43 protein-coding genes and 12 tRNA genes are annotated in these 56,073 nt (G+C 39.8%); 13 read left to right on the plus strand and 42 right to left on the minus strand.

Annotated elements, in window-relative coordinates:
• Positions 1-163: 163 nt before the first annotated feature.
• From JZO85_RS21975 to JZO85_RS21985, 3 genes are read left to right on the plus strand one after another with little or no spacing between them, the layout of a single operon-like run.
• A complete protein-coding gene (locus JZO85_RS21975; protein ID WP_207110667.1) occupies positions 164-916 on the plus strand; it encodes a DeoR/GlpR family DNA-binding transcription regulator in 753 nt (250 codons plus the stop codon).
• Positions 913-1,827, plus strand: coding sequence for a 1-phosphofructokinase (pfkB, locus tag JZO85_RS21980; protein ID WP_207110668.1), 915 nt, complete (start codon positions 913-915; stop codon positions 1,825-1,827). The genes JZO85_RS21975 and pfkB overlap by 4 nt, the downstream gene beginning before the upstream one ends.
• 58 nt (positions 1,828-1,885) lie before the next feature.
• Positions 1,886-3,805 (plus strand): PTS fructose transporter subunit IIABC, encoded by a 1,920-nt coding sequence (locus JZO85_RS21985; RefSeq protein ID WP_207110707.1) that lies wholly within the window; start codon positions 1,886-1,888, stop codon positions 3,803-3,805.
• Between the two features lie 41 nt (positions 3,806-3,846).
• On the opposite strand, the gene JZO85_RS21990 is transcribed toward JZO85_RS21985, so the two are convergent.
• The gene (locus JZO85_RS21990) at positions 3,847-4,032 is read right to left on the minus strand and encodes a hypothetical protein (protein ID WP_207110669.1); all 186 of its coding nucleotides are present in this window, start codon (positions 4,030-4,032) and stop codon (positions 3,847-3,849) included.
• A 129-nt stretch (positions 4,033-4,161) separates the two neighbouring features.
• A complete protein-coding gene (locus JZO85_RS21995; protein ID WP_207110670.1) occupies positions 4,162-5,490 on the minus strand; it encodes a hypothetical protein in 1,329 nt (442 codons plus the stop codon).
• A gap of 133 nt (positions 5,491-5,623) precedes the next feature.
• Here JZO85_RS21995 and JZO85_RS22000 point away from each other — a divergent pair, with 133 nt between their 5' ends.
• Positions 5,624-5,776 carry an SPJ_0845 family protein gene (locus JZO85_RS22000; protein WP_207110671.1) on the plus strand — a complete coding sequence of 51 codons (153 nt, stop codon included), beginning with the start codon at positions 5,624-5,626 and terminating at the stop codon, positions 5,774-5,776.
• On the opposite strand, the gene yihA is transcribed toward JZO85_RS22000, so the two are convergent.
• The 8 genes from yihA to JZO85_RS22040 all read right to left on the minus strand — a co-directional run bounded on the left by yihA (position 5,773) and on the right by JZO85_RS22040 (position 13,616).
• Positions 5,773-6,369, minus strand: coding sequence for a ribosome biogenesis GTP-binding protein YihA/YsxC (gene yihA / locus JZO85_RS22005; RefSeq protein ID WP_207110672.1), 597 nt, complete (start codon positions 6,367-6,369; stop codon positions 5,773-5,775). The two genes, JZO85_RS22000 and yihA, sit on opposite strands and share 4 nt — an antisense overlap.
• Before the next feature lie 53 nt (positions 6,370-6,422).
• A complete protein-coding gene (gene clpX, locus JZO85_RS22010; RefSeq protein WP_207110673.1) occupies positions 6,423-7,670 on the minus strand; it encodes an ATP-dependent Clp protease ATP-binding subunit ClpX in 1,248 nt (415 codons plus the stop codon).
• A 151-nt stretch (positions 7,671-7,821) separates the two neighbouring features.
• Entirely contained in the window at positions 7,822-9,198 is a 1,377-nt protein-coding gene (locus JZO85_RS22015) for a GH25 family lysozyme (RefSeq protein WP_207110674.1), read from the minus strand.
• 240 nt (positions 9,199-9,438) lie between these two features.
• Positions 9,439-10,722: a trigger factor gene (gene tig, locus JZO85_RS22020; RefSeq protein WP_207110675.1), complete on the minus strand. Its 1,284-nt coding sequence runs from the start codon at positions 10,720-10,722 to the stop codon at positions 9,439-9,441.
• Between the two features lie 103 nt (positions 10,723-10,825).
• Complete coding sequence (locus tag JZO85_RS22025) at positions 10,826-11,749, minus strand: hypothetical protein (RefSeq protein ID WP_207110676.1); 924 nt, start codon at positions 11,747-11,749, stop codon at positions 10,826-10,828.
• Positions 11,736-12,287 carry an RDD family protein gene (locus tag JZO85_RS22030; protein WP_207110677.1) on the minus strand — a complete coding sequence of 184 codons (552 nt, stop codon included), beginning with the start codon at positions 12,285-12,287 and terminating at the stop codon, positions 11,736-11,738. The genes JZO85_RS22025 and JZO85_RS22030 overlap by 14 nt, the downstream gene beginning before the upstream one ends.
• Before the next feature lie 2 nt (positions 12,288-12,289).
• Positions 12,290-13,318 carry a signal peptide peptidase SppA gene (gene sppA, locus JZO85_RS22035; protein WP_207110678.1) on the minus strand — a complete coding sequence of 343 codons (1,029 nt, stop codon included), beginning with the start codon at positions 13,316-13,318 and terminating at the stop codon, positions 12,290-12,292.
• 10 nt (positions 13,319-13,328) lie between these two features.
• Positions 13,329-13,616 carry a hypothetical protein gene (locus JZO85_RS22040; RefSeq protein WP_207110679.1) on the minus strand — a complete coding sequence of 96 codons (288 nt, stop codon included), beginning with the start codon at positions 13,614-13,616 and terminating at the stop codon, positions 13,329-13,331.
• 468 nt (positions 13,617-14,084) lie between these two features.
• Here JZO85_RS22040 and glmS point away from each other — a divergent pair, with 468 nt between their 5' ends.
• Positions 14,085-15,893, plus strand: a complete 1,809-nt coding sequence (glmS, locus tag JZO85_RS22045) for a glutamine--fructose-6-phosphate transaminase (isomerizing) (RefSeq protein ID WP_207110680.1) — start codon at positions 14,085-14,087, stop codon at positions 15,891-15,893.
• 75 nt (positions 15,894-15,968) lie between these two features.
• Here glmS and glmM read toward each other — a convergent pair whose 3' ends face one another.
• From glmM to nifJ, 4 genes are all read right to left on the minus strand, one after another.
• Entirely contained in the window at positions 15,969-17,324 is a 1,356-nt protein-coding gene (glmM, locus tag JZO85_RS22050) for a phosphoglucosamine mutase (RefSeq protein WP_207110681.1), read from the minus strand.
• A gap of 23 nt (positions 17,325-17,347) precedes the next feature.
• Positions 17,348-18,451, minus strand: coding sequence for a CdaR family protein (locus tag JZO85_RS22055; protein WP_207110682.1), 1,104 nt, complete (start codon positions 18,449-18,451; stop codon positions 17,348-17,350).
• On the minus strand, positions 18,448-19,332 hold the full coding sequence (cdaA, locus tag JZO85_RS22060) for a diadenylate cyclase CdaA (protein WP_207110683.1): 885 nt from the start codon (positions 19,330-19,332) through the stop codon (positions 18,448-18,450). Before cdaA ends, JZO85_RS22055 begins: the two co-directional genes overlap by 4 nt.
• A 218-nt stretch (positions 19,333-19,550) precedes the next feature.
• The gene (gene nifJ, locus JZO85_RS22065) at positions 19,551-23,222 is read right to left on the minus strand and encodes a pyruvate:ferredoxin (flavodoxin) oxidoreductase (RefSeq protein ID WP_207110684.1); all 3,672 of its coding nucleotides are present in this window, start codon (positions 23,220-23,222) and stop codon (positions 19,551-19,553) included.
• Between the two features lie 261 nt (positions 23,223-23,483).
• Between nifJ and JZO85_RS22070 the strand changes: the two genes are divergently transcribed.
• Positions 23,484-23,999, plus strand: coding sequence for a thioredoxin domain-containing protein (locus JZO85_RS22070; protein ID WP_207110685.1), 516 nt, complete (start codon positions 23,484-23,486; stop codon positions 23,997-23,999).
• A 20-nt stretch (positions 24,000-24,019) separates the two neighbouring features.
• On the opposite strand, the gene whiA is transcribed toward JZO85_RS22070, so the two are convergent.
• From whiA to uvrB, 7 genes are all read right to left on the minus strand, one after another.
• On the minus strand, positions 24,020-24,955 hold the full coding sequence (gene whiA, locus JZO85_RS22075) for a DNA-binding protein WhiA (RefSeq protein ID WP_207110686.1): 936 nt from the start codon (positions 24,953-24,955) through the stop codon (positions 24,020-24,022).
• An 84-nt stretch (positions 24,956-25,039) separates the two neighbouring features.
• Positions 25,040-26,038, minus strand: coding sequence for a gluconeogenesis factor YvcK family protein (locus tag JZO85_RS22080; RefSeq protein WP_207110687.1), 999 nt, complete (start codon positions 26,036-26,038; stop codon positions 25,040-25,042).
• The gene (gene rapZ, locus JZO85_RS22085; protein ID WP_207110688.1) at positions 26,035-26,922 is read right to left on the minus strand and encodes an RNase adapter RapZ; all 888 of its coding nucleotides are present in this window, start codon (positions 26,920-26,922) and stop codon (positions 26,035-26,037) included. The genes JZO85_RS22080 and rapZ overlap by 4 nt, the downstream gene beginning before the upstream one ends.
• 306 nt (positions 26,923-27,228) lie before the next feature.
• Positions 27,229-27,942, minus strand: a complete 714-nt coding sequence (locus JZO85_RS22090) for an amino acid racemase (protein WP_207110689.1) — start codon at positions 27,940-27,942, stop codon at positions 27,229-27,231.
• Between the two features lie 2 nt (positions 27,943-27,944).
• Entirely contained in the window at positions 27,945-29,201 is a 1,257-nt protein-coding gene (locus JZO85_RS22095) for a carboxylate--amine ligase (RefSeq protein WP_207110690.1), read from the minus strand.
• Between the two features lie 101 nt (positions 29,202-29,302).
• A complete protein-coding gene (gene uvrA, locus JZO85_RS22100) occupies positions 29,303-32,125 on the minus strand; it encodes an excinuclease ABC subunit UvrA (protein WP_207110691.1) in 2,823 nt (940 codons plus the stop codon).
• Positions 32,126-32,309: 184 nt separating this feature from the next.
• A complete protein-coding gene (gene uvrB, locus JZO85_RS22105; protein WP_207110692.1) occupies positions 32,310-34,301 on the minus strand; it encodes an excinuclease ABC subunit UvrB in 1,992 nt (663 codons plus the stop codon).
• 245 nt (positions 34,302-34,546) lie between these two features.
• Here uvrB and JZO85_RS22110 point away from each other — a divergent pair, with 245 nt between their 5' ends.
• Positions 34,547-36,709, plus strand: coding sequence for an amino acid ABC transporter substrate-binding protein/permease (locus JZO85_RS22110; RefSeq protein ID WP_207110693.1), 2,163 nt, complete (start codon positions 34,547-34,549; stop codon positions 36,707-36,709).
• Positions 36,710-36,721: 12 nt separating this feature from the next.
• Positions 36,722-37,459, plus strand: a complete 738-nt coding sequence (locus JZO85_RS22115) for an ATP-binding cassette domain-containing protein (RefSeq protein ID WP_207110708.1) — start codon at positions 36,722-36,724, stop codon at positions 37,457-37,459.
• A gap of 30 nt (positions 37,460-37,489) precedes the next feature.
• Here JZO85_RS22115 and JZO85_RS22120 read toward each other — a convergent pair whose 3' ends face one another.
• On the minus strand, positions 37,490-38,533 hold the full coding sequence (locus JZO85_RS22120) for a glycerol dehydrogenase (protein ID WP_207110694.1): 1,044 nt from the start codon (positions 38,531-38,533) through the stop codon (positions 37,490-37,492).
• Between the two features lie 133 nt (positions 38,534-38,666).
• Positions 38,667-39,854: an elongation factor Tu gene (gene tuf, locus JZO85_RS22125; RefSeq protein ID WP_088935902.1), complete on the minus strand. Its 1,188-nt coding sequence runs from the start codon at positions 39,852-39,854 to the stop codon at positions 38,667-38,669.
• Positions 39,855-40,170: 316 nt separating this feature from the next.
• On the opposite strand from tuf, the gene JZO85_RS22130 reads away from it, so the two are divergent.
• Genes JZO85_RS22130 through JZO85_RS22140 form a run of 3 tightly spaced genes read left to right on the plus strand, consistent with a single transcriptional unit; the run spans position 40,171 to position 41,844 of the window.
• On the plus strand, positions 40,171-40,446 hold the full coding sequence (locus JZO85_RS22130; protein WP_207110695.1) for a hypothetical protein: 276 nt from the start codon (positions 40,171-40,173) through the stop codon (positions 40,444-40,446).
• Between the two features lies 1 nt (position 40,447).
• The gene (locus JZO85_RS22135) at positions 40,448-41,083 is read left to right on the plus strand and encodes an ABC transporter ATP-binding protein (protein ID WP_207110696.1); all 636 of its coding nucleotides are present in this window, start codon (positions 40,448-40,450) and stop codon (positions 41,081-41,083) included.
• Positions 41,083-41,844: an ABC transporter permease gene (locus tag JZO85_RS22140; protein WP_207110697.1), complete on the plus strand. Its 762-nt coding sequence runs from the start codon at positions 41,083-41,085 to the stop codon at positions 41,842-41,844. The genes JZO85_RS22135 and JZO85_RS22140 overlap by 1 nt, the downstream gene beginning before the upstream one ends.
• A gap of 52 nt (positions 41,845-41,896) precedes the next feature.
• Here JZO85_RS22140 and ilvA read toward each other — a convergent pair whose 3' ends face one another.
• The 7 genes from ilvA to JZO85_RS22175 all read right to left on the minus strand — a co-directional run bounded on the left by ilvA (position 41,897) and on the right by JZO85_RS22175 (position 52,189).
• Entirely contained in the window at positions 41,897-43,153 is a 1,257-nt protein-coding gene (gene ilvA, locus JZO85_RS22145) for a threonine ammonia-lyase IlvA (protein ID WP_207110698.1), read from the minus strand.
• A gap of 13 nt (positions 43,154-43,166) precedes the next feature.
• Complete coding sequence (gene ilvC / locus JZO85_RS22150; protein ID WP_207110699.1) at positions 43,167-44,162, minus strand: ketol-acid reductoisomerase; 996 nt, start codon at positions 44,160-44,162, stop codon at positions 43,167-43,169.
• A 60-nt stretch (positions 44,163-44,222) separates the two neighbouring features.
• Complete coding sequence (gene ilvN, locus JZO85_RS22155; protein WP_207110700.1) at positions 44,223-44,699, minus strand: acetolactate synthase small subunit; 477 nt, start codon at positions 44,697-44,699, stop codon at positions 44,223-44,225.
• The gene (ilvB, locus tag JZO85_RS22160) at positions 44,700-46,406 is read right to left on the minus strand and encodes a biosynthetic-type acetolactate synthase large subunit (RefSeq protein WP_207110701.1); all 1,707 of its coding nucleotides are present in this window, start codon (positions 46,404-46,406) and stop codon (positions 44,700-44,702) included.
• A gap of 11 nt (positions 46,407-46,417) precedes the next feature.
• Complete coding sequence (ilvD, locus tag JZO85_RS22165; protein WP_207110702.1) at positions 46,418-48,100, minus strand: dihydroxy-acid dehydratase; 1,683 nt, start codon at positions 48,098-48,100, stop codon at positions 46,418-46,420.
• Between the two features lie 560 nt (positions 48,101-48,660).
• On the minus strand, positions 48,661-50,466 hold the full coding sequence (locus JZO85_RS22170; RefSeq protein ID WP_207110703.1) for an ABC transporter ATP-binding protein: 1,806 nt from the start codon (positions 50,464-50,466) through the stop codon (positions 48,661-48,663).
• Entirely contained in the window at positions 50,447-52,189 is a 1,743-nt protein-coding gene (locus JZO85_RS22175) for an ABC transporter ATP-binding protein (protein WP_207110704.1), read from the minus strand. Before JZO85_RS22175 ends, JZO85_RS22170 begins: the two co-directional genes overlap by 20 nt.
• Before the next feature lie 75 nt (positions 52,190-52,264).
• Here JZO85_RS22175 and JZO85_RS22180 point away from each other — a divergent pair, with 75 nt between their 5' ends.
• Together JZO85_RS22180 and JZO85_RS22185 are read left to right on the plus strand one after the other, a co-directional pair.
• The gene (locus tag JZO85_RS22180; protein ID WP_207110705.1) at positions 52,265-53,137 is read left to right on the plus strand and encodes a MerR family DNA-binding transcriptional regulator; all 873 of its coding nucleotides are present in this window, start codon (positions 52,265-52,267) and stop codon (positions 53,135-53,137) included.
• Between the two features lie 448 nt (positions 53,138-53,585).
• Complete coding sequence (locus JZO85_RS22185) at positions 53,586-54,752, plus strand: RtcB family protein (protein WP_207110706.1); 1,167 nt, start codon at positions 53,586-53,588, stop codon at positions 54,750-54,752.
• 98 nt (positions 54,753-54,850) lie between these two features.
• On the opposite strand, the gene JZO85_RS22190 is transcribed toward JZO85_RS22185, so the two are convergent.
• From JZO85_RS22190 to JZO85_RS22245, 12 genes are all read right to left on the minus strand, one after another.
• Positions 54,851-54,923 (minus strand) — tRNA-His (locus JZO85_RS22190).
• Between the two features lie 58 nt (positions 54,924-54,981).
• Positions 54,982-55,065 (minus strand) — tRNA-Leu (locus JZO85_RS22195).
• A 24-nt stretch (positions 55,066-55,089) separates the two neighbouring features.
• Positions 55,090-55,160: transfer RNA gene (locus tag JZO85_RS22200), tRNA-Cys, on the minus strand.
• 67 nt (positions 55,161-55,227) lie between these two features.
• Positions 55,228-55,299: transfer RNA gene (locus JZO85_RS22205), tRNA-Gln, on the minus strand.
• A 10-nt stretch (positions 55,300-55,309) separates the two neighbouring features.
• Positions 55,310-55,382: transfer RNA gene (locus JZO85_RS22210), tRNA-His, on the minus strand.
• A 13-nt stretch (positions 55,383-55,395) separates the two neighbouring features.
• Positions 55,396-55,466, minus strand: a tRNA-Trp gene (locus JZO85_RS22215).
• Between the two features lie 8 nt (positions 55,467-55,474).
• Positions 55,475-55,555, minus strand: a tRNA-Tyr gene (locus JZO85_RS22220).
• Between the two features lies 1 nt (position 55,556).
• Positions 55,557-55,632 (minus strand) — tRNA-Phe (locus JZO85_RS22225).
• A gap of 34 nt (positions 55,633-55,666) precedes the next feature.
• A tRNA-Asp gene (locus JZO85_RS22230) sits at positions 55,667-55,742 on the minus strand.
• 3 nt (positions 55,743-55,745) lie between these two features.
• Positions 55,746-55,818 (minus strand) — tRNA-Val (locus JZO85_RS22235).
• Between the two features lie 15 nt (positions 55,819-55,833).
• Positions 55,834-55,905 (minus strand) — tRNA-Glu (locus tag JZO85_RS22240).
• 15 nt (positions 55,906-55,920) lie between these two features.
• A tRNA-Ser gene (locus JZO85_RS22245) sits at positions 55,921-56,009 on the minus strand.
• Between the last annotated feature and the right edge of the window lie 64 nt (positions 56,010-56,073).

The following is a 56,073-nucleotide window of genomic DNA, read 5'->3' on the forward strand; positions in this document are numbered from 1 at the left end:
CTTAATATAGTTTGTCTCTATGTTTATCATACATAAAATGAGAAAACCTTCATAATAAGACGAATCATTTTTTAATTTATAAATGTTTTTGACTGTTTATGAATGTTTTTGATTGAACGGGTGACAAACTTGTGGTATTATTTCAGATGAAGGAGGATTGAAAATGCTTACAGAAGAACGACATAGAAAAATTATCGACTGGTTGGAACGTGACGGCTTAGTAAAGTCTCAAGATTTAATTCAATGGTTAGACTCCTCGGAATCGACAGTTCGCAGAGATTTGCAGGAGTTAGAAGATTTAGGAATATTGGAACGTGTTCATGGTGGTGCTAAACGCCCTCAACATTTAGAGCAAGAGCTTGCAATGTTTGAAAAATCATCCAAAAACGTTCAACAAAAGAAATTAATTGCAAAATATGCGTCCGATTATATCAATGATGGCGATGTAATTTATTTAGATGCGGGTACAACAACTTCTGAGATGATTCCCTTTTTGAAAAATCGCGCAGTTACAATAGTAACCAATTCTGTTGGCCTTGCCGCTCACCTAGTAGAAGCGCAGATTGCCACAATCGTATTAGGTGGTCGTATAAAACTGACTACTGATGCAGTTGTCGGTTCGCAAGCTTTGGAACAGTTAAAACAATATCGTTTTAATAAAGCCTTTATGGGAATGAATGGCGTACACATAGACAGCGGCTATTCTACTCCTGACCCAGAAGAAGCTATTTTAAAAAGAGCAGCTATTCAACAATCTGAACAAGCTTTTGTACTTGTGGATCACAGTAAGTTTAATCAGACTAGCTTTGTCAGTGTCGCTTCGCTATCAGCTGCTTCAATCCTCACAGATACCTGTCCTTTGGTTATTCATGATCAAATCACAGAACAAACTACCCTGAAGGAGGTTTCTGTATGATTTATACAGTTACACTAAACCCATCGATCGATTATATTGTTCAAATCGATCAGCTAACAATTGGCGATGTCAATCGAATGAAGGGCGATTTAAAATTGCCTGGCGGAAAAGGAATTAATGTCTCTCGGATTTTAAAGCGAATCAATACTGATTCAACTGCTCTAGGTTTCCTCGGTGGTTTTACCGGAAGCTTCATTAATAATTGGCTGGAACGTGAAGATATAAAAACGAATTTTACTTCTGTTGAGGATGACACACGAATCAATATCAAATTGAAAGCTAGTGAAGAGACTGAAATCAACGGCCAAGGTCCTATAGTTACAGCTAACGAAATGGGTACATTGAAAGAGGCTCTAGGTCATTTAGCAACGGACGATATCGTTGTCTTATCCGGCAGCAAGCCTGCCAGCGTTCCAACTGGCTTTTACCAAGAATTAATTGAAATCATCAAAGCTCAAGGTGCATCATTTGTCATCGATACTACAGGAGCTGACTTAATGGATGCATTGGAGAAAGGCCCCTTATTAGTTAAACCTAATAATCATGAACTAGCTGATTTGTACCAGACGACTTTCAACTCGATTGAAGACATTTATCCATTTGGTCAACGTTTATTAGATGAAGGGGCACAACATGCATTAGTATCTATGGCAGGTGACGGCGCATTACTATTTACCCAAGAAGGAGTATATCGCTCAAACGTCTTAAAGCACCAAGTTAAAAACTCAGTCGGAGCAGGAGATTCAATGATCGCGGGCTTTGTCGGCAGCTTTACAAAGACACAGGATCCTGTAGAAGCATTCAAATGGGGTGTGGCCTGCGGGAGTGCAACGACTTTTTCAGATGATTTAGCAACAGCAGATTTTATTCAAGAATTACTGCCAGAAGTTAAGATCACAAAAGTAAAATAATTATGGTCTTCTCTTCTGCTGAAAAGTAGGAATTAATTTAGAATTTGGAGGAATTATGATGGATATTAAAGATTTATTGATCAAAGATGCCATGATCATGGATTTGCAGGCTACGACAAAAAAAGCCGCAATCGATGAGATGGTTCAAAAAATGTATGATGCTGGCCGCATTTCAACTATCGATACTTATAAAGAAGGTATCTTAAAACGTGAAGCGCAAACCTCAACTGGTTTAGGTGACGGGATCGCAATGCCCCACGCTAAAAACAGTGCCGTTAAAGAAGCTACCGTTCTGTTCGCTAAAAGTAAAAATGGAGTAGATTATGAATCACTAGACGGTCAACCTACTTATCTATTCTTTATGATTGCTGCTCCTGAAGGTGCAAATGACACACATCTTCAAGCCTTAGCTGCTTTATCAAGACTTTTGATCGATCCTGACTTTGTTGCAAAATTAAAAGCTGCGGAAACTCCAGATCAAGTTCAAGCAACGTTTGATGCAGCTGAAAAGGCCAAAGAAGCGGAAGAAAAAGCAGAAGATCAAGCCGAGGAAAAAATAAAAGACACAAATCGCCGCTATATTGTAGCTGTAACAGCTTGTCCTACAGGAATTGCACATACCTATATGGCAGAAGATGCTTTAAAGAAAAAGGCCAAAGAAATGGGTGTGGACATTAAAGTCGAAACAAATGGTTCTGAAGGAATCAAACATCGGCTAACAGATGAAGATATTGCACGAGCAGATGGTGTTATTGTAGCCGCTGATAAAAAGGTTGAAATGAATCGATTTAATGGAAAAGAATTAGTTAATCGTCCGGTTAGCGATGGCATTCGTAAGCCAGAAGAATTAATTAATCTTGCTTTAAGCGGTGACGCCCCTGTTTATCACGGTAATAGTGAAGATACCTCTGCAAATGAAGAAAAAAGTGATAACGGAACCTTAGGTCAGCGCATTTATAAAGATTTGATGAACGGTGTTTCTCATATGCTTCCATTCGTTATCGGTGGTGGAATCATGATCGCATTATCATTTATGATCGACCAGTTCATGGGTGTACCTCAATCAGAGTTGGCTAACTTAGGAAACTACAACCAAATCGCCAGCTGGTTTAATCAAATTGGCGGTGCTGCCTTTGGCTTTATGTTGCCTGTTCTTGCCGGTTTTATTGCTTCAAGTATCGCTGATCGTCCTGGTCTGATTGCCGGATTTGCTGCTGGTGCATTAGCTAACGCTGGCGGCGCTGGCTTCTTAGGAGCATTGATCGGTGGTTTCCTTGCTGGCTATGTGATCATTTTCCTTAAAAAACTGTTTAAAAACTTGCCTAAATCACTTGAAGGAATCAAAGCTATTCTCTTCTATCCATTCTTTGGATTGATGATCACAGGTTTCTTGATGCTTTTAGTCAATGTTCCTATGAAAGCAATCAATGATGGCTTAAATGGTTTCTTAACCGGGCTTAGCGGATCAAATGCTATTTTGTTAGGTGCTTTGCTTGGCGGAATGATGGCAATTGACTTAGGAGGCCCAATCAATAAAGCAGCTTATGTTTTCGGTACTGCAACTTTAGCCTCAAGTGTTGCCCAAGGCGGATCAATCGTCATGGCTGCAGTCATGGCTGGAGGAATGGTTCCACCATTAGCCATTTTTGTCGCTACTCGTTTATTCAAAAATAAATTTGAAAAGAGTCAAGTTGATGCTGGTTTGACTAACATCGTTATGGGGCTTTCCTTCGTGACGGAAGGTGCAATTCCTTTTGCCGCAGCCGACCCAATTCGTGTTATTCCGAGTTTTGTTGTTGGTTCAGCTCTTGCTGGTGGTTTAGTCGGAGCTGTAGGCATCAAACTGCTTGCTCCTCACGGTGGAATCTTTGTTGTTCTATTATTGAGCCATCCTCTGCTATATCTTTTGTTCATCGCTATTGGCGCAATCGTTTCTGGCGTCATCTACGGTTTAGTTAAAAAACCTGTCGTAAAATAGCCAAAAAAATCCCGCTCTCAAATAGAGAGCGGGACTTTTATTTACATCCATCGATCCTTTCTGCGAGCACGGACTGGCTGAGGCTTAGGTTTAATCGCAAATAGGATCATACCAATAAAGAAAACTGCAATTGATAAAGGAATCTCTAGCGACGTAAGCGGCAACGCAAAAATCATTCCAACGATCAGTAAACAACTACCCATAATCTTGATATATCTTTGATCCATAGCAAACCTCTCCTTTTAATATATTAAACAAATAATTTTAAGATAGTATACCACTGCATCAATCTTTTAGACCTTAATATGCTCAACAGTGACCCTAATACTTACTCTAAAAACAAAATAACCAGCTTTTTAAATTTCAAGTATATCTAATTGATTCTTCGAAGACACCTTTTTTTGATCTATAAACGAAACAATCAAGTGTTTCGCTTCCTTCTCCAAAGAAAAAGTGAGTGAATCATTTTTGCGGCTAACTTGGTGAATCGTTATATCTTTTAATGCCGACTTTAATTCTTCTAAAGGAAAATCTAAGAATGCCTTTTTTGGAATAAACAATTGTAAAACAGCTGTATATTCTTTATAGCGCATATCTTGAATCTCAAATTCAATTGAATCTCGAATATAGTACTCAAATGCTGCCAGCCCTTTATCTAAGGTTAGCTCCGGATACAAAATGTGATAATTCATCATCCGCTCACTATCATCATCGATCCAAGGAAAATAAGCCAAGGCGTTTAATCCGCCCTTCATCCGATTGACTCGATATTGATTCGTCAAAAAATTGTACGTGCGCGTCACGAAATATGAGGCATCGCTTTTTTTAGTTGGCTGAAATTGATCATTTTGATATTGAACCGTTTGGATGACCGTATCCTCAAAGGCAAACTCAATATAAGGCTGCTTCAACAATCCCACGCCATTTGTATAAGATAATTGAGAGATTCCTAACTGGTCTCTAAATAGCTGCTGAAATCGTAAATTCGCCTCTTCCTTCCATTGAAAAGGATCCTTATACAGCTCGAAAAATACACCAGAGCCAAGTTCAGCAACTTCTTCTACTTGCTGAATCTCTAACAATAGCTGCTTAGCAAAAAGTTTTTTATAAGGAGCTCCTAAGAATAACCACCAGCAAGCAGTCAAACAGACACCTTTATAAAATACATCATAGCCAGGAAAGGCATTGCAATCTACTACAACATCACCATTTAGCCCTCTCATTTTTGGTAATGCACTTGTTTCCTCCGCCACTTCAAAAGAACGACGCTTAGATAATTCGCTTGTATTATGATATAAATATTCTTCGTAGGAACGAATGTATGCAAAAAAACCATGTTCGATCAATCGTGATTTTAAGTAATCTAAGTAAACGGTCTCCCAATAATAAAAATTTTTCTCTTTGAGAATACTTTTTTCAAAGATTGTATCCCCTAGTAAGTGAACAGTCATTTCCTCTTCTTCATTCTTTAATTGAATCCAATAATCCTCTTTCATACCAAATTCATCTATTATCTGTTCTAAATAACTAGAATCAAATATCTGCTCTTTTCCGTTGATCAACATCCTGTCTGGTTCCAGCAATAGACGACTCATGATTAACCAGTCTCTGGTTTTCAACTGAATATCGGCTTGCTTTAAATCGAAAAGCTGACTGACACTGTATATTTTCTGATTATTCCCCATTGCCTTCCCCTTTCTCATTGTTCTACTATAATTATATCTTAAAGATTTAAAAAACCCTATGAAATTGATTACTAAGTCAAAAAAAATTGTATACTATAATAAATTGTGTTAAAACTAAAATGGAGGTGTTCAAATGGGTTTAAAATTTGAAAAAACCGATGATTTAGACAAATTATTTGAATCATTTGTCGTTGATCCTGAAAAAAACATGCAAAAAGACGAAGACATTCAGAAGTTCTTAAAACCAAAAACTGAACAAAATGACAAAAAAAAGGATCAGGTTTAGACCTGATCCTTTTCGATTGCTGTCTCAATTGCCTGCCATGCTTCTTCTTTTCCTTTTTTTGTCTCAGAAGAGAAAAGAATGAACGTATCATTTGGATCAAAATCCAACTTTTTCTTAATGGCACTTGTATGTTTATTCCATTTTCCACGAGGTATTTTATCTGCCTTAGTGGCAACGACAATCACAGGAATTCCATAATACTTCAAAAATTCATACATTTGAATATCTTCTTTACTAGGGTCATGGCGCACGTCAACTAATGACACCACCGCTCTTAATTGCTTTCGGCTAGTAATGTAAGTCTCAATCATTTCGCCCCATTTTGCTCGTTCAGTCTTGGAAACTTTCGCATAACCATATCCAGGCACATCAACAAAATGCAATGAATTCTCAATCAAGTAAAAATTCAACGTTTGGGTCTTTCCCGGTTTTCCAGAAGTACGCGCCAAATTTTTACGATCAATCAATGTATTGATGAACGATGATTTGCCAACATTTGAGCGCCCTGCCAAAGCAATCTCTGGTAAATCCGTCTCGGGATACTGTTTAGGTGAAACCGCACTGATCACGATCTCTGCATTATGCACTTTCATTCTTTCACGCCTTTCAAAAAGGGTTCACAAATTACTTTGCGAACCCTCACTTACTAACCTGCTTTTTTCTTGTTGTTATGATACTCAATAATTGGCTTTCCAGAGCCTTCAACAGAATCCTTCGTTACGATCACTTTTTCAATTGACTCGTCAGAAGGAATATCAAACATAACATCCATCATAACATCCTCAATAATTGATCTTAATCCACGAGCTCCTGTATTACGTGCAATCGCTTTGTCCGCAATTGCATTTAATGCATCTGCATCGAATGCCAAATCAGTATCATCATAAGAAAGTAACTTTTGATACTGTTTAACTAACGCATTTTTAGGTTCAGTCAAAATTCGTACCAAATCTTCTGTCGTTAATTTTTCTAGTGCAGTAGTAACTGGCAAACGACCGATAAATTCAGGAATCAAACCAAATTTCAATAAATCTTCCGGAATAATCTGCTGCATGATACTCTCATCTTCATTGACTTTTTTATTGTTTTTGCCGAATCCAATCGTTTTTTCACCCAAACGATTTTTAACGATTGTTTCGATTCCATCGAACGCTCCCCCGACAATAAATAAAATATTCGTTGTGTCAATTTGAATGAACTCCTGATGCGGGTGCTTACGCCCTCCCTGCGGCGGTACGCTAGCAACAGTGCCTTCAAGAATTTTTAGCAATGCTTGCTGAACACCTTCACCTGAAACATCACGAGTAATTGAAACATTCTCACTTTTACGAGTAATCTTGTCAATTTCATCGATATAGATGATTCCTTTTTCCGCACGTTCAACATTGTAATCGGCTGATTGTAAAAGCTTCAACAAAATATTTTCAACATCTTCTCCAACATATCCTGCCTCAGTTAAACTAGTCGCATCTGCGATTGCGAACGGTACATTCAACGTTCTAGCCAAAGTTTGTGCTAAAAATGTTTTTCCTGATCCAGTTGGTCCAATCAAGCAAATATTACTCTTCTGTAATTCAACTTCATCAAGTCCATCATTTTCAGTATTCACTCGTTTGTAGTGATTGTACACTGCAACCGATAATGCTTTTTTCGCACGATCCTGACCAATGACGTATTGATTTAAAACATCCAATAGTTCCTTTGGTTTTGGCACATCAATAAACTCACGAATAGCTTCTTCATGGAATTCTTCATCTATAATCTCTTTACAAAGGTCGATACACTCATTACAAATGTAAACTCCCGGACCCGCAACAACTTTTTTCACTTCTTCTTGGGTCTTTCCGCAAAATGAACAGCGGACTGTTTCACCTGCGCCTGTGCTCTCATACATGGCTGTCACCTCTTGCTTCTTTCTCTACAAGTGTTTCCACGATTGCAGTCTTTATCTATAATAACATAAAGCATTAAAAAGACAAAGAAACCAAGAGCAAATAAAAAGGAATTCATAAGAAAAAGCTCTCGAAAAATCGAGAGCTTACAAATTATTTAGCGTACCAGGCCAAGCCTTCATATTTCCAGCCATGCTTAACTAAATTATTCTTTTCATTTGTGTTCAACGTATAATGATGTGAGCCCGATTTTGCATTAGGATTATAAAGACGATGCAAAGCGTTTGGCCCACCAGAGTACCAAGAAATACCCTCATAACGCCAACCCTTTTTAACTAAATTATCCTTTTCGTAGGCATGTAATGTATAGTGATGATCTCCTGCATTTGGATTATATAAACGATAAACTGGATTACCTGACGTTGGACCATTCCAACCGATTCCTTCATATCTCCAACCTTTAGAAACTAAATTATTTTTCTCGGCAACATTCTGCGTATAAAAATGTTCCCCACTGTTCGGATTATACAAACGATACATTTGCACACTGTTTGCTGGTGGTGTTGGTGTAGGGTTACTAAATGTTGATGTATAATCCGCATTAATATCGAAGTTTCCGTTGATACCAGGGAATGATAATTGTGAAGACCATTGCCAAGCACCATATTGAGTATAAAAATTCGTAGTAGAGAGATTGTATGGATATGCTGCTACCCAAATATTCTTATTTCCAATAGTCGCAGCATTTATACGGCCGGTAGTCAGCCAGTTCAATCCAATGTAATGACGGACATTTCCGTAACCAAGAGCTTTTAAGCGATTCTCAAAGGCTCTAGAATTATTTGTATGATTCCCTTTGCCTAGAATTTGAGGTTCTTCAATATCATTCACCATGACAGCGCCACTGCTCAAACCAAATCTTTTTGCAGCTGCAGCAAAATAATTTGCTTCTGCAGTAGCTTGTGCGTCACTAGTAAACCAACTATAGTGATATGCAGAAACCTTCATTCCAGCAGCCATCGCATTGTTAATTTGCGATTGGGCATACGGATTGGTATAGCTTGTTGCTTCTGTCAATTTGACAACCACCCCAGTAACCCCATAGCTTTTCATTTTTTGAAAATTTGCTACAGAAATATTGCCATTATGAGATGAAATATCAATAAAGCTTTTACTTGGTGTATTTGTATTCGTCGCAGATACTGACGGCAATGATGCGAACAATTGAATTGATGGGTATAAATCCGAACGCCCTCTCGGTAATGACATCGTGCCTTCAGCTGTTTCTACTTGTGTCTCAGGTACTGCTGTCTCCTCTTCTGATCCAGTACTCTCAGTGGTTTGTTCATTTTCAACGTTTTCAGTTGACTGAGTTACTTCTTGTGAAGTTTTATCGACTGAACTAACTGTCGAAGAGCTTTCGACCGTTTGTTCACTGCCTATTACTTGATTTTCATCAGCTAACACTGATGTTGTATAGCTTAAACATAGAACTGATAAAAAACATAATCCCAGAAATTTTTTCTTCATTTCGTCCTCCCTCGTGTATTAAAGCACAAATCTATTTTTATAATTAAAATGAGAAATAATCCCATTTCATTAATAATTCAATTTTACCAAATTTGGGGCTTATTTTGAAGTTATTCGTTATAATCAATCATAAAAAAAGTGGGAAACTAAGTTATTGACTTTTTTAATCTGAAATGTATCCCTCTTTATAAAAGAAAAAAAGTATGTGATACAAAATATGTACCACATACTAAAAATTATCTATTTCTCAACAGCCGTTCCAGTCACTAGTTCAACAGCTTTTTTCATTTTGATATCGTGTTCCAACATGTCTTCTGTTAACACACGACGAATTTGTTCTTCCGGCATTTGGTACATTTCAGCCAAGTCTTTAATTTCTTTAGCAATATCTTCTTCTGAAGCTTCAATTTTTTCCGCTTCAACAATAGCTTCCATTACTAAGTTTGTTTTCACTCGACCTTCTGCCTCACCTTCAAATTGTGTGTGAAGATCTTCTTCAGTAGAACCTGTTAATTGGTAGTACATTTCTGGTGAGATTCCTTGACGTTGCATATTATTTAGGAATTCATCCATTGAACGATGAACTTCATCATGAACCATTACGTGTGGAAGTTCAACGATTTCAGCATTTTCAACAGCTTGCTTGATGGCAGCCTCATCTTTTGCTTCTTTTGCAGCTTCTTCTTTTTGCTTTGTTAATTCATCGCGATATTTTGTTTTTAATTCATCCAAAGAATTAACTTCTTCATCGACATCTTTAGCAAAATCATCATCTAGTTCTGGTAATTCTTTCGCTTTTACTTCGTGAATCGTTACTTTGAAGACTGCTTCTTTACCAGCTAAATCTTCAGCTTGATAGTCTTCTGGGAAAGTAACAGTAACATCTAAGCTTTCCCCTGCTTTGTGACCAACCAGTTGTTCCTCAAAACCAGGAATGAATGAACCAGAACCTAATTCAAGAGAATAGTTTTCGCCTTTTCCGCCTTCAAATGCTTCTTCTCCAACGAAACCTTCGAAATCAATTACTGTCGTATCGCCATTTTCAGCAGCTTCGTCTTCTTTGATAACTAGTTCTGCTTGAGATTCTTGTTCAGATTTCAGGCGTGCATCTACATCTTCGTCTGAAACTTCAACATCTTGTTTTGGAACTTCTAATTCTTTGTAATCCCCTAATTTAACCTCTGGTTTTACAGTAACTTCTGCTTTGATTACCCAATCTTCGCCTTTTTCCATGCTGTCTACATCAATTTTTGGTTGAGAGACAGGATCAATCCCTGCTTCCTTTACAGCCGCTTCATAAGCAGTTGGCAGTACATCATTCAATGCATCTTCGTATAATGCTTCTTCACCGTACATACGGTTAAATACTTGACGAGATACTTTTCCTTTACGGAAGCCAGGTACATTAAGATTTTTTTTCACTTTGTTGAATGCATTTGTTAATCCTTTTTGAATCTCAGTTTGTTCAATCGAGAAAGTTAACACACCATCATTGGTGCCTGTTTTTTCAAAATTTGCAGTCACGTTTGTTCCCTCCGAATACTAATATACTTGCATTTTGCATACCATTAAATATTACACTACTGATTGTGAATTGTAAATATAAAGCTTTTACTCTCGGCATTTTTTAATGATAATCGAACAGCAGTTGTTTTATCCTTCCTCGGATTGCTTCAACCTCTTCATCAAGCGGCCCTGACCACTCAGAATACTCAGCTAAATAACTAGCCGTCCATGCATCAGGCTTCATAAAAGCGGTATGCAACGGATACAAAAATGCCATTTCTACCTTTACTTGCTCCAATAGGTTTGCTAACAGAATTGGATTATTATCACCCAAATAATCATTTAATCGAGTTTCGATACCCGATTGAAGAGAGTCATCAAATCCTGAATCTATTGGCGACAGTTCTGCGATTTCATCTTGAATTGTTAAGTAATGAACCTTCTCAGTCACACCTATACGAGCTAAGCTTTCAAATAAATAACTGCGAACTAAAGGGACTATCTGGGGAGTCATCATAAATTTTTCAGCGATTGTCTTTAAACGCTCTTCAGGCAACTGTCTAATTTTACGCACGAATAGTAATTGGTCTACTGCTGACATTGAAGGCAGTTGATTCAACTCCGCTTCAAGCTCTTTGATTACCGCTTGTTGCTGTCTTTCATAAAAAGCCTCCTGATCATTAATACGCATCAACCAAAGATCAGTCTGTTCTTCAGTTAAGATTTTAACTTTTTGTGACCGCCATAAAAATTCACGTGCCGCAAAAAAATTCTGGGAATACACTTGAATCTGCAAAAATAAATCAATCGTTTCGGGAGTATCAAGATAGCTTTCTGACTCCTCCTCGGCATATTCTAAGGCCGCAGAAAAATCACCTTGTTCCAAAGCTAAACCTGCAATCAAGTGATTAAGTTTTGGGGTTGGATTTTCCTGATAGGCATATTTATAATTCTCTAACGCCCTTAAATAATCTCCTGCAGAAAAAGCTTCTTCCGCAAGTGCTAAATAGTAGTGATCATTATTAGGAAAATCAATTGGAGTCATTTTTCTGTACGCCCTCTCTCGCTGCTAATAGGTTTAATGTCACAACACTCGTATCAGAGAAGTAATCGCCGATGTGCTGTTTATTTGGCGTAAAAATAGTTACAAGATAGCCCAGCATAAAAAGAGAGCCGCGTAGGACAAATCGACAGGCACCTTCACGAACTAGAACTGTTTGCCAACTTAACTCTTCTTCAGTATAACAAACGACTCTAATGCCAAAAACCATCTTACCGATTGTTTGACCATGATTAATTTTCGTCATCAGAATAAAATACGCCAAATAAATCAAAAGCGTTGAAAATCCATAAATACTGAAAAGCTCAGAGCTTTTGGTTAAACCAAGTAGGTTCGTCGGCACTCCCAATACAATTTTTGTGATGGCCGAGATACAAAGTAAATCTAATAAATACGCAAAAGAACGGATCCAAAAACCAGCATAAAAATAGTCTGGGTAATGATGAAACTGCCGTTCGTGTTTTTTCTCAAGTAACTGTGCTACTGGTCCTACTGCAGGTCTTTGACTAGCTTCATCAGTCATTATTACTCACCTCCATAAAGATACATAGCTTTGGGCGCTTGCGGAGTACCAACGCTCTCAACAATACTCTTGATTAGCTCTTCCTGTGAGGGTTTAAGCCCTTGAAGTTCTGCCAGACTATTCCCTAACCATGTATTCATGAAATTAGTTGAGCCATTTGTATATGAAACAACTTTTGCATCAGTCAAGTTCTCATCCTTCCTCAAAGCTTTCAATGCTTGATCAGGATAACCAATATCGTCTATTAAACCATTCTCAAGAGCCTGTGCCCCATCATAGATTCTTCCATCTGCCAATTTACGTACTTGCGTCTCCTCCATATTTCGTCCTTCAGCTACAGTCTTGACGAATCGACCATACATACTGTCAACAAAGGCTTGCAAAACTTCTTTGTCTTCTTTTGTTTGAGGCCGGGAAGTTGAACCGATATCTTTCAATGCGCCGCTTTTAATTGTTGCATCAGTTATACCAAGCTTTTCCATTAGTCCAGAATAATTCATACTAGACATTATAACTCCAATTGAACCAGTCATGGTATCTTCTGCAGCAAAGATTCGATCCGAATTTGCTGCAATATAATACCCTCCGCTAGCTGCTTGACTCTCCATTGAAGCATAAATTGGAATGTTTTTATCCTTTTGGATTTCCTTCAATGCCCTTGCAATCTCTGCCGTTTCATAAACAGAGCCACCAGGCGAGTTTATTTCTAACAAAATCGCCTTAATAGTTGAATCTTTTTTTATTTTATTTAACTGTTTCATAAATGATTCATGATTGTATCCACCTGTAGAAAACAAGCCACTAGTACCATCATTAATGATAGCGCCCTCTACTACTAGCTTAGCAATTTTTTCTGTACTCGATCCTTCTTCTTCTGTTTTTTCTTGTGGTTCATTATTCCCATACAACAACTCATTAACTTGACTAAGCTCTTTTTTCCTGTCATTACTTCGATTGATCGTTGATGAGATTACTGAAAAGATTAATAACACAACTGCAATGCCGATTGCCACCCAACGTCTTCTATTCATTTTCTTCCTCCTAATATAAGTTGCGAATAATTAAAACTTTTTCTACTGGTCCTTCGGCATTCATTTTCTCGGCCTTTTCAAGCAAAGAATAACCTCCGAAAAACTCATGTGTCAAAGGGTCTTCAATTTTGAAAGTCCTTGCATCCTCGATACTCAAAGCATCAGGATTAATTTCTTGGATACTATCCCATCCAGTATCTAAGAAAACCTTTGTTTCATCTGTGATCTTTGGATCAGATGCGAGTTTCTCCAAAAATTTACGCAGCTCTCCAATGGTTAAATTTTCTGGTTGATTCATTTAAGTTTCCCCTCTCAATTGATTCATAGAAAATAATTTCTACTATGATTAGCTTGTTCTAGAAACAACAAAATATCATCGCTAGAGACCATTCTTTAAATGGCACTTCTCTATTTTACCCTATTCTTCTGACAGATGAAACGCAGAAGCAATTTTGTTTCCCTTCCTCTTTTCTTCTTTTTTCCATATATACCAATTAACTAAAAATAAAAAAATGTTTGACTATACAAAAAGTTTATATTATATTAGTCATTGTTTCCGATGTTAATTTAAAAAAATCTAAAATGTACCAATTAGATAGCGCCAGACCTTTTTTATGAGGGTGACGAGGAAGAAGCTAATCGAAAATTTCGGCGGGTGGCTTCAGGGTTGCTGTACTCTACAGATCATTACAAAAACTTTATAAAAGAACAAAAAAATGGTCAGACAGCTCGGAAACATATAATGACAGGAAAGTAGGAAGACATTATGTGTGGAATCGTAGGAATTGTAGGTAACGAGCAGGCAACAAATATTTTGGTGAATGGATTAGAGAAGTTGGAGTATCGTGGTTATGACTCAGCTGGTATTTTTGTAGCGGATCAAAGTGAAGATTTCTTGATTAAATCCCAAGGTCGAATTAAAGAGTTATCGGAGAAAATTGGTTCTGAAGTTCATGGTTCTATTGGCATTGGACATACAAGGTGGGCAACTCATGGCGAACCAAGTGAAGAAAATGCACATCCTCATACTTCACAAAGCAAACGTTTTGTCCTAGTTCATAATGGTGTGATTGAAAATTACGACGATTTGAAAGAAAAATATTTATCAAGTGATATTTTCTATGGTGAAACCGATACGGAAATCGCTGTTCATTTAGTTGAATATTTCGCAGAACAGGGACTTTCAACAAAAGACGCCTTTCGTAAATCTTTAAAAGAGATTCATGGCTCTTACGCTTTTGGTTTGATCGATAAAAATGATCGTGAAACAATCTACGTTGGGAAAAATAAAAGCCCCCTATTGATCGGACTAGGCGATGGATTCAATGTGGTCTGCAGCGATGCAATGGCAATGTTGGAACAAACCAACCAATTTGTCGAGATTAATGACGGCGAGATGGTTATCGTTACAAAAGATCGTGTAGAAATTGAAGATGAGGCGGGCAATGAGATTCAACGTGCACCTTACGAAGCTAAAATCGATCTTTCGGATATGGAAAAAGGCACATATCCTTACTACATGCTAAAAGAAATTGATGAACAGCCTGCTACTATGCGTCGGATCATTAGTGAATATACTGATGAAACAGGAACCGTCGTGATAGAAAATGAACTGTTGCAAAGTTTGCTGGATAGCGACCGCATTTACATCGTCGCTTGCGGTACAAGTAACAATGCTGGGTGGGCAAGTAAGCAAATTATCGAAGGGTTGGCCAACATCCCGGTAGAAATTCATTTATCAAGTGAATTTGGCTATAACATGCCTTTGCTTTCAAAAAAACCATTTTTCATTTATTTAACCCAAAGTGGCGAAACAGCAGATAGCCGCCAAGTATTAGTCAAAACGAATACATTAGGCTACCCATCCCTAACAGTCACTAATGTAGCTGGGTCAACGTTATCTCGGGAAGCAAGTTTTACTATGCTCTTACATGCTGGTCCAGAGATTGCAGTAGCTTCTACTAAAGCCTACACAGCTCAAATTGCTGCCTTAACTGTTTTAGCAAAAGCGGTTGGTGAGGCTAAAGACATCACAGCAGCAAAAGAATTTGATTTAACAAAAGAGTTAGGCATTGCCGCCAACGCCATGGATGTAATGATTTCAGAAAAAGCTATGATTGAACAAGTTGCTGAAGAGTACCTAGCAACAACTCGCAACGCTTTCTATATCGGTCGTTCTGAAGATTATTATGTTTCTATGGAGGTAGCACTAAAACTAAAAGAAATTTCTTATATCCAAGCTGAAGGTTTTGCAGCTGGGGAGTTGAAACACGGAACGATCGCTTTAGTTGAAGATGGCACACCAGTTATCGGAATCATTACCGAAGCTGTAACTGCTCCTCATACTCGTGGAAATTTGCGTGAAGTAGAAAGTCGTGGTGCTCACACGCTAGTCATTGTCTCGGAGGAATTGAGCAAAGAAGGAGATCAAATTATTTTACCAATTGTTCATCAATTCTTGCGTCCTCTTGTCTCCGTGATTCCAGGTCAGCTCATCGCATATTATGCAACATTATTACGTGGCTATGATGTTGACAAGCCTCGTAATTTAGCAAAATCTGTTACAGTAGAATAAACAAAAAGGTTGAGATTTTTCTCAACCTTTTTGCGTAGAAAAACGTCTAAGCCCACCGGCTCAGACGTTTTTAAATTAATCTAATCCAATCTCTTTACGAACAACTGCTGCGATTTTTTCAACATAGTAATCAACTTTTTCATCAGTTGGTGCCTCTGCCATGACACGCAACAAAGGTTCTGTTCCTGATGGTCGCACCAAAATTCGTCCATCACCATTCATTTCTGTCTCGGCCTCTTCAATGGCTTGCTTGATAGCCGGTACATCCATCGCACCATATTTATCACTCACTCGAATGTTAACTAATTTTTGCGGATAGATTGTTACCTCTCCGGCTAATTCAGAAAGCTTCTTACCTGTTTGTTTCATAATGTTTAATAACTGAACCCCTGTCAGCATTCCATCACCGGTGGTATTGTAATCCAAGAATAATACATGTCCAGACTGTTCACCACCAAGATTGTAGTCATTTTTTCGCATTTCTTCAACCACATAGCGGTCACCAACTTGAGTAATCACATCTTCCAAACCAATTTCTTCAATCGCTTTATGGAAACCCAAATTACTCATTACTGTAGTAACTACAGTATCTTTCTTCAACCGTTTGCGTTCAGCTAAATATTTAGCACAAATAAACATGATACGATCGCCATCCACAATATTTCCTAACTCGTCAACTGCAATCACACGATCGCCATCACCATCAAAGGCTAAACCAGCATCTGCGCCCTTTTCTACAACCATTTTTGCTAATTCTTCTGGATGCGTGGATCCCACACCAGCATTGATATTTAAACCATTTGGTGAAGTCCCCATTGTATAAAAGTCAGTTTCTAAATCCGCAAATAAACGATTGACACTGGTAGATGTCGCTCCATTAGCGGCATCAACACAAACTGTTAGCCCTGAGAGATCACCTGAGATAGTCTGCACGAGGAATTGTGAATATTTCAAAAGACCTTCATGAAACTCATCCAGCGTTCCCAAACCTTCTGCTGATGGACGAGGAAGGTTATCTTCTTCCGCATCAATCAATGCTTCGATTTCAGCTTCTTGTTCGTCGACTAATTTAAAACCATCTCCACCGAAAAATTTAATACCGTTATCTTCTGCAGGATTATGAGAAGCAGAAATCATTACACCAGCTGAAGCCTTTTGCAATCTCGTTAAGTAGGCAACACCAGGCGTTGAGATAACACCAAGCTGGAATACTTCGATTCCTACCGATAGCAGTCCAGAAATTAAAGCTGTTTCTAACAATTCTCCTGAGATACGAGTGTCACGTCCGACCAGCACTCTTGGACGCCCTTCACTTTCATGATGCTGACTTAAAACATAACCGCCGCAACGCCCCAATTTAAATGCTAACTCAGGTGTTAGCTCCTTATTTGCGATTCCACGTACTCCATCTGTTCCAAAATATTTACCCATTAAACTATATTTCCCTTCTTCATCTAGTTAGTTGATTGATTTGTCGGTTCTTCTTGACTACTAGTCATTTTAGTGGTGCTTGCTTCAGTTTTTTTTGAAGCCCCACTTGAGCTTTCTGTAACTTTCGCTGCCGACGAACTAGAATGATTTGTACTGCTAGTTTCTGACTCTTGAGACTTCTTAAATATCGGTGTCACTTGTGCACTCACCGTTTTCGGATTCACTTGATAATTTCCAGATACTGGTATATCAATGAATTTTTTTACAGTCCCTTGTATCTGACTTACATCGACTGGAATGCCAATACTGTCTATTTGATCAATTACCGACTGTACGCCAGTAATTGTTGCCTTTGTACGATTCAAATCAATCTTGACATTTTCAACTGTCGAGGGCAGTTCACCCTCTTGAATCGGATAAAGCGAAACTTCCTTACTTGGTGTTTGAATCTCAAAGTTAACAGTTACATTTTGTGGCTCAGCTTGGATTGGCAATGCCTCCCCGCTAGCGTTCAACGCCTGAATCGGTGCTTGAATACTGTCTTGATCAACCGTTAATTTACTGCTATCGACTGACGCAACAACACGTTCAATTTCCTTCATTGTGTTTTCGCCAGTAGTGATTTCTACTTTTTCAGGCTGTGTAGACATCTCTCCAACTTTCAATTTATTGTTATCAGTTGTGCTGCTCAAAATTGGCGTTACAGCAAATTGTTTTTTCACCTTCTTCTCGATTGTTACTGAAATTTTCTCTGGTTCAATCGTTGCAAAAAGCGAACTAGATAAGTTTTTAGCTTTTAAACGTACTTCGTGAGTTCCAGAGGATAAATTTGTTAAATCCGCAACAACACTAAAATTTCGAGTATCAGGATCGATTTCTTTATTTAATTGTATCCGATTGGCTCCGCTTAGCTTAACTGAAACATTCGATGAGAATCCATGAACAAAATAATCATCCGAATCATAAAGAACATTGATTGGAACATTTTGAATAGACTCTTCATAGTTTATTTCAGAAGAAATCAAACGACTAAAATTTTGACTGTTGACATTAAAAAATAAAATCAAACTAAATACTAGCGAAATTAGCATGTAGGGAGCATTACTTTTCTTGAATTTGATTCTCATTTTTGTCCTCCTTTAGTCAAACCCTCCAAAAAGGTCTGAAGAAGACTTTTTTTACCAGCATTTTTTTCATCTGGCATTAACTCTCTGCGCATCACAGCTAGATATTCTTCTTGTGACAAGTCGTGCAGAAAATCATTATTCAACGTAATGCTGACACCGCCTGTCTCCTCAGAAACTATGAACGTTAACGCATCACTGACTTCACTGATACCTACCGCCGCACGATGTCGCGTACCAAATTCTTTTGGTATCAACATACTATCTGAAAGCGGAAGATATGCTGAAGCAACAGCGATCTTTCCATTTTTAACGATAACCGCACCATCATGCAGTGGTGTGTTTGGGATAAAAATATTGATCAATAATTCCCCAGTAATGTCCGCGTCCAGATCAATTCCAGTTTCAATATACTCCTCTAAACCTGTAAAGCGTTGAATCGTTACTAATGCACCGATTTTTCTTTTTGACATGTATTGGATCGCTTTGTCAAAAGCTAGGATCATTCGCTCATCATCACGTTCTTCTTTCTTAGATGTTTTGAAGAAAGAACTGCGTCCCAAATGTTCCAGCCCACGTCGAACCTCTGGCTGAAAAATAACGATTGCTGCTATTACACCGTACGTGATGATTTGATTCATCAACCAGGACAACGTATGCAGGCCAATTAGTTCAGCTATGATTCGAATCCCAATAAAAATCGCCACACCTTTGATCAACTGGACGGCTTTCGTTCCGCGAACAAGTTCAAACAAACGATAAATCAAAAACCAGACAACAAATATATCTAAAAGGTTGACGATGATATCCCAGGTTGAAAGATTCTCAGAAAAAAAGCTAAGCCAATATTCCGGTTTGAATAATTCAATTAGACGATTAGGCATAGATAACCTCTCTTTCTATCCAAAATTCTCTACAATTATACCACAGTGGTACAGGTCTAGCATAAAATTTGAGAAGGAAAAAGAGCCTTAGTAAATTAAGGCTCCTCCCACTAAAGAATGCTTTTACTTTGTTTTAGTAAAAATAAACTTGGCAGTTACATTTTCGTTTATTATCTATACTCGCTAAGTCTAATTTTAGCAAAAATGTTAATTCGAAGCTATTTACTCCGCTTTTCAGCACGGGCAGCTCTGCGTGCGGCACGCCGGGCTTCTGCTTCTGGATCAGTCTTACGTTCGCGTTTTACACCCGCATTCACAGATAATTCACTAGATTCTGCTTTAGTTCCTTCCAATCTTGCCCGAATCTTTTCCTCTTGACCAGCTAAACGTGCATAGTTATAAAAACGCGTTTGCGCATCGTTAACCGTTTTTTGGTATAGTCGTTGAGCATCATCTGGCTGCACTCTTTCTAACGCAGAAAAACGTGTTTGCTGTTTCATAAATCCGATCATGTCATCAAATTTTGGTTTCTTATAATCCAGTGACATCGGATTTTTACCTTTTTCTCGTTGTGCTGGGTTGTAACGGTATAGTGACCAATACCCTGAGTTAACAGCATCTTTAGCTTCTTGCAACGTTTTGCTCATACCGCCGCGTAATCCATGATTGATGCATGGTGTATACGCGATCACTAAAGATGGTCCAGGAAATTTTTCAGCTTCCTCTAATGCTTTGATTGTTTGCATTTGGTTGGCACCAGAAGCGATTTGCGCGACATAAACATTGCCGTAGGTCATCGCCATCATACCTAGATCCTTTTTAGATTGGTACTTGCCGCCTGCAGAGAATTTTGCAATAGCCGAGGCTGGGGTTGCTTTAGATGTTTGACCACCAGTATTTGAGTATACTTCGTTATCCATTACCAAAATATTCACATCTGCACCACTAGCCAATATATGGTCGATTCCGCCAAACCCGATATCGTAGGCCCAGCCATCGCCACCGAACATCCATTGACTGGTTTTGACAAACAGGTCCCGATTATCATAAATCTCAGCTAGTTTAGGGTCTGTCATTCCTTCACACTCTAATGCTGCTGTTAATTTTGCCGCTCTTTGCTGGGTCCCATCGGATTCAAACATGTGGTCCATCCAATCTTCCATCAGCTCCCGTAAATCATCTGAAACAACATCTAAAACATTATTGATTTTATCAGCTAACTCTTTGCGTCTTGTTTGATTGGCTAAAAACATTCCGTATCCATATTCTGCATTATCTTCAAAAAGTGAGTTCGACCAAGCTGGCCCCTGCCCTTTTTCATTCGTTGTATATGGACTAACTGGTGCTGCTGCCCCCCAAATCGAAGAACAGCCTGTTGCATTAGCAATCATCATGCGATCGCCAAACATTTGTGTCATTAATTTTACATATGGTGTCTCCCCACAACCAGCACAAGCTCCCGAAAATTCAAGCAAAGGCTGATTGAACTGTGATCCTAAAACGGAATTCGTTTTTGCTGGATTAGCTTTTTGTTTCAATGTCATTGAAAATGCCCAGTTAATCGCCTGTTCTTTCTCTTCTTGATAAGGCTTCATGACTAATGCTTTGTCTTTTGCTGGACATGCTTCCACACACAGACCACAGCCGGTACAATCTTCAACTGAGACTTGTATACGGTATTTTAACCCATCTGCACCTCGCATTTCTCGAACGATATAGCCTTCAGGTGCTTCCTCCATTTCTTCATCATTCGCAAGGAACGGACGGATTGCCGCGTGAGGACAAACAAATGAGCATTCATTACACATAGTACAGCGATCACTAATCCAATGAGGAACTTCTAAAGCTATGCCTCGTTTCTCAAATTTCGTCGTACCTGTGGGAATAGTTCCGTCAGTCATACCATTTACTACAAGGTCGTTCACAGTTAAATCATTTCCTCGTTGTGAATTAATAGGTTCAACAATTTCTTCTACATATTGAGACACAGTAGACTCACGAACTTTTATGGGAAGGTCAACTGTCCGCCAGGTTTCAGGCACCTCCACTTGATGCAACAATTCGACCGTCTGATCAATTGCTGCGATATTTTTCTCAACAATTTCCAGCGATTTCCGTCGATAACTTTTATCTGCTTCGATCTTTAGGATATCCAGCACTTCATCAAACGGGATAATTCCTGTTAAACTGAAAAATGCTGTTTGCATGACTGTATTGATACGTGAACCAAGCCCTACTTCCATTGCTAGCTTTGCAGCATTAATAGTATAGAATTTAATCTCATTTTCAGCGATATATCGTTTCATTTTCGCAGGCAATAATTTATCCATCTGCTTATCATTCCACATGGTATTCATGAGAAAAATTCCACCTGGCTTCAAACCTTTCAATAGGTCATAGGTATGAATATAGGCTGGTGTATGACAAGCGATAAAATCAGCACTCTCAACAAGATAAGTTGAACGTATCGGTGTATCACCAAAACGCAAGTGAGAAACGGTCAAACCACCAGATTTTTTTGAATCATAGCTAAAGTACCCCTGTGCATATTTATCTGTATGATCTCCGATGATCTTGATTGCCGATTTATTCGCACCAACTGTTCCGTCTGAGCCGAATCCCCAGAATTTTGCTTGAAAAGTATTTGGATTTGTTAAATCTATCGTTTTATTTGTTTCTAATGACATATTGGTCACATCATCAGTGATCCCAATCGTAAAACGTTTCTTTGTATTTACTTTGTCTTTCGCCAACTCATCATAAACAGCGATAATCTGATCCGGTGTAACATCTTTCGAGCCTAAACCGAAGCGTCCTCCAATAATTTTAGGACGAGTGTCAGCCTCATACATTACTCCTTGGATATCAAGTAAAAGGGGCTCTCCATCAGCGCCAGGTTCCTTTGAACGGTCTAATACAGCGATTGATTTTACTGTATCAGGAAGTTTTTCTAAAAAATTTTTGCTGGGAAACGGACGATATAAGTGTATGTTCAAAAAACCAACTTTACGACCCTTTGCATTTAAATAATCGACGGTTTGTTCGATTGTTTGTGCTACTGATCCCATTGCCACTATTACTTCGTCAGCATCTTCCGCACCATAATAGGTAACTAAGTCATAATTGGTTCCACGAAGTTTATTGATCTCAAACATGTATTTCTGTACGATTGCAGGCAGTTCGTCATAATAGCGATTGACTGTTTCTCGCTGTTGAAAATGCACATCTGGATTTTGATTCGTTCCACTGATCGTCGGATGATTTGGATTCATACTTCTTTTACGAAAAGCTTTCAACTTCTCTTGATTGATCAAGGGGGCTAATTCCTCATAATCTAATACTTCTACTTTTTGAATTTCATGACTAGTGCGAAAGCCGTCAAAAAAATTCATGAAGGGAAGACTGCCCTCAATAGCAGCTAAATGTGCCACTGCAGATAAATCCATTACTTCTTGGACACTGCTCTCTTGCAACATAGCAAATCCCGTTTGGCGAGCGGCCATTACATCACCATGATCACCAAAGATGTTCAACGCATTAGTTGTAACCGCACGACTAGCAACATGAAAAACGCCAGGTAGTAACTCTCCAGCGATTTTATACATGTTGGGAATCATGAGTAATAATCCTTGTGAAGCGGTATATGTTGTAGTAAGTGCTCCCGTTTTCAATGCGCCATGTACAACCCCTGCGGCTCCCGCCTCTGATTGCATTTCCGTAATTGATACAGGTTGTCCAAATATATTTTTCTTTCCTTGCGATGCCCATTGATCTACAAGTTCAGCCATGGTTGAACTTGGTGTGATGGGATAAATAGCCGCTAACTCTGTGAATGCATACGAAATATAAGCAGCAGCTGTATTGCCGTCCATCGTTTTTTTCTTACGCATGTTTTTCCTCCATTTCTAAAACAAAAAAAGTCCTTTTAGAAAGAACTTCAGATTCAGGCACTTGATACCATCTTGACTAACTAGTACCCTCAGTAAAATATGAAATCACAAGTTTATAATTTCTCTAACAACGCATTCATTATAAACTAACCACAACTAATTTCAAACACGAGTTTCAGTCTTTTTAACTTATTTAAATGAAAAGAACTTGTTTTCTTAAAAAATTTTTGTACACTTGTAAGAGAAAGGACGTGTTTTCTCATGGATATCTCTGTTATAAAAGGAAAGCTTGTTAATGACTTTAATGGAATCAAAATCGGTTCAGATGCTGCTCCAAAGCGATTAATTGAATTTATAAATCTTCGATGCCCTTTCTGTAAACAATGGTTTGAAGAATCTTATGACACTTTAAATCAAGCAGTCGCCGAAGGTAAAGTTCAACGCGTTATTAAATTATTAGATAAGGATAAAATTAGTTTGCAGCGCGGCAACGTAATGCACGAATATATCGATACAGATCCTAAAAAGGCTTTGATTCAAATTCAACTGGCTTTCGAAACGCAAGAAAGTTGGCAAGACCTAGAATTAGAAGCAGTCGCTGACTATGCTGAAAAAACATTGCGTTTCAAGCAACAAGCGAACCAAAGCTTGCAAAGTGAAATTCGCAATGAAGCTGAGCAAGCCAATATTAAGTTTGTTCCCACTGTTATATTAGGTGAACATATCTTTGACGAGTCAATTGATGAAGCTACATTAAAAACTTACATTGCTGAATAAAGAAAAAAACCGTTTGAAATTCAAACGGTTTTTTTACGCAGATTATCTGCAAAGTCATTAATTTTCCGAATCCGATGATTGATTCCAGATTTAGAGATTGCGCCAGAAGGTATCATTTCTCCTAGCTCTTTTAAGCTGATTTCGGGATTTTGGATTCTTAATTCTGCAATCTCTTGTAGTTTTTCAGGCAATGATTGCAGTCCAACGGTTGATTCAATAAAATGAATATTATCAATCTGTTTTGAAGCTGCATCAATCGTTTTATTCATATTTGCTGTTTCACAATTAACCAATCGATTAACTGAATTACGCATGTCACGTACAATTCGAACATCTTCAAATTTCAACATTGAGTTGGTAGCACCGATCAGAGTTAAAAAGTCGGCAATTTTCTCTGCCCCTTTTAAATAAGTAATATAACCGTTACGTCGTTCTAATGTTCGCGCATTTAAATCAAATTGATTCAGCAAGTCACAAATATCTTGATTGTGCTCCTCATAGATTGAAGAAATCTCCAAATGGTAGCGGCTGGTTTCGGGATTGTTGACAGAGCCAGAAGCCAAAAATGCGCCACGCAAATAAGCGCGTGTCTTATCATCTGATTGTTTAATTTCGTTTGAAATATGAGATTGAAACATCATGCCATCCATAATATCCAAATCCAATAAGATGTTCTGTGTTTCTTGTTTCAATCGAACAATATAAACATTGTTTTTCTTCAATTTCATTTTTCGTCGTACTAACAACTCACTGCGCACCTTATAATGCTCTTTCAGCAAAGTAAAAATCCGACGAGCGATCGCCGCATTTTCAGTCTGCACATTTAATACAAATTGATGATTGCTCAAGCTTAGCGACCCATTCATTCGTATCAAAGCGGCTAATTCAGCTTGCGCGAGATTCTTTTGGACTGCCAGACCCGTTAGCTCTTTTTTTACTTCGGCTGCAAAAGACATGACGAGCCCTCCTTCTTCATAATAAAGAACTAATTATTCCTAAAAATTAGTTCTCACTTGATTAATATTGTATTGATACTCTTTTTAAATTTTTGCTCCGAAAACAATTCGAAACAATTCATCAACTACTTTATCACCATCATGAAAAACACCGCCATCACGCAGTTCTAAAAAGTCGGTGGAAACTACACGACATCCTTCATCTCTGAGACCATTAAAATCATGTGTAACCTGTACCAAATACTCATCGTAGATTTCAGGGTCCATATAACCTTCAGGAACCTTTTCTGTATTGACTAAAACAGTATCAATAAATTTACTTTCAAGATGCTTATGCAAAACTCGAATATGATCTGCATCACTAAAATGTTCTGTCTCACCTTTTTGAGTCATGATATTGCAAATATACACGACTTCCGCATTCGTCGAACGAACAGCATCTCCTAATTCCTGAATCACTAAATTAGGAAGGATGCTTGTGAATAATGACCCTGGGCCCAGCACAACCATATCCGCTTCATGGATAGCGTTGACAACTTTCCGTGCTGCATGAACAGCTTTTTCCCCACTTTTCTCTGTAACATAGACTTTTTCAATCGTTTTGCGATCAATAGCAATTTTTGACTCACCTACCGCACTTGTTCCATCATCAAAATCCGCATGTAAGACTAACGGTGTTTCTGAAGATGGATAAATATGTCCGTCTACATGCATCATCATAGAAAGTAGCTGAATTGCTTCATACGTACTGCTACGCATTTCTGATAAAGCAGCGATCAATAGATTTCCAATTGTATGATTGGCAAGAAATTTGTCATCTTCATGAAAACGATATTGAAATAAATCTTCATATAGTTTTGGCATATCTGATAGAGCAGCTAATACATTCCTTAAATCACCCGGCGGAGCCATATCAATTGAATCTCTTAATTCGCCACTGCTGCCTCCATCGTCAGCTACAGTTACGACTGCTGTGATATCCGCACTTTGATTGCGCAAGCTCTTCAAAATGACTGGTAAACCAGTCCCCCCGCCAATCACGACAATTTTAGGTTTACGGATACGGTATGTTTTCATTTTCATGAACGATTCACCGTCTCTTTCCGCTTATCCTTATCACGATGTGTGATATTCACTTTATAATCGGCATCTTTAATAGCTTTGCCCACTCGTTCGGTCAAAGCAACCGAACGATGTTGACCTCCTGTACAGCCAATTGCAATCGTCAATGAACTTTTCCCTTCCTTAATATAACCTGGTAAAATATCCATGATAAGTCGTACAAAGTTCGTGTAAAAATTTTCTGTTTCTGGAAATGACATTACGTAATCATAAACAGGTTTATCTAAACCCGTTTGCGGACGCAGTTCTGGAATATAATGGGGATTTGGTAAAAAACGCACATCCATTACGATATCTGCGTCAATCGGCAAGCCATATTTAAAGCCAAAGGAAACAACTTCTACATGGAAGCCCACATCGTCTTTTTGTTTAAACGATTGATTGATTTTTTCTCGTAACTGACGAGGCGTCAAATCTGTCGTATCAATCATCAATGTCGCACGATTTTTTAAATCTTCCAAAATACCCCGTTCTTTTCGAATCCCCTCAGAAATCATCCCTTCCATCGCAAGTGGATGAGAACGACGAGTCTCTTTATAACGAGAAACCAACTCCTCATCAGAACAATCCAAAAATAAAATACTCGTATCAATAAATCCGGTATTTTCAATTTCTATCAACATTTTTTGGATGTCTTCAAAAAAAGAACGTGAACGCAAGTCAACAACTAACGCAATTTTCGTTACCTTCCCTGATTCACGAATTAACTCCCAGAATTTTGGAATCAACCCTGGAGGCATGTTATCTACGCAAAAATACCCCATATCTTCAAAACTTTGGATCGCAACGGTTTTTCCTGCCCCGCTCATACCAGTAATGACAACTAAATGTAAACTTTCAGTCATTCGTGTCACTCCTTTCTCATAATTAGGAAATCAAATGTGAAACGATTTTTATTTTATTCATACCACTTTTTTACTATACCAATAAAATGCAACAAAAAACGGTGCATTTCTTGAATACCACCTGACATAAGGCAAGCCTCCTGCCCAAATAAAAAGATACCAAAGAAGCTGAACGTTAGCCTCCTTCGCTATCTTTAAAAAATTATAACATTCCAGGCGTGTCTTTGCTACTTATTTGTAATTCTTTACTCTTTCCTAAGAGTAAGAAACTTTTTAACATGACGGAAGATAAAAAAACAGATCTCCTTATTTAGAAGATCTGTTTTTCAGCGCTAATTCAATAGTACGATCGGCTAAGATCGATTGGGCATCGATTACCGGATAAGGAACTTCCCTGGTCAGCTCTTGAACCAAAGAGAGTTCCGTGCAGCCCAGGATAGCATTTTGACAACCATATTTTTCGAAGACATCCGAAAGAATATCTAAATATAACTCACTATTGATAAAGTCATTTTCTTTCACGTCATGATAGATTAGATGGTTTACTTTGTCTTGGATGTCCTTTTCAGGAACCATGACTTCAAACCCTTTTGCCTCCAGCTCGTCTTGATATACTTTGGCAGACATTGTCCCGGCAGTCGCTAGTACGGCAATTTTTTCTCCTGGCTGATGGTGCTTTGTCACTTCAATGACTGCTTCACGTGGCATATGCAATAAAGGAATTTTTGTAGCAGCTTGAAGTTGCTTGAAAAAATAATGAGCAGTGTTACAGGTCAGCACGATAAAATCTGGCTGCAACAAATTTTGTTTCTCGATATCGTCTAATAAAAACGGTAACGGGCTTGGTGCCTCATGGTTTAAGATATACGCTGTTCGGTCAGGAACAGTCGCGTGATTGAACATCACGTAATTTAAGTATTCTTGATCATTATGAGCATGTGTCCGCTGATTTAAGATGCGAATAAAACTTTCCGTCGCCATCGTACCCATACCGCCAAGAACACTAAAGAAATTTTCCATATTTATCCTTCTTTCTCTTTAAAGAATAAATCAAATCGTCCTTTATACTTGCTGAACATATATTTCATTAGTACCCAACGCATTAGAGACATATCTTTCTTATAGAAGACTGTCGTGCCCCAATGATTTTTTTTGATCATTTCTAAGGCTTTTTCTTTGTCTGCGTTGTTACGAGCAAATTTTTCAAAAACACCTTTTGGTACACCCATCCATAACATGGATGTAGCAGACCCTGCTTTTCCATAAATCGTTTCACTGAACGGTTTTTCATACACACGATCTTCAGTCACATACTGTGCCAAATTGAACCCGTTCAACGTTACAAAGAAACTGCTGCGACCTTGACGCAAGTTGATTTCAAATAATTTGTATTCGCCATCGCGCGGATCATACTTCATATCAAAATTTGCAAATCCTGTGTAATCGATTTTTTCTAAAAAGCTCTTAATCGTCTGATAGATTTTTTCATTGTATTCTGGCATAATCGCTACATAGTTCCCGATTGCTTCCGGAGAAGGATCTTCTAATAGCGGATGTCCTAAACACATCATACGAACTTGATGGTTTTGATCAACATAAGCATTCAAAACACGCATATTGCTGTCATCACCTGGAATAAAGTCTTGAGCAATCATTTCACTAGTGTAGCCAGCTTGGTAAATGCGTTCAATGATCATATCAAACTCATCACGCGTATCTAAAATAAAGGCTTTCTTGCGGCCTTCAAAATCGATAGATAGCCATTCTACACTATTCGCAGGTTTTAAGGCAACTGGGAAATCGAATGGCAGTTCCTGCTTCAACTTGCCAGCTTCCAGCATATCTTCTGTAATAATAAATGTGTTCGGATAGGGTAAATCATATTTTTCACAAATTTCATAGAAGCTGACTTTGCTGATCAAGCTTTGTAATAAATCAAAATTAATATAAGGGCAGATAAACCATTCAGAAAGTTCGTCTTTATGTTGTGAAACTAACTCAGCATACCCGTCACCACAAGCAATCAATAAATATTTAGTATCAGGTTCGTTATAGGTACTTCTTCCTAATTCCCGCATTTGTTCAATAAACACCGGATCCTTATCAAATCCTGAAACAACATGAACATTCACGATCTTACTGTATTTTGTTGGTGCCAATTGCAGGCCAGCGTAGGCCTCTGAAACGATCCCATAGGCTTCATGAAAGGAACGGGCCATACCGTAGACATTAATATCGCTTCCCAATAAAATCGGGACAAATTTTTGTTTTTCATTCATATTCTATTACACCTTCTCATTCTAAATCCTTGATAATCATACCATAAAGAAAAATGCAAGCAAAGGAGAATCCTTCACTTGCATTAAGCTTTAGTCATTACTTATTTTTTTAGGACACGTTTTAAATAATGACCCGTATAACTTTCCGTTACATCAGCGATTTCTTCTGGCGTACCTGTCGCTAAAATAGTTCCACCGCCATCTCCGCCTTCCGGACCAAGATCAATGACATAATCGGCAGACTTGATAACGTCTAAATTATGCTCAATAACTAGAACAGTATTTCCAGCATCAACAAAACGCTCAAGTACTTTCAATAAGCGAGCAATGTCGTCTGTGTGTAATCCGGTTGTAGGCTCGTCTAAAATATAAAAATTCTTGCCGTTAGAATTCTTATGCAGTTCACTAGCAAGCTTCATCCGCTGCGCTTCACCGCCAGAAAGAGTTGTTGCTGGTTGTCCCATTGTAACGTATCCCAAACCGACATCTACGATCGTTTGCAGTTTACGATGTATTTTAGGGATGTGTTTGAAGAACTCAACAGCATCTTCCACCGTCATTTCCAAAATATCAGCAATGTTCTTTCCTTTATAATGGACTTCCAATGTTTCAGAATTGTAACGTTTGCCATGACAAACTTCACATGGCACATACACATCAGGCAAGAAATGCATCTCTATTTTAATGATCCCATCGCCCCGACAAGCTTCACAGCGTCCACCTTTGACGTTGAAGCTGAATCGGCCTTTTTTATATCCACGAATTTTTGCTTCATTCGTCTGTGCAAATAAATCACGAATATCATCAAAAACACTCGTATAGGTTGCAGGGTTGCTTCGCGGTGTACGGCCAATTGGACTTTGATCAATATCGACTAATTTTTCAATATTATTGTAACCAGTAATTTTTTTGAACTTACCAGGTTTATTTGAGTTGCGATTTAATTTTTGTGCCAAGGCTTTTTTTAGAATTTGATTTACCAATGTTGATTTACCAGAACCTGAAACACCTGTGACTGCCACGAATTTTCCTAATGGAAATTCTGCATCAATACTCTTCAAATTATTTTCAACAGCACCAGTAACCTTGATTTTCTTTCCGTTTCCTTTACGGCGTTCTTTAGGAACCGCTATTTCTCGCTTTCCTGATAAATACTGACCTGTTAAGGATTTTGGATTCTTCTCAACCTGTTTAGGAGTTCCTGCCGCGACGATCTCGCCTCCTTGATCGCCCGCGCCAGGCCCAACATCAATTAGATAATCTGCTGCACGCATTGTATCCTCATCATGTTCTACTACAATCAACGTGTTCCCTAAATCGCGCATGCGCTTCAAGGATTCAATCAAACGATCATTATCTCGTTGATGTAAACCAATCGAAGGTTCATCTAAAATGTAAAGAACTCCAGATAAATTTGAACCAATTTGAGTTGCCAGACGAATTCGCTGTGCCTCACCACCAGATAAGGTGCCTGAAGCGCGACTTAAAGTCAGATAATCCAAGCCAACATTTCGCAAAAAGCTTAATCGATCCTTGATTTCCTTCAAAATCGGCTTAGCAATGACTTTTTCCTGCTCACTTAAAGCCACTGTTTCAAAGAATTCCAAGGCGCTATTAATTGAATCTTCACTCACTTGCCCAATATTCACATCATTAATCTGAACTGATAATGCCTGTGGATTTAAACGGTAGCCATGGCATGTTTGACAAGTTAATTCTGTCATATATAAACGCATTTGATCTCGAGTGAAATCACTATTCGTTTCTGCATAACGCCGATTAATATTGTTGATAATTCCTTCAAAAGGAACTTCCACATCACGAACACCGCCAAAATCATTTTCGTAGTGGAAATGGAAATTATCACCATTTGAACCATTTAAGATAATATCCTGATGTTCTTTTGGTAATTCTTCAAAGGCTGTGTCCATGTCAATCCCAAAACTTATACAAGCTTGCTCCAACATTTGAGGATAATATTGTGAACTGATTGGGTTCCAAGGGACTAATGCTCCTTCTCTCAGCGTCTTGCTTTGATCTGGAATCACTAAATCCATGTCCACTTCCAATTTCACGCCTAACCCGTCACAATCTGGGCAGGCACCAAATGGAGCGTTGAATGAAAATAGTCGAGGCTCTAGTTCTCCAACTGTGAAACCGCAATAAGGACACGCATAATGCTCACTGAACAACATTTCTTTTTCACCAATCACATCAACGATCGCGTAGCCTTCCGCTAAACGCAATGCAGCTTCAAAAGAATCAAATAAACGTGAGCGGATTCCCTCTTTCACGACAATTCGGTCAACAATAATTTCGATGTCGTGTTTTTTATTTTTTGTCAATTCAGGCGCTTCTGTCACATCGTACATTTCGCCGTCAACACGCATGCGGACATAGCCCTCACGCTGAATCATTTCAAAAACCTTTTTATGCTGCCCTTTTTTCTTAGCAACTACTGGCGCTAAGATTTGTATTTTAGTCCGTTCTGGTAATTCCAAAACTTTATCGACCATTTGCTCAACCGATTGAGACGTGATCTCGATATGGTCATTAGGACAGATTGGATGACCAACGCGTGCGTATAACAGACGCAAGTAATCATTGATCTCAGTTACAGTCCCTACTGTCGATCGAGGATTCTTACTTGTCGTTTTTTGATCAATTGAGATTGCCGGACTCAAGCCATCAATGCTATCTACATCTGGTTTGTCCATTTGCCCCAGAAATTGCCTTGCGTATGCAGATAGGCTTTCCACATAGCGTCGTTGTCCTTCTGCATAGAGCGTATCAAAAGCCAACGAGCTTTTCCCTGAACCAGATAAACCAGTAACAACCACCATTTTGTCACGAGGAATCGTAACATCAACGTTTTTCAAATTGTGAGCGCGTGCTCCATGAATTACTATCTTATCATTCGCCATTTATATCTCCTATTTCAACTTTGTCGTATTCATTTTTCTAAAAAAAACGAAAAATGAGTGTTATCTTCATCCGTAGATCATTCCACTAAACTTTTCTATCAGTTATCTTGAGCAGCATGTCGTCTTTTCTCCAAATGACGAGAACTGGTAAAAGTGGAATTGACATCTTATTAAATATTTTGATTTATTCTGCTGCTTTTAATTCTAATATCGTATCACGCAAGGTTGCTGCAGTTTCGAAATCTAGCGTCTTAGCGGCTTCACGCATTTCATCTTCAAGCTTCGCAATGAGTTCTTTGCGTTCTGATTTCGTTAGCTCTTCATAGGAAGTTGTATCGTAAGTTTCAACCGCTTCTGCAACTTTACTAATCGCAATCAAATCACGAATCTCTTTAATAATTGTTTTAGGCTCAATGCCATGTTCTTCATTATATTGCTGCTGAATGCTACGTCGACGTGAGGTTTCATCCATTGCTCGTTGCATTGAATCCGTGACTTTGTCAGCATACATAATCACTCTACCTTCCGAGTTACGAGCGGCACGTCCAATGGTTTGGACCAAAGAACGTTCGCTTCGCAGGAAGCCTTCCTTGTCTGCATCCAAGATCGCCACTAATGAAACTTCCGGTACATCCAGACCTTCTCGCAGCAAATTGATCCCAACAAGTACATCAAACTTGCCCAAACGCAGATCACGTATAATTTCAGTACGTTCAAGCGTTTTGATATCACTGTGCAGATACTTGACTTTAATCCCAAGTTCTTTGAAGTAATCTGTTAAGTCCTCTGACATTTTCTTCGTTAAAGTGGTGACAAATACCCGTTCATTCCGTTCAGAACGTTCGTTAATTTCTCCTACCAAGTCATCGATTTGTCCCATTATTGGACGCACTTCAATAACCGGATCTAATAAACCAGTTGGACGGATAATCTGCTCAACCACTGTATCTGTTTCTTCGTGCTCATAAGGCCCTGGAGTCGCTGAAACGTATACGATTTGATTAACGCGTTCTTCAAACTCCTTTAACTGTAAAGGCCGATTATCTAATGCTGACGGCAAACGAAAACCATAATCTACCAGCATCTGCTTACGTGCACGGTCGCCATTATACATTCCGCGTACCTGAGGCATCGTTACATGTGATTCGTCAACAACAAGTAAAAAGTCTTCTGGGAAAAAATCAATCAGCGTATAAGGTGGTTCTCCTTCTTTCCGACCATCCATATGTCGTGAATAGTTTTCAATACCCGAGGTATAACCCATTTCTCGCAGCATTTCAATATCATAATTCGTCCGTTGCTCCAAACGCTGAGCTTCTAGTAACTTATTATCGTTTCTTAAAACTTCCAATCGATCAGCAAGTTCTTTTTGAATGTTGCTGATGGCTACTTCCATATGTTCTTCATTTGTTAAAAAGTGAGTCGCAGGGAAAATAGCTACGTGTTCTGTTTCTCCTGTGATTTCTCCCGTCAAAGCGTCTACCTCACGTATCCGCTCAATCTCATCTCCAAAAAATTCCACGCGTAAAGCACGTTCGTCTCGTGAAGCAGGGAATATCTCCACTACATCACCACGAACGCGAAAACGACCACGTTGAAAATCAATATCGTTTCGTTCAAATTGAATATCGATCAGGTTTCGCAGCAGTTGATTTCGATCCATCTCCATTCCCACACGCAGTGAGACGACCTGCTCCAAATATTCTTTCGGCGAACCCAGACCAAAGATGCAAGAGACCGATGCTACGACAATTACATCATTTCTCTCCAGCAGAGCACTTGTCGCCGAGTGACGCAGTTTGTCAATCTCATCATTGATGCTCGAATCTTTTTCGATATACGTATCGCTAGAAGGAACATAAGCCTCGGGTTGATAATAATCGTAATAGCTGACAAAATACTCCACCGCATTGTTAGGAAAGAATTCCTTAAACTCACCGTATAATTGTCCTGCTAATGTCTTATTATGGGCAATAATCAACGTTGGTTTATTAACCTCTTTGATGACATTGGAAATCGTATAAGTTTTCCCTGTACCGGTGGCACCTAAAAGTATTTGTGCTTTTTTTCCATCGACGATTCCTTCGGCGAGCTGTTCAATGGCCTCAGGCTGATCGCCAGCAGGCTGATATTTTGAATGAAGGTCGAACGTGTTGTCCGTTACTCTTTCAATCATACAAAAATCCCCCTTTTTATATTAAATGAACAAAGATTTTCCATTCCAAAATTATAGCATACCGAACATATTTTCGCCATTTTTTATTCTTGTCGTAAGAAGTTCTTAAAAACGTCCATGTTACATTTTGTTACATCTCATGTTATAAATTTTTTGCTTTTTTTCTATCCTCCAATGAAGCCTCTTGTATTTTATCCTTAAACTAACATATAATAAACAAACGATAAGTAATTAGGAGGATTATTATGAGAAAAAACAAATTAATTCCATTCGTCGTTTTCTTTATGGCAAGTATTTTCACACTAGGCTTTGCTAACAAAACAGACGCCGCGGAAAAAACATATAAAATTGGAACGGACCTAACTTTTGCTCCTTTCGAATTCCAAAACTCCGATGGCGAATACATAGGGATCGACGTGGATTTACTTAACCAAATTGCAAAGGACCAGAACTTCAAAGTGGATTTACGTCCTTTAGGCTTTGACAGTTCAATCCAAGGAGTTCAATCAGATCAGCTGGATGGCATGATCGCTGGTATGAGCATTACAGATGAACGTAAAAAAACATTTGATTTTTCAGAACCGTATTTTGATAGTGGCATCCAGATGGCCGTTAAAAATGACAACAAAAACATCAAAGGTTACAAGGATCTGAAAGGAAAGACGGTTGCTGCCAAAATCGGTACCGAAAGTGCTACATTCTTAGATAAGAACAAAGATAAGTACGGTTACGAAATCAAGCAATATGAAGCTGCCGATGCTATGTATAATGCTTTGACTAACGGAAATGTTGAAGCGATTTTTGATGACTATCCGGTTCTTGGGTATGCTGTAACAAACGGTCAACCCTTCAAGTTAGTCGGTGATCCAGAAAAAGGCAGCTCTTATGGCTTCGCTGTAAAAAAAGGCGAAAACAAAGAGTTGCTAGAAAAATTCAACAAAGGGTTGAAAGCTTTAAAGAAAGACGGAAGCTACGATAAAATCGTCAGCAAATACATTTCTACTGGTTCAGGCAACAAAGAAGTCTCTGATGAAATGAAAAAAATCGAACCGAAAAAAGATGTTTATGTCGTTGCTAGTGACTCTGCATTCGCTCCATTTGAATACAAAGACAGTGATGGAAAATACAAAGGGATCGACGTTGACTTATTAAAGCGTGCAGCCGAACTTCAAGGGTTTAAATTAGATATTAAATTTATCGGCTTCTCTTCAGCGATGCAGGCATTAGAATCTGGGCAGGCAGAAGGTATGATCGCTGGTATGACAATCACAGATGAACGAAAGGCCAATTATGACTTTTCTGATCCTTACTTCCAAAGCGGGATTCAGTTAGCTGTGGCCAAAGACAATAAGGATATCAAATCCTATAAAGATTTAAAAGGAAAAACTGTCGGAGCTAAAGTCGGTACTGAAAGTGCTGATTTTCTAGAAGCTCATAAAAAGGAATATGATTACACCATCAAGAGCTTTGATGCAGCTGATCAGCTATACGATGCGTTGAAGGTTGGCTCAATTGACGCTATGATGGATGACTACCCTGTTATCGGTTATGCGGTCAATCAGGGACAAGATTTAAAAACACCGATTAAACGTGAAGTTGGTGGCGAGTATGGTTTCGCAGTGAAAAAAGGGCAAAATGCGGAGCTTAGAGAAATGTTCACCGAAGGCTTGAAAGAAATGAAACGTACTGGTGAATATGATGAGATCGTCAATAAGTACATCGGGTCTGATAAAGAAGAAAAGAAAGATGCTATTGATGAATCCACGATTACCGGTCTATTGAAAAACAACTATAAATCATTACTAGACGGTTTATGGAAAACCATCGTTCTAGCCTTAGTCTCATTTGCTCTTGCCTTAGTCCTAGGTGTCATTTTCGGATTATTCCGAGTTTCTCCAGTTCGTGGATTACGGACTTTAGCAGGTGTCTACATTGATATTATCCGGGGTATTCCAATGATGGTATTAGCCTTCTTCATTTTCTTTGGCTTACCAGGGATTACCGGAATTAAGATTCCCGATTTTGCCGCAGGAATCATTACTTTGACTTTAAATGCAAGTGCCTATATTGCTGAAATCGTCCGCGGCGGTATCAATGCTGTGCCAGTTGGTCAAATGGAAGCCTCTCGTAGTTTAGGTCTTTCATACAATCGCACGATGCAGAAAATTATTTTGCCGCAGGCTGTGAAGATCATGATCCCTTCTTTCATTAACCAATTCGTTATCAGCTTGAAAGATACGACGATCATCTCTGCTATCGGTGTCGTGGAATTACTCCAAACAGGTAAAATCATCGTCGCTCGTACAACTCAAAGCTCTTACGTATACTTGATCATCGCGATCATGTACTTGATCTTGATCACGATCTTGACTAAGTTAGCAAACCGTTTAGATAAGAAGGTGAAATAGATGGAAAATAGAATAGATAAAAAAATTGTCGTAAACCATTTAGTAAAGAAATTCGGTGAAAACACCGTATTGAATGACTTGAATATCACCATCAGTGAAGGTGAAGTAGTTTGTATTATCGGACCATCTGGTTCAGGTAAAAGTACCTTCTTGCGCTGTATGAATCACTTAGAAGAACCTACTTCGGGCGAAATCATTATCGATGGTCAGGATCTGACCGATAAGCATACAGACATCAATTTGGTGCGTCAGCATATTGGAATGGTATTTCAGCATTTCAACTTGTTCCCGCACTTGACTGTTTTGGAAAATATTACTTTGGCTCCGCTTGATTTAAAAGGCGAATCAAAAGAATCGGCTAATAAGCGTGGAGTGGAGTTGTTAACACAGGTCGGCTTAGCTGAAAAGAAAAATGATTATCCAGATAGTCTTTCTGGCGGCCAAAAACAGCGTGTCGCAATCGCTCGTGCATTAGCAATGAACCCTGATGTCATGCTTTTCGACGAACCAACCTCTGCTCTTGACCCGGAAATGGTTGGAGATGTATTAAAGGTTATGAAAGATTTAGCGCTGCAAGGAATGACAATGGTAATCGTTACTCACGAAATGGGATTCGCTAAGGAAGTAGCTGACCGTGTGATCTTTACCGACGGTGGTAAAATTCTTGAGGACGGCACACCAGAACAAGTTTTCAATAATCCTCATAATCCAAGAACGCAAGACTTCTTGAATAAAGTATTGAATATTTAATCCATAAACACAAAAAGCCGTGAAATCATTTTAGATTTCACGGTTTTTTCTAAAAACTAATAAAGCTTGATAAACTTCTTCTTTGGTCACTGGTGATTGACTGCGGATTATTCCATCCTCTGGAGAAAAGGCCAAATCAGTCACTTTTTTCAGTTCTTCCGCAGATGGGAAGATCGATAAATCCTCATAAGTAGTCGGCAAATCTAAATTCTCAAATAGCCTTCGATACTGAGTCAGTTCCTCTTCTCGCCCTTCTATATGAAGATGCTGTAAAGTCGTCAGAGCGATGATTTGTCCGTGACTCCCCTTCACTTCTCTACCCCATAGGCTAATCATCGCATTGTGCAGTGCATGAGCAATACTCAAACCGCCCGATTCAAACCCAATCCCGCTTAATAGTGTGTTTGCCTCAACAACCGCTTCAAATGCCGGCGTAATTTCATGTTTCTTGTTTGCCTCCACTGCTGCTTCTGCATACTCCAACAAAACTTCACGACATTTTTCTGCTATGGCTTCTGCTGCCAAGGTGGGCAGTGCTCCAAGTGTGTTCACTCCGGAATTTTCTCGCACTGTTCTCGCTTCTATTGACGTAGACAATCCGTCAGCGATTCCGGCAGTTAGAAAATGGACTGGACTGTTGATTAAAATCGCCGTATCAACTAAAACTAAATCAGGACTTTGAGCATAGTAATCATACTTTTCAAAGTAACCATCTTGGTATTTCACCGAAATCCGTGAAGTTGGCGCATCTGTTGAAGCAGATGTTGGAACAACGATACAGCTGCTGTTCGATTCAAATGCCAACGCTTTTCCCAAATCGATCGCTCTTCCACCGCCCAAAGCAATAACATAATTAAAACTGTTTGTACCTCTCTCGTTCTCCACTAGCCATGTGCTAATTTGGCCGCCTCGAATAGTCAGCTCTTCGATCAATTGCTTTCCGACCATTTGGTACACAAATGAATCAGTTACCAATAATCCCTTTGCACCAAAAGCTAAAATATCCTCTAAATGATTCCATAAAACATTTTTTCCCTGACGATACGTCATAGGACTGACAAAAACTTTCTCCATAGCTGCTCCTTTTGACCCTTTTAAATTATCATAGCAATCAAATAACACAGTTGCAAGATAACCCGAAGTCCAGTATCTCCATAACACAAAAAAAGCACACAGCGTTGAATAGCTGCGTGCTTAGTAAATTCTATTATGCTTCGATTTCGGTTACGATACCTGAACCGACAGTACGTCCGCCTTCACGAATAGAGAATGTTGTTCCCTTTTCTACAGCGATTGGGTGGATCAATTCAACATCGATCGTTACGTTATCGCCAGGCATTACCATTTCAGTACCTTCTGGCAATACGATGTTACCAGTAACGTCTGTTGTACGGAAGTAGAATTGAGGACGATAGTTGTTAAAGAACGGAGTATGACGTCCGCCTTCTTCTTTCGTCAATACATAAACTTCTGCACTGAATTTTGTATGTGGTGTGATTGAACCTGGTTTAGCTAATACTTGTCCACGTTCGATTTCATCACGTGTGATGCCTCGTAATAAGACCCCAACGTTATCGCCGGCTTCACCATAATCCAATGTTTTACGGAACATTTCAAGTCCAGTTACCACTGCTTTTTGAACTTCAGGTTTGATCCCGATAATTTCAATTTCATCGCCAACCTTGACTTCACCACGGTCAATACGGCCTGAAGCAACAGTCCCGCGTCCTGTGATTGAGAAGACATCTTCCACTGGTAACAAGAATGGTTTGTCTGTGTCGCGTTCTGGTGTTGGGATATATTCGTCTACAGTATCCATCAAGTCCATAATCACTTGTTCTTGTTCAGGATCACCTTCTAAAGCTTTCAAGGCAGAACCTTTAAGAACTGGAATATCATCGCCTGGGAAACCATATTCAGAAAGCAGCTCACGTACTTCCATCTCAACTAGATCAATCAATTCTTCATCATCAACTAAGTCGACTTTATTCAAGAAAACGATCAAATATTTAACACCTACTTGACGTGATAGTAAAATATGTTCACGTGTTTGAGGCATTGGTCCGTCAGTAGCTGAAACTACTAGGATCGCACCATCCATTTGAGCGGCACCGGTAATCATATTCTTTACATAGTCCGCGTGTCCTGGAGCATCGATATGTGCATAGTGACGTTTTTCTGTTTCATACTCAACGTGAGCGGTGTTAATAGTAATTCCGCGTTCTCGTTCTTCTGGTGCAGCATCGATACTAGCATAGTCTTGAGGGTTTGCTAGACCTTTCTTGCCTAATACCGTTGTGATCGCTGCCGTTAATGTTGTTTTCCCGTGGTCGACGTGACCAATGGTACCAATGTTAACGTGTGGTTTACTTCTATCGTAATGTTCTTTTGCCATAATAAACAAACCTCCTAAAAAGTGTAAAAATTCTTACGGATACAGTGTAAAACATTTTGGGCTAAATGAAAAAGATTTACACTTTTACTTTTTGTAAGTAACTATCCGAGATCATAATACATCAGAATTGGTCAAACTCCAAATAATTTGTTTCTACTTTGAATAAAGGAGATTGATTCGAAAGCTGATCATGACTGATTATTGTTTATGTATAGACGAAAGAGTGTACAGAGAGAAGGATTATTGGTTTAATAATAGTGAGGATTCCATGATATTCCCACTCTTGTTAGAACTAAATAATGAAGGAGAAGATTAAATGAACAGTTTTCAAAAACAACTAGCTCAAGTACCAGCGGAAATAAGCAAAGCGTGGAGTGTTGGGTTTGTTTTTGTCAAAGAGAAGGATCACTATTGGCATTTTCCAGCCAGACAATGGAACGAACAACAAATACAGGATTATTTCTTTGATCGGTACAAAAAAGACAGCCAATTTATTCTTTATCCTAAATTGGGTTTGAAGCAGCTGGTGATAAATGATCTGCCTGAGCTTTTTGTCATCGTGCCTTATGACTATAGAAAGGATAATAATTAACATGGCTTTATTAGAATTAAATAGTGTTAGTTACCAAGCGGAAGAACGTTTGATTTTGGATCAGATTACCTTGTCTGTTGAACAGGGAACTTTTTTGACAATTACCGGACCGTCTGGTGGCGGTAAAAGCACTTTGCTTCGAATGATTGCATCGCTGCTGTCTCCGTCCAGCGGAGAGATTCTTTTTCGCGGGAAAAATCAACATTCATATGATTACACTGAATTTCGTCAACAAGTCTCTTATTGTTTTCAGCAGCCGTCATTATTTGGCGAGACTGTCCAGGACAATTTAGAATTTCCTTATCTGATTCGACAAACTACTCCAAATCAGGAACAAATGCTGGAGCATCTTCAAATGGTCGATCTTCCAAAAAGCTACTTACCCAAAAAAATCAATGAGCTTTCTGGAGGTGAGCGTCAGCGGGTTGCATTAATAAGAAATATCTTGTTCCTGCCAGAAATTTTGTTGTTGGATGAAGTGACCTCTGGATTAGATGAACAGACAAAAACAATTATTCATCGATTGATCGACAGCATTCATCAAAACGGCTGTACTATTTTACAAGTGACTCATGATGAATCTGAAATCAAGGCTGCGAAGAAGCTGCTGTTCGTTCAAGGAGGGAAATTGAAATAATGAATCAATTAGCTGTAAACGATCTTTCATTAGTTCTCGCCTTTGCGCTAGTTCTGATTGCTGTTCTGATAAGTGCTAAAGAAAAGCTTCACTTATCGAAGGATATTTTTCTTAGTATTATCCGAGCGATCATACAATTAGTGATCGTAGGCTACTTACTGAAGTATATTTTTCAAGTGGATAATAATTTTTTAACGATCGCCATGAGTCTGTTTATTGTTTTCAACGCTGCTTGGAACGCGCATAAGCGAAATCCTAGTCTTCATAAAAAGTATATTCCCTCATTAGCGGCTATTTTTATCAGCACGTATGTTACTCTGGGCCTATTGATTTTTTCTGGCGCAATCAAGTTCATTCCTTCTCAAATCGTTCCTATTACAGGTATGATAGCAAGTAATTCTATGGTAGCGATCGGTTTATGCTATAGAGCCTTGAATACACAATTTCACGATCTGAGACAGCAAGTACTGGAAAAATTGGCATTAGGAGCTTCAATCAAGCTGGCTTCTAAACCGATTCTGCAGCAAAGTATCAAGACCGCCATGCAGCCGACAATCGATTCGGCAAAAACGGTTGGACTAGTCAGTCTGCCTGGAATGATGTCAGGGCTGATATTTGCCGGACTTGATCCGGTACATGCCATCAAATATCAGATTATGGTGACCTTTATGCTGCTGTCAGCTACTAGTCTCGGCTCCATCATTGGCGGCTACTTTGCTTATAAGAACTACTTCAATTCCGATCACCAATTGACCCTCTAAAAAACAGGACCTGCAGAAGTTAAAGTCGCCAACTTCTTGCAGGTCCTGCTTTTTAAACTAATAAATTGTACAGCGTTTTGTTTTGACTCAACTCAATATACGTTGAATCAAACGTCTTCAAGCGTTTCAATAATTCTGGTAAAGTTTCAGGTTTTTTCAACAGTACACCAATCACTACGGGTCCGGTTCCGCGATTGCTCTTCTTAGTATATTCAAAGCGAGTAATGTCATCACCTTCACCTAGTACCTCTGATACAAATTCTTTCAGAGCTCCTGGCCGTTGAGGAAAGTTTACTACAAAATAGTGCTTCAAGCCTTCATAAATCAATGAACGCTCTTCAATCTCTGCCATTCGATTAATATCATTATTTCCACCACTGATGATACAAATGACGGTTTTCCCTTTGATCTTTTCTTTCATTAAATCTAGGGCAGCAACACTCAATGCACCAGCAGGTTCAACTACGATTGCTTGTTTACCGTATAAATCCAAAATTGTTGAGCAAATCAAGCCTTCGTCTACTGACATCAATTCATCGACATACTTTTTACTATGAGAGTAGGTGATTTCCCCCACACGTTGGACGGCTGCCCCATCAACGAATTTATCGATCTCGGCTAATTTGATCGGCTGTTCCTCCTCAAAGGCCGCTTGCATCGAAGCTGCTCCTTTGGGTTCGACACCAATCACTTTAGTGGTTGGTGAGGTATTTTTAACGTAGGAGGATACTCCGCTGATCAAGCCGCCTCCGCCGATTGCTGAAATGACATAATCAGGTTTGTAGCCTTCACTTTCTGCATCAGTCATCATTTCCAATGCCAATGTTCCTTGTCCAGCGATGATATTTTTATCGTTGAAAGGATCAATGAAGCTCATGCCGTTTTCTTCACAGTATTTCCTTGCGGCAGCAGCAGAAGCATCAAAGGTATCGCCGACCAAATGAATATCTGCAAATTCACCACCGAAGAATTTTACTTGAGAAACTTTTTGCTGCGGTGTAGTCGTCGGCATGAAGATCGCTGCCTTTGCTTTTAATTCATGGCAAGTATAAGCAACTCCCTGTGCATGATTTCCTGCACTCGCACAAACCACACCCTTTTTCAATTCTGCTTCTGAGAGCTTCTTGATGGCATAGTAGGCTCCGCGTAATTTAAATGAACGCACCTTCTGCAGGTCTTCTCTTTTTAGTAAAATGGTCGCCTGATACTTTTCAGATAAATAGCGATCATATTGCAACGGTGTATGATTTACAGAATTTTTCAGTAACTGATATGCACTGCGAACCTCGGTATCCTTGATCAATTCCATCGCAGCACCCCCACTAATCTTTACGACTTACAAATGGCATCATTTTTCTTAATTCGCCACCCACTTCTTCAATTTGATGTCCCGCACTTTCAGCGCGCATCTTCTTGAATTCAGGGAAGCCATTTTTGTTATCATCAATGAACCCTTTAGCAAACTTGCCGTTTTGAATATCAGTTAAAACTTCTTTCATACCGGCTTTCGCTGTTTCAGTGATTACGCGAGGACCAGAAACATAGTCGCCGTATTCAGCTGTATTAGAGATCGAGTTACGCATTTTCGCGAAACCACCCTCATAAATCAAGTCAACGATTAATTTCATTTCATGACAAACCTCAAAATAAGCTAATTCGGGTTGGTAACCCGCTTCAACTAATGTTTCAAAGCCTGCCTCGATCATACTAGTCAAGCCGCCGCAAAGTACCGCTTGTTCACCGAATAAATCTGTTTCTGTTTCCTCTTTAAAGGTTGTTTCCAAGACACCTACTCGTGTAGCACCAATTCCTTTAGCGTAAGACAACGCTAAATCCTGAGCAGTTCCTGTTGCGTCTTGATAAACGGCAAATAAAGCAGGTACCGCGAAGCCCTCAGTAAAGGTACGGCGAACTAAATGACCGGGACCCTTAGGAGCAACTAAAAATACGTCTACATTTTTCGGCGGGTTGATTACGTCAAAATGGATATTGAAGCCATGTGCGAACACTAATGCATCGCCGTCTTTTAAGTTTGGTGCAATTTCATTCTCATAGAGAGCACCTTGGATTTCATCTGGAGCTAAAATCATGACTACTTCAGCTTTCTTAGTTGCTTCGTCTACCGGCAACACATCAAAGCCGTCTTCGCGAGCAGCCTCAGCGGATTTTCCTTCTCGGATACCGATCACAACTTGGTGTCCTGTATCTCTAAGATTTTGTGCATGAGCGTGCCCTTGTGACCCATAGCCCACCACTGCAATTGTTTTTCCTTCTAAAGCATCCTTCGCTACTGCATCATCATAATAAACTTTAACCATAATTTTTCCTCCAATTTTTTAAACTATATTAATAGCAAAACCCAAAAATAGATTTCGCGTTTAACCTCTGCTAAATCCGGTCACGCCTGTTCGTGCTAATTGTTTGATCCCATAAGGACGAAGCACATCGATACAAGCATTAACCTTTTCTGTTGATCCGGCAACCTGAACCACGATCGTTTTTAGTCCTACATCTACTACATCTGCACGAAACGGATCGATCATCGCTTGAATCTCTGAGCGGATCGCCGCTGGTGCACTTACTTTAACAAGTGCCAGTTCTCTTTCCAAATGAGGCTCATCGGTCACATCGGAAACCTTCACCACGTCGATTTGTTTATTTAACTGCTTGGTGACTTGTTCAACGTCAGCCAAAGTTTCTGCTTGAATAATGATCGTCATCCGTGATTCGCCGTCTCTTTCGGTACGGCCGACTGAAACGCTGTCCATATTTACTTGCCGCCGGTTCAGGACACTCGTAATCCGACTGAGTACCCCCGCCTGATCATGGACCATCGCTGTAATCATCCGTCTCATTTAATCCACCCCCAACATCTGATCATTCGGCATTCCAGCCGGAATCATTGGTAGTACATGTTCTTTGTTGCAGATCATGACTTCTATCAGCATTGGACCTGGCTCAGCAAAAGCCTCCTGCAATTCTTTTTCCAAACTCCCAGCAGCAGAGATTTTCTTACTGCCGATTCCATAAGCTTCGGCCATTTTCATAAAGTCTGGCTGTTCATGGAAAACCGATTGAGACCGTCGTTCATTGAAAAATTTCTCCTGCCATTGGCGAACCATTCCTAGCGATTGATTGTTCAGCAAAACAAACTTGATATCCAAATTGTGTTGATTCAAAATCGCCAATTCTTGATTGGTCATTTGGAATCCGCCATCTCCAACGAATACAACAACTGATTCATCTCTTTTGCCGAACTTCACGCCGACTCCAGCGGGTATTCCATATCCCATTGTTCCTAGACCACCGCTGGTAATCAGCTGCTTAGGAAATTGGAATGGGTAGTATTGTGCTACCCACATTTGATGCTGACCAACATCTGTTACGACATAGGACTGCCCTTTCGTGATTCGCCCTACAATCTCTATCACTTCTTGCGGCTTGATGATCTCTTCATGGCGCTCATACTTCAATGGGTATTTCTGCTTACGTTCATCACAAAGTCCACGCCATTCTTCACAATTCGGAGCATCGATCTCAATCGACAGCATTTGCTGCAAAGCAATCTTGGCATCACCAACGATTGGCACATCCGTTTTAATAATTTTACCAATTTCAACTGGATCAACATCAATATGCGCAACTTTGGCATGCGGGGCGAAGGCTTCAGGAGAACAAGCCAAACGGTCGTCAAAGCGACTACCGATATTGATCAATAGATCGGCCTCCATCATCGCCATGTTTGCGGCATAGGTACCATGCATCCCACCCATTCCCAAAAAGTTCGGGTCTTCATGCGACAGTAACCCTAAGCCTAATAATGTACTGACGGTCGGCAGTTGATATTTGTTAACAAATTGACGCAATTCCTCTGCCCCATTCGCCGCTACAACTCCGCCGCCTACTAAAAGAAGCGGCTTTTTCGCTTTTTTCAATAAGCCCATCAAACGTTCGACCTGTAATACCGATGGTGTCGTTGTAGGCTGATAGCTTTCCAAATGAACAGGCTCATCGATTTTAGGATTGGCTTTCAACGTTGTGATATCTTTTGGCAGATCGATTAGGACTGGTCCTTTTCTGCCTGTTGTTGCAATATGAAATGCTTCATTAACGATACGTGGAAGCTCTTCTATATCCCGCACCTGATAATTATTTTTAGTGATCGGTACGGTGATACCTAACATATCCGCCTCTTGAAAAGCATCCTTACCAATTCCTGGAGTCGTTACCTGACCTGTGATTACGACTAATGGAACAGAATCGATCATTGCATCCGCAATACCAGTCACGACATTGGTTGCCCCAGGTCCGCTAGTTACAATCACGACTCCCGGCTTACCGGTTGCTTTCGCGTAGCCCTCCGCCGCATGAACGGCTCCTTGCTCATGGCGTGTGAGAATATTCGGAATAGATTCATCATACAGTGAGTCATATAATGGTAAGACGGAACCTCCGGGATACCCAAAGATCAATTCAACTCCTTGATTTTCCAAACACTTGATTAACAAATCTGCGCCACTGTATAGATGTTCAGTCGCCATTTTTTGCTTCATCTCTTCCATCCCCATGCCTCCTATTCTTCAGGTAATTTCATGACACCGCCGGTATGTGCCGACGTGACCATTGCTGAGTAACGTGCCAACCAGCCTTTTTTCACTTTTGGCTGGAACTTCGCTAAGTTTTCTTGTCGTTTTGCTAATTCTTCTGCTGACACATCGACATTCAATGCCCGATTCGTCAAATCGATCGTGATTTCATCACCATCTTTGACTAATGCGATAGGCCCTCCAGCTGCTGCTTCTGGTGAAATGTGGCCAACAGCGATTCCCCGGGTAGCTCCAGAAAAGCGTCCATCAGTTATCAACGCCACATCTTTTCCTAAGCCGCGACCCACAATACTGGAAGTTGGTGCCAACATCTCCGGCATACCGGGACCTCCCTTTGGTCCCTCATAGCGAATCACAACGACATGTCCCTTTGTAACCGTATGATTGTCAATTGCCTCTACTGCCTCATCATGAGAAGCAAAACAAATCGCCTTTCCTTTAAAGACCTTGATACTCGGATCAACACCGCCGACCTTGATTACACTGCCTTCAGGTGCAATGTTTCCATAAAGAATCGAAAGTCCGCCAACAGGACTGTAAGGAGCGCTTTTCGGATGAATCACTTCTTCGTTCATGATTTTGGCTGAAGCTACACTGTCACGTAAAGATTCGCCGGTAACAGTGATACGATCTGAATGAATCGCTCCATCAATGGAAACCAATTCATTGATAATTGCCGGTACACCGCCTGCTTCATGAACATCGTGCATGGAGTAACTAGAAGAAGGAGCAATTTTAGAGAGATACGGTACTCTTTTGGCGATCTCATTGATATCTGACTGATCGTACTCAATCTCCGCTTCATTGGCGATCGCTAAGGTGTGAAGAACAGTATTAGTAGAGCCACCCATTGCCATGTCTAAAGCAAATGCATCATCAATAGCTTCTTTTGTGACGATATCACGCGGCTTGATCTGTTTTTTCACTAGCTCCATCAGCTTCTTGGCTGATTCACGAACCAACTCGCGTCGCTCATCGGAAACCGCTAAGATCGTCCCATTGCCAGGTAATGCCAAACCTAAGATTTCCAATAAACAATTCATAGAGTTGGCCGTAAACATTCCTGCGCATGAACCGCAGGTTGGACAAGCATTTTGTTCCATAAATAGAAAGTCTTCTTTTGTCATCTGTCCTTCTTTAAAAGCACCGACCGCTTCAAACATTGAAGAAAGAGTCGTTTGATGACCACGCGGATCGATCCCAGCTTTCATCGGTCCGCCTGAACAGAAGATCGATGGGACGTTGGTCCTCACAGCAGCCATGATCATTCCCGGTGTAATTTTGTCACAGTTGGGAATGTAAAACACGCCGTCAAACCAGTGAGCATTAATAACTGTTTCTGCTGCATCGGCGATCAATTCACGACTTGGCAACGAATAGCGCATCCCGATGTGCCCCATCGCGATCCCATCATCTACACCAATCGTGTTGAACTCAAATGGGATACCGCCAGCTTCGCGAATCGCTTCCTTTGCCACATCTGCGAGTTCTCGTAGGTGGACGTGCCCTGGTACAATATCGATATAAGAATTACAAATAGCAATAAATGGCTTCTCCATATCCTGGATATTTTTTACTTGGCCAGTCGCATATAGTAAGCTTCTAGCTGGTGCTGCATCAATTCCTTTTTTAATCTGATCACTTCTCATAGTCACATCTCCCTACCTTCAAAAAAAGAGCATCCCATCAATAATGGGATGCTCTTGCAAGAATCCCATTTCTAACGCAAATAGGACTCAAACTAACGGTTGTTTCTTTCCCGCGTTCTAAGTCCTGGACTCAATAATTAATAAGACGATGCCATCAAAATTATTGTATTTACTCTTGCGCATAAAAATCGGCTCCTCATTTTTCTAATAATATCTTAATCATTTTTTTATACTATACAGTTCATAAGATTAAAAGTCAATGAATTTTCAGAATATTTTCTAATTTAGTATTTTTTTGGTTTCTCTACCGGAATAACCAAAGTTAGACAAGTCCATAATACTAATCCGTACCCGCTCAACAATCACAAACTTTTGATTAATCATTGCAAAAGAAGAAAGTTAATAAACAGAAAGTTTTTTTGAAAAAAACTTAACAAAATGAAAGTAAACGATCCTATTTCCTATCAATGACGATAGTATATGATCGTTTGACTTTCTCTTTAGTTTTTGAAACTTCATTCAATACAAAGTTAGCATTTGCGGATTTTTTTGATCTAGTCTTATCCAGCAAACTGGCTATTATACAGCGTTGCATAAAAGTCGCCTTTTTTCATTAGGCTCCGATGACTTCCCTGCTCGATAATCGAACCGTCTTTCATTACCAGAATCAAATCAGCGTTTTTGATCGTCGATAGACGGTGTGCAATCACGAAGCTAGTCCGCTCGGCTGTCAGCTGATCCATTGCCTGCTGGATCAGCCCTTCTGTTCTCGTATCCACACTAGAAGTTGCCTCATCTAAGATTAATAATTGCGGATTCGCTAAGATTGCTCTCGCTATTGTCAACAGCTGTTGCTGTCCTTGGGATATTTGACTGCCATCTGAAGAGATGATTGTGTCATAGCCATCAGGCAGCGTGCGGATAAAATGATGGCATTGAGCATCTTTAGCGGCTTGGATAATTTCCTTTCTGCTTGCTTCAGGTCGTCCATAAGCAATATTATCCGCCACCGTTCCTTCAAACAGCCAGGTATCCTGTAAAACTATCCCAAATTTTTGTCGTATCGCTGCACGTGAAAAGTGACTGATGTTCTTTCCGTCAACCTCGATTTGACCACCTGTCATTTCATAAAAACGCATCAGTAAGTTAATCATCGTTGTCTTACCGGCGCCGGTTGGTCCGACGATGGCTACCATTTGTTTCGGCTTCACTTTAAAATTAACATCCTCCATCAAGAGACGATCCGGTGTATAGCCGAAAGCTACGTGTTTAAAGACTACTTCCCCACGAAGATCTTCTGGAACTGCAACATTCAATATCTCTTCTGTTTCCTCTTCAAGATCCAAAATCTCGAAGATTCGTTCTAGTGCCGCAAAAGCACTTTGCAAACTATTGATAACGTATGAAACCTGAGTTATTGGTTCAGAAACCTGGTTTACATATTGCAGGTAAGCTTGAACTAAGCCAATCGACAGTTGACCATTAATCACCATAATCCCGCCAACAACTGCGCTAGTAACAAACCCTAGCTGATTGATCAATCGGATTAAAGGATTGATAGCAAAGCTGACAAATTGCGCTTTTTTAAAGGCTTGAAACTGCGCTTCATTCAATTTATCCAGCTCATCCGCTGTTTCTTTTTGTCGGTTATAGGCCTTGATCAAAAGATTTCCCGAATAGTTTTCCTCTGCCTTTGTGCCTACAGCTCCCAAAGCCTCCTGGTTCTCAGAGAAATACTCCTGATTTTTATGTGCCAAACGATTCGTTAAAAGAAGACTGATTAATAGAATGACTACGATTCCCAGCGTTAACAATGGACTCAAATAGACCATCAGCCCCAGACCGATGACGATCGACAGAATCGCCGAAATCATTTGCATCAATCCGACTTGCAGAACTTCTGAGACTTTGTCTAAATCCAACGTGGTTCTAGTCAAAATGTCACCGGTTTTATAGTGATCAAACTCCCTCATCGGCAAATGATTCAGCTTCTCGGTCACCGTCTTTCTTAGACGCAAAGTCAACGTTTCAGCGACACTCGCCATTGTGTACTCCTGCAACAGCGAAAACAGCGAAATACCGCTCCATGCTAGAAAAAGCAGAAATACCGGACGCAGCAAAGCTGAAAATAAGTTTTCTAGCGCTACTTGACCTGTTTGGATCAATCGAATAATCTCATCCAGCCCCCATCCCAAAATTAGAGGTGTAAATGCCATCAAAGTGGCAAAACACACGGCTGAGGCAATAATGATGACAAAGCGCCCTTTCTGCTCTAACAGCAACTTGAATAACCGAATCCCGGTCTTTTTAAACTCTTTTGGCGTTTCTGTATCTATCTTTTTTCCATCAGCTTGCTTGATGCTCATGCTTTTTCCCCTCCATTCCTTGAGATTTAGCAAATTCTTGGTACACACTGCAGGTTTGAAGCAATTCTTCATGTGTTCCTTTACCGACTATCTTACCTTCTTCTAAGACAATAATCTGATCCGCATCCTTGATTGTCGAAAGTCGTTGGGCAACGATCACAATCGCTGCATCTGAAAGATTACTCTTCAATGCTTTACGCAGCTTAGCATCTGTTTGATAGTCCAAAGCTGAAAAACTATCGTCAAAAAAATATAGCTCTGCCGGTTTGATCAATGCTCGAGCAATACTCAAACGCTGTTTCTGACCACCAGAAAAATTATTGCCTTTTTGTGCAACAAACGCATTGTATTGACCAGCTAGATGAGCAATGAATTCTTCGGCTTGAGCTGCTTTTGCCGCCTGTTTCATCTCCTCCTCTGTCGCCTGAGGGTTACCAAAAAGGAAGTTTTCCTTCACAGTTCCGCTAAATAGGAAGGCTTTCTGTGGAACATAACTAATTCGCTCTCTCAAGGCTTCCTGAGTAACAGTTTGAATGGGTTCGCCCAAGAAACGAATCTCTCCCTTAGTCGTGTCTCTTAGACGTAACAATGCTTTAGCAATTGTACTTTTTCCGGAGCCGGTACCGCCGACGATTGCGGTCACACCTTTAGAAATTTCAAAAGTGATATCCGATAAAACGGCTTCTTCAGCACCACTGTAAGCAAAATCAACGTGATCAAAAACCGCGATCGGTCTGTCTTCTCTCCACTCAAAGGAGGATTTTGCTCCATCAACAATTTCTTCTTGCTTATTCAATACTTCGCCAATTCGTTCCAATGAGGCCCACGCCTTGGGAATCATTACAATTACCATTGCAGCCATTGTCAAAAACCACAAGCTCAAAACAGTGTACTCACTGATTGCCGTCAGACTGCCAATCGGAACAGCTCCTTGAGCCACAATGACACCTCCAAAAGCTAGGACGGCAGTCATTCCTATGCCCATCACCAGATTAACAGTCGGATTCAACACAGCGAACAGCTTATTTACTCGAATCATAACCTCTGAATAATCGGTAAATGTGGCATCTGTTCGTTTCTTTTCAAAACTTGTCTTATTAAATGCACGAATAACTCGAACACCTGTATAAAACTCTCTCAGGATTTGCATCATTTTATCCATCCGCTGCTGCATCACATCTGCCAACGGAATAGCTTTTTTGATTACTAAAAGTGATACGACCGAAAATAGTGTGATCGACGCAATCGGAATCCATACAAACTGCCACGAAATCGTTCCAGTTAAAACAATGGATGCCAAACAGATCAATGGTGCTGGAATGATCATTTGAAAAACCATCATCATAATCTGCTGGATATTCATAATATCACTAGTCGTCCGAGCAAGTAATGTGGCCGTTCCAAACTCATCCATATCAGCCATTGATAAGCGCTGTGTTTTATCAACCAGTTGTTTCCGTAAAAAATACCCAAAACGACCAGCTAAAATCGCTGAATAATAGCTTGCAATAATCGAAACAACACCCGTTAGCACAGTTATTCCCAGCATGAAAATGCCGTTTTGCCAAATCGCCCCTTGATCTTGAGTGACAATTCCTTCATCAATAATTTCAGCAACATAGTAAGGAATCATCAATGTTCCAACAGCTTGCACAATCATTAAGATGAAGGTGCCTAAGAACATCCGTTGATATTCTTTGAAAAAGATTTTGAATAGTTTCATCTTTTTTACCTCCTCTTCCTATGGTAGGATAAACTGTAACGCAACGTTACAGTCAAGCAAGGAGTGAACTTTTTTATGAAGAAGTATCTGACAATCAGTGAGATGGCGAAATACGCCGGTGTCAGTCGGCGAACATTGATCTATTATGATCAAATCGATCTATTTAAACCAGCAAAAATTGGTGAAAACGGCTATCGTTATTATGGGATTGATCAATATTTTGAGTTAGATGTCATTTTGCTGCTGAAAAATCTTGATGTTTCCTTGGAAGATATCCATTTATTCTTGAAAAATCGAAATGTGGATTATGTACTAGAAGGTTTTATGCGGCAAAAGCAAAAGGTTGACGAGCAGATAAAGAAGCTGAATGTTATCCGTGGCTCTTTGGATAATTATATTGAACGTTATACGACGTTGAAGAATTTCGATTTGGAATCGATCACCCTCTCCTTTCGTGAATCCGAGTCCTTTGTGATTTCCGAGACGATAGAAAACTTTGACGACATTGATTCAGTGCAAATCTACGGTCGCTTCTATTCCTCGGTAGACAGCAGCGATCTGTTTAGCGGCTATCCAATCGGTTTCTTAGTAGATGGTTCTGCCTTCTACCAAGAAAACTTTCACGCAGCTCCTTACCGTGCCTTAGTAAAAATTCCAGAAGACCGACTACACCTTTATGATAAACAGCGTGTTGTCAAACGGCCAGCAGGCACTTATGTCTCCGGCTTCATGAAAGATGAGATTCATCATATCAATACCTTTAACAACCGCTTCAGAAATTACCTGAAGAAAAATAACTTGGAATTGAATGGTGATATTTGGGAATTGCTGTGGCAGGATGAAACGACTTCTGAGTATCCAGAAGATCAGGTATTTGAGGTACTGATACCAGTCAAACAGAGTCAGCTGAATAACCTTGACAGTCCATCAATAGAGATGATAGGATGATAAAGAGTTTAAAGAAGGGAGAGAGTACGATGATTAAGACTAAAAAACTAAACCTAATACAATTGATTGATCTGCAGCATTCGTTTTATTTGATCAGAAAGTCTTCTTCTGCTGGCTCTCTAGATTCTTAAATAAAGCCTATTTGTTAAACTGTCAATCATATGATTGACAGTTTTTATTTTGTGAGCAATGCTTTTCACAGTTTATTAAGTTCAAGCTGTGAACAAGATGCTTTATCTAATTTAACAGCAGCCCGTGCGAATCGACGCATAAATGTTCTCCCTTCTGCGGAGACAGCTGCCAATCATTTTTCTAAAGCGATCAATGACACTAAATTTATACAAACAAATTCCTGGAGGTGTTTCCTATGAGTGGAAAGAAAATGAAACTAGAGACAGATACAAATTAATACGAGGAATTCGACGATTCCTCACAGAGAGGAATAGAAATGTTAACAATAAAAGGAAAATATAATACAGCAACTGTTTACGCAGACAATTTAACGGAGAGTACAGTCGGTCAAATCACGACGCTGTGCAATCAATCATTTGCAAAAAACGCAAAAATTCGGATCATGCCGGACACTCACAGCGGATCAAGCTGTGTTATCGGCACGACCATGACGGTAAACAATCAAGTAGTCCCTAACCTTGTCGGCGTGGACATAGGTTGTGGAGTATATGTGGCTAAGGTTAAAAAAGGTGTTAAACTAAACTTTGATAAACTGGACCGGATCATTCGCAATCGGATTCCAAGTGGGCACCATTCTCACAATAAACCGCAGTACACTTTCCCTTTGGAGAATGTTCAAGCTCCAATCCACCGAGGCCGAGCATTACGGAGTATAGGGACATTAGGCGGTGGCAACCATTTTATCGAAGTCAATGAAGGTAGTGATGGTTTTTATCTAGTCATTCACAGCGGTAGCCGCGTCTTAGGAAAAGAAATCGCAGAGTATCATCAGGAAATCGCCTATCAGAAACTGTCGCAGCAGCGGAAAGATATAAAGCTCCTAGCAAAAAGTACAAAAGATCCAGATGAAAAGGAACGTTTGCTTCAACAACGAGAACTATTAAAAATCCCTTATGAGCTGTCCTATGTTTCAGAACAAGATTTGGATAACTACTTATCAGACATGAGAATCGCTCAACAATACGCCGCCTTTAATCGCCAAAATATGGCCTTAACGATCTTAAAAGCAATGAAATGGGAAAAATCGGTGATCGAAAGCTTTGACAGTCCGCATAATTATATCGATTTGAAGCATATGATTTTACGCAAAGGGGCAGCTTCTGCTAGAAGAAACGAGAAGATGATCGTTCCTTTAAATATGAAGGACGGTTCGATTATTGGTATCGGAAAAGGCAATGAGAAATGGAATTACTCTGGGCCACACGGAGCAGGTCGAATGATGAGTCGTTCGCAAGCCAGAGCATCAATCAGTTTAGATAATTATCAGCATATGATGCGACACGTCTGGACAACCTCCGTCTCAAAAAAGACACTGGATGAAGCGCCTAAAGCATATAAATCAAAAAAACAACTAATGAGGTATTTGCCTGAGACGATGGAAGTGAAAGAAATCATTCGTCCATTGTACAACTTCAAAAGTTAATCCATACGATTTCTCTATCGGCAGAAGATCAGAAATGATTTTCTGCCGATAGTTTTGTATAAAAAAAAGACCCAGCATTTTTTGCTGAGTCTAATTAGGGCGAACGATGGGAATCGAACCCACGAGTGCCGGAGCCACAATCCGGTGCGTTAACCACTTCGCCACGATCGCCATGGTGCTATTTAAATTCAAACAAAAAACTAAGATGAAATAACATCTTAGCTCTTTATACCGGCGGCCGGGGTCGAACCGGCACGCCCGTGAGGGCACTGGATTTTGAGTCCAGCGCGTCTGCCAATTCCGCCACGCCGGCATGTCAATAAATATTCTAGTACTAAGGCGGTAACCGGATTTGAACCGGTGATGAAGGTTTTGCAGACCTCTGCCTTACCACTTGGCTATACCGCCATTATACTATTGTTTTTTTCTTAGAACAAGTATTTTTCAAGAAAGTTTCTTGATACTTTTCTAAAAACTGGGGTAGCTGGATTCGAACCAACGCATGAGGGAGTCAAAGTCCCTTGCCTTACCGCTTGGCTATACCCCAAAAATACAAGGGCGAACGATGGGAATCGAACCCACGAGTGCCGGAGCCACAATCCGGTGCGTTAACCACTTCGCCACGATCGCCATAATAAAAGAACAGGGGCAGCAGGAATTGAACCCACACTAACGGTTTTGGAGACCGCTGTTCTACCTTTAAACTATGCCCCTGAAACAAATGGAGGAGAGTGGATTCGAACCACTGAACCCTAAGGAACGGATTTACAGTCCGTCGCGTTTAGCCACTTCGCTACTCCTCCATGGTGGCGCGGGACAGAATCGAACTGCCGACACACGGAGCTTCAATCCGTTGCTCTACCAACTGAGCTACCGCGCCATATATAATAGTTTAAAGTAATCAATTAAATAAATGGCGGTCCCGACGGGATTTGAACCCGCGATCTCCTGCGTGACAGGCAGGCATGTTAACCCCTACACCACGGAACCGAATGGAGGTTAACGGGATCGAACCGCTGACCCTCTGCTTGTAAGGCAGATGCTCTCCCAGCTGAGCTAAACCTCCATAAATTAATTGAAATGACCCGTACGGGACTCGAACCCGTGTTACCGCCGTGAAAGGGCGGTGTCTTAACCGCTTGACCAACGGGCCAGTAAAATGTTGCTACGGAGAGTAAGGGATTCGAACCCTTGAGACAGGAATACCCGCCTACATGATTTCCAATCATGCTCCTTCGGCCACTCGGACAACTCTCCAAGATAGGAGCACAAAGGCCCAATACTCTATTTGTTCTCTTTCGAGAAACTCCGGCAGTAGGAC

Origin of the sequence: Candidatus Enterococcus murrayae, assembly GCF_017315985.1 — a bacterium.
Lineage (GTDB): Bacteria > Bacillota > Bacilli > Lactobacillales > Enterococcaceae > Enterococcus_A > Enterococcus_A murrayae.

Bases quoted from the DNA above. Each gene is read 5' to 3' on its own strand.
- JZO85_RS21975 (WP_207110667.1), top strand. From the start codon at position 164: ATGCTTACAGAAGAACGACATAGAAAAATTATCGACTGGTTGGAACGT.
- pfkB (WP_207110668.1), top strand. From the start codon at position 913: ATGATTTATACAGTTACACTAAACCCATCGATCGATTATATTGTTCAA.
- JZO85_RS21985 (WP_207110707.1), top strand. From the start codon at position 1,886: ATGGATATTAAAGATTTATTGATCAAAGATGCCATGATCATGGATTTG.
- JZO85_RS21990 (WP_207110669.1), bottom strand. From the start codon at position 4,032: ATGGATCAAAGATATATCAAGATTATGGGTAGTTGTTTACTGATCGTT.
- JZO85_RS21995 (WP_207110670.1), bottom strand. From the start codon at position 5,490: ATGGGGAATAATCAGAAAATATACAGTGTCAGTCAGCTTTTCGATTTA.
- JZO85_RS22000 (WP_207110671.1), top strand. From the start codon at position 5,624: ATGGGTTTAAAATTTGAAAAAACCGATGATTTAGACAAATTATTTGAA.
- yihA (WP_207110672.1), bottom strand. From the start codon at position 6,369: ATGAAAGTGCATAATGCAGAGATCGTGATCAGTGCGGTTTCACCTAAA.
- clpX (WP_207110673.1), bottom strand. From the start codon at position 7,670: ATGTATGAGAGCACAGGCGCAGGTGAAACAGTCCGCTGTTCATTTTGC.
- JZO85_RS22015 (WP_207110674.1), bottom strand. From the start codon at position 9,198: ATGAAGAAAAAATTTCTGGGATTATGTTTTTTATCAGTTCTATGTTTA.
- JZO85_RS22025 (WP_207110676.1), bottom strand. From the start codon at position 11,749: ATGACTCCAATTGATTTTCCTAATAATGATCACTACTATTTAGCACTT.
- JZO85_RS22030 (WP_207110677.1), bottom strand. From the start codon at position 12,287: ATGACTGATGAAGCTAGTCAAAGACCTGCAGTAGGACCAGTAGCACAG.
- sppA (WP_207110678.1), bottom strand. From the start codon at position 13,318: ATGAATAGAAGACGTTGGGTGGCAATCGGCATTGCAGTTGTGTTATTA.
- JZO85_RS22040 (WP_207110679.1), bottom strand. From the start codon at position 13,616: ATGAATCAACCAGAAAATTTAACCATTGGAGAGCTGCGTAAATTTTTG.
- glmS (WP_207110680.1), top strand. From the start codon at position 14,085: ATGTGTGGAATCGTAGGAATTGTAGGTAACGAGCAGGCAACAAATATT.
- glmM (WP_207110681.1), bottom strand. From the start codon at position 17,324: ATGGGTAAATATTTTGGAACAGATGGAGTACGTGGAATCGCAAATAAG.
- JZO85_RS22055 (WP_207110682.1), bottom strand. From the start codon at position 18,451: ATGAGAATCAAATTCAAGAAAAGTAATGCTCCCTACATGCTAATTTCG.
- cdaA (WP_207110683.1), bottom strand. From the start codon at position 19,332: ATGCCTAATCGTCTAATTGAATTATTCAAACCGGAATATTGGCTTAGC.
- nifJ (WP_207110684.1), bottom strand. From the start codon at position 23,222: ATGCGTAAGAAAAAAACGATGGACGGCAATACAGCTGCTGCTTATATT.
- JZO85_RS22070 (WP_207110685.1), top strand. From the start codon at position 23,484: ATGGATATCTCTGTTATAAAAGGAAAGCTTGTTAATGACTTTAATGGA.
- whiA (WP_207110686.1), bottom strand. From the start codon at position 24,955: ATGTCTTTTGCAGCCGAAGTAAAAAAAGAGCTAACGGGTCTGGCAGTC.
- JZO85_RS22080 (WP_207110687.1), bottom strand. From the start codon at position 26,038: ATGAAAATGAAAACATACCGTATCCGTAAACCTAAAATTGTCGTGATT.
- rapZ (WP_207110688.1), bottom strand. From the start codon at position 26,922: ATGACTGAAAGTTTACATTTAGTTGTCATTACTGGTATGAGCGGGGCA.
- JZO85_RS22090 (WP_207110689.1), bottom strand. From the start codon at position 27,942: ATGGAAAATTTCTTTAGTGTTCTTGGCGGTATGGGTACGATGGCGACG.
- JZO85_RS22095 (WP_207110690.1), bottom strand. From the start codon at position 29,201: ATGAATGAAAAACAAAAATTTGTCCCGATTTTATTGGGAAGCGATATT.
- uvrA (WP_207110691.1), bottom strand. From the start codon at position 32,125: ATGGCGAATGATAAGATAGTAATTCATGGAGCACGCGCTCACAATTTG.
- uvrB (WP_207110692.1), bottom strand. From the start codon at position 34,301: ATGATTGAAAGAGTAACGGACAACACGTTCGACCTTCATTCAAAATAT.
- JZO85_RS22110 (WP_207110693.1), top strand. From the start codon at position 34,547: ATGAGAAAAAACAAATTAATTCCATTCGTCGTTTTCTTTATGGCAAGT.
- JZO85_RS22120 (WP_207110694.1), bottom strand. From the start codon at position 38,533: ATGGAGAAAGTTTTTGTCAGTCCTATGACGTATCGTCAGGGAAAAAAT.
- tuf (WP_088935902.1), bottom strand. From the start codon at position 39,854: ATGGCAAAAGAACATTACGATAGAAGTAAACCACACGTTAACATTGGT.
- JZO85_RS22130 (WP_207110695.1), top strand. From the start codon at position 40,171: ATGAACAGTTTTCAAAAACAACTAGCTCAAGTACCAGCGGAAATAAGC.
- JZO85_RS22135 (WP_207110696.1), top strand. From the start codon at position 40,448: ATGGCTTTATTAGAATTAAATAGTGTTAGTTACCAAGCGGAAGAACGT.
- JZO85_RS22140 (WP_207110697.1), top strand. From the start codon at position 41,083: ATGAATCAATTAGCTGTAAACGATCTTTCATTAGTTCTCGCCTTTGCG.
- ilvA (WP_207110698.1), bottom strand. From the start codon at position 43,153: ATGGAATTGATCAAGGATACCGAGGTTCGCAGTGCATATCAGTTACTG.
- ilvC (WP_207110699.1), bottom strand. From the start codon at position 44,162: ATGGTTAAAGTTTATTATGATGATGCAGTAGCGAAGGATGCTTTAGAA.
- ilvN (WP_207110700.1), bottom strand. From the start codon at position 44,699: ATGAGACGGATGATTACAGCGATGGTCCATGATCAGGCGGGGGTACTC.
- ilvB (WP_207110701.1), bottom strand. From the start codon at position 46,406: ATGGAAGAGATGAAGCAAAAAATGGCGACTGAACATCTATACAGTGGC.
- ilvD (WP_207110702.1), bottom strand. From the start codon at position 48,100: ATGAGAAGTGATCAGATTAAAAAAGGAATTGATGCAGCACCAGCTAGA.
- JZO85_RS22170 (WP_207110703.1), bottom strand. From the start codon at position 50,466: ATGAGCATCAAGCAAGCTGATGGAAAAAAGATAGATACAGAAACGCCA.
- JZO85_RS22175 (WP_207110704.1), bottom strand. From the start codon at position 52,189: ATGAAACTATTCAAAATCTTTTTCAAAGAATATCAACGGATGTTCTTA.
- JZO85_RS22180 (WP_207110705.1), top strand. From the start codon at position 52,265: ATGAAGAAGTATCTGACAATCAGTGAGATGGCGAAATACGCCGGTGTC.
- JZO85_RS22185 (WP_207110706.1), top strand. From the start codon at position 53,586: ATGTTAACAATAAAAGGAAAATATAATACAGCAACTGTTTACGCAGAC.